Origin of the sequence: Nocardiopsis prasina DSM 43845, from assembly GCF_000341265.1 — a bacterium.
In the GTDB taxonomy this organism is placed as follows: Bacteria; Actinomycetota; Actinomycetes; order Streptosporangiales; family Streptosporangiaceae; genus Nocardiopsis; species Nocardiopsis prasina.
The window spans coordinates 1-56,705 of sequence record NZ_ANAE01000110.1 but is presented as its reverse complement, the minus strand read 5'-3'; the positions used below and the strand labels follow the sequence as shown (position 1 = coordinate 56,705).

Below are 56,705 nucleotides of genomic sequence, written 5' to 3'. Positions count from 1 at the left end.
GACCGCGTACCGACCGTGACGAACGCCCCCGGCGCAACCAATTCCGGGCGCCCCGCGTCTCATGCCGGGTGAAGTACCCTTCCCTACAGGTTTTTCATGACCGGCGCCCGTCGGGTGCCGATGGCGTGTGACCGAGACCGGCCGGATGACCCAGCCGAGAGCCGCGCCGGAGCGAAAGAAAGTTGCTGGGAGCCCCGATGCGCAAGTTCCTTGTCGTCTTCCTGATCCTTCTCGCCGCCCTCGTAGTGGTGGCGGACGTGGGAGCGCGTTCGTTCGCGCAGAACACCCTGGCCGAGCGCCTGGCACAGCAGATGGAGATGTCCGACGAACCGGACGTGTCCATTGAGGGCTGGGCCTTCCTGCCCCAGGTGGTCAGCGGTACCTACACCGAGGTCAACATCCAGGCCGACAGCGCCACGATGGGCGGTGTGACGGTCGAGCAGATCGAGGCCACCGCCTCCGACGTCGACGCGCCGCTGAGCGACCTCATGGACCAGCCCACCGTGACCGCTGGCCAGGTGGACGGGTCCTTCGTGGTGCCCTACGCCTACTTCAACCCGTACCTGCCCGAGGGCATGACCATCACCACCGAGAACGGTGAGCCCCGCATCAACGGCGAGCTGGCCGTCCCGGAGATGGGCCGGAGCGTCTCGGTCTCCAGCGGTGGCGAGTTCTCCGTCGACGGGGACACCCTGTACGTGACCCCGGTCGGCATCGAGGTGGCGGACGTCCCCTTCAACGTCGACGCCATGGTCTCGAACATGCTGACCTTCAGCGCCCAGGTGCCCGAGCTGCCCTTCGGCCTGACCGCCGAGGACATGGAGGCCACCTCCAACGGCCTCAGGATCACCGGTACGGGCAGCGACGTCCCGCTGATGGGCTCCGAGGCCGTCTGATGACCCCGGCGGTGGAGACGCTCGGCCCCGACGTGCTCGGTGCCGAGCTGGGTACGCGGGCCACACTCGTGCAGTTCTCCAGCGCCTTCTGCCAGCCGTGCCGCGCCACCCGCCGTGTCCTGGAGGACGTGGCCGGCATGGTCGCGGGGGTGGCGCACGTGGAGGTCGACGCCGAATCCCGGCTGGACCTGGTGCGTCGGCTGGAGGTCCAGGGGACCCCGACGGTGTTCGTGCTCGACGCCGACGGCCGGGTGGTCCGCAGGGCCGGGGGCCAGCCCCGCAAGGCCGACGTGATCGCCGCACTCGGCGAGGCCGTGCGCTGACGACGCCCGACAATCCGGCGATTCCACGACCCCCGTCCCACATTCTGGGACGCTCGTCCTGTGATCCAGGACACCCGTGACAAGATCGCGGTGCGGGCTGTAGCGTCTAGGACGTGACTTCCTTGACGAGCGCGTATCTGACGAAGCGACGAGCGGTGGACTTCTGCCGCGTCGCTGCCGCGCTCTGTCCGTGTCCCTAGGGCGGACGGGCCACCTTCGAGCCCCCGCTCGCTCCGTGCGACCGGCACCCTCCTTCGCGCACGCGTGGAATCGACGGCCTTCCTCCGTCATCCCTCCCGGACCCCGATGAACCGCGGCGGATCTCTCCTCCGCCCTCCGTCGGCAACCCCGAGGACACCCACCCACCGTGCCCGGACGGCTCGCCGCCGCCGCGACCGCCCTTTCCCACGCGTACTGCCTCTCCTCGCCCTCCCCTCCGGAACACCCGGGGGCCGTCAGGGAAGGGGAGGCCGCCTGAGACCCCTGTTCCGGGCACCGCGCGCCCGGAACGCGACGCACCGACCGCACACGCGACACACAGAAAGCACAGGAGGTTCCTCATGAGCCGCTCCGACGTCCTCGTGGACGCCGAATGGGTGGAGGCTCACCTGGACGACGCCAACGTCGTCCTGGTCGAGGTGGACGAGGACACGTCCGCCTACGACAAGGGCCACATCCCCGGCGCCGTCAAGATCGACTGGAAGACGGACCTCCAGGACCCGGTCCGCCGCGACTTCGTGGACCGCACCGGCTTCGAGAAGCTGCTGTCCGCCAAGGGCATCGGCAACGACGACCAGGTCATCCTGTACGGCGGCAACAACAACTGGTTCGCGGCCTACGCCTACTGGTACTTCAAGCTCTACGGCCACGACAACGTCCGCCTGCTCGACGGCGGCCGCAAGAAGTGGGAGCTCGACTCCCGCGAGCTCGTGGAGGAGGTTCCGGAGCGGGCCGCCACCGAGTACCAGGCCAAGGAGCAGGACTCCTCGATCCGCGCCTTCCGTGACGAGGTCGTCGAGGCCATCGGCACCAAGGACCTGGTCGACGTCCGCTCGCCCGACGAGTTCACCGGCAAGCTGCTGGCCCCCGCGCACCTGCCGCAGGAGACCTCGCAGCGCCCGGGCCACATCCCGACCGCGCGCAACATCCCGTGGGCCAAGACCGCCAACGAGGACGGCACCTTCAAGACCGCCGACGAGCTGCGCGAGCTCTACACCGAGGCCGGGGTGGACCTCGACAAGGACATCATCGCCTACTGCCGTATCGGCGAGCGCTCCTCGCACACCTGGTTCGCCCTGCACGAGATCGTCGGGCTGGAGAACGTCAAGAACTACGACGGCTCGTGGACCGAGTACGGCTCCCTCGTGGGCGTCCCGGTCGAGCTCGGAGAGGCTGAGGCCAAGTGAGTGACAGCTGCGGAGCACCCGAGGGAGGCGTGGCCCTGGCCGACGTCGACGCGGGCAACCAGGCGGTCATCCAGGGCACGGTGACCCGTGACGGCCAGCCCCTGCGCGGCGCCTACGCCCGTCTGCTGAACTCCTCCGACGACTTCGTCGGGGAGGTCGCCACCGGGGACGAGGGCACCTTCCGCTTCTTCGCCGCCGACGGCGAGTGGAAGCTGCGGGTCCTGGCCTCCCAGGGCTTCACCGGGGAGTTCAGGGTGACGGCCGAGGTCGGCAAGGTCATCGACGTCCAGGTCGAGGCCTGACACCAGTACCACCCGCGCGCGGCGCCGGTGCCGGACGAATCGCTCCGTCCGACACCGGCGCCGCGCCGTTTTGTGCGCCCTCAGCGCTCCCGGGGCGCCGCGTGCTCCGGAGGTTCCCCGGCGGGCCCGTCGTATCGCGACGCCAGCTCCCGGTTGGCCTCCAGCGCCCGCTCTGCCCGGTCGAGCACACTCCGGCGGTAGAGGGGCGCGGTCGTGGCGAGGGTGAACAGGGCGAGCCCCAACCACAGGAGGTGAGGGGCGTGCCCGGAGTACGACTGGCTGACCGCGAAGAGACCGACCCCCATTGCGGCCAGGCTCGCCCCCGCAACCTGCCAGGGGTTCTCGAACCGGCGCACACGGTGCTCGGCCACTCGCACGGTGAGGTGGGCCAGTTCGGGGCCGGGGGCGGTCGCTCCGTCGCGCAGGTAGGGGCGGACCCGGCTCGTCTCCGCGCTCCCAGGGGCGCTCAGCCACCGGGCGCGTTCGCTCCAGCCGTACCGCCCTCGTCGACGGTTCCAGAGCACGGCCAGGATCATGTGGACCAGACCGGCGGTCTGGAGGAGGAGCGCGATCGGCTGGAGGACGAAGACGGAGAACTGGGGGTCGGACATGGGGGACTCCTCGTCATCCGGACCCGCGCGCCCGGGAGCACCTGGGCGGGGCACGTGACGGGGGATGGGGGAGGGAGGCCCAGGCGACCGCGCCCCAGGGTTGCCCCGGGCGCGGTCGCACCCATGATGTCGGCTCCTCCTCCTGGGGCCTCGGAGTCCCGTCGAGCTCGGCGGCCGGAGTCACCCAGCGCGGGTCCAGTCTTCCCGGAGAGGCGGGTTTTCCCCAGGCCCGGGACGGGGGCTGGAAAGCGGTGGACGGCCCTGCTTGACTGAAGATCACGGTTCGTTTCCTCCGGAGGGGCCGGACGCCCCCGGCGCCCGCTCCCCGGCGGAACGCGGACCGTGGCAAGCACGCCGGGCGCGGGCCCCCAGCCCCGACCTCCGACCCCCTGGCCGGACCCCGCGTGAAGGTATTCCGGTGGTACTCCCCCCGCCGGTCAGGAGGTGTTCGGACGGTGCCCTCAGCACGGTCGTCTGCGGCGGCCAGCACGCCCCGAGGTGAGGCGGGACGCACCTACCTCGGTTGGCGGCACAGGATCGTGCTGCCGCCGCCGGGACCGGCCCCCCGCCGTCCCGCGCCAGCGGACGCCCGGACCCTCAGCCAGGAGTGGGTGGCCGGGCAGCTCGACAGCGAGGCCGAGACCAACCGGCCGCTCTACTTCGCCCTGGGTGGGCTCGGGTTGTTCGCCCTGCTGTGCCCGCTGCTGTGGACCCTGAGGATCCTCCCCGGGAGCCTGGCCCTGGGCGGGGTGTGTGCCTGCGCGGCGATCGCGGCGCCGGTGGTCTTCGCGCTGCTCCAGAGCAGGCAGGTGATGGCCACCCGGCTCGAACGCGCGGAGGCGCGTCTGGCCGAGGAGCGGGCCGAACGGGAGCGGGCCCTGCACGAGCAACAGCGCGAACACGCGCGCCGGTACACCGAGTGGCAGGCCGCCGCGCGCGCCTTCGAGGCCCAGCCCCGCTGGTACGGCGTGACGGTGCCCGCGGGGGTCTCGTCAGTGCTCGTGGTCGGCGGCCGCGAGGCGGGGTGGTCCGCGCTGCTCACCACGATCGGGATCTCCCGGCTCCGCGAGGGCGGCGACCTCACCGTCGTGGACCTCACCGGGCGCTCCGTCACCAGCGAGCTGGTCCGTCTGGCCCGGCGCTGCGCGGTGGGGCCGCGTCGCTGGGTGCTCCCGGCCGACCTGCCGCGGATGACCCTGGGCACCAACCTGGACGCCGGACAACGGGCCCGCATCCTCTCGGCGGCGGCCGCGGCCTCCGGAGGGCTGGAGGACGCGGACGCCGACGAGACCCTGCTGCTGCGCCTGCTGGAGGTGCTCGGCCCGGACGTGGGCGTCGCCCGGCTGATCGGCGGACTGCGCGCCCTGGTCACCCCCGAGGACGACACGGCCGAGGACGACACCGCTCTGGCGCTGCTCACGGAGGCGGAGCGCGCTCGGGTGCGGGAGCGGTGCGCCGACGACCCCGGGATACGCGAACGGGCGTGGACACTGGAGGACCGGCTCAGCCCCTTCGAGGCGGTGGGTACCCGGGCCGACGACGGAGCCTACGCCCAGGTCAAGATCATCTCCACGGACCGGGCCTCGGGCGAGGGCGCGGCCCGGGTCTACGGGACCTACGCCGTGGCCGCGCTCAGCGAACTGCTGGAGGCCCGCGCCCCGGAACCCGCCGTCGGCGGACGTGCCGTCCGACCGCGGCGTACGCGCAGCCTGGTGGTCTGCGGCGCGGAGACCCTCCCGACGGAGGAGGTGGACCAGGTCCTGGCGGCTGCGTCCGAGGGCGACGTGGAGGTGGTCCTGCTGTTCCGCACCGCCGTCCCCGCCGCTCTGGAACGATTCTCCGACCCCGCCTGCCTGCCGGTGGTGATGGGCCTGGACGACGACGCCGAGGAGGTCGCGAGAGCGGTGGAGGCGGCGGTCTCCGCCGAGGCCGACCCGCGCGACCTGGAGGTGCACCGGCTCACCGAGGTGATCGGTGCGGCGGTGGGCGGCACAGTGCTCGAACCGTCCGAGGACGAGGAGGAGGACGACGACCTCCTGTTCCCCTCACCGCACACCGAGTCCGGCGCCCTGATCCGCAACGCCGCCGCCTCGATCGTCCCCCTCGACCTGGTCCGCCATGTGAGATCGACCACGGCGTGGGGCCGGGTCACCAGCCAGGCCGCCGAGATCGACACCCCGGGACCGAACGACGAGGAGGAGGCGCCGGGTGCGCGCTCCCGCGGCCTGGACGCGCGAGCCCTTCGAGGGCTGCCGTCCACCGCCGCCCTCGTCCTGACCCCGGGCGGGCCGATCCTCGCCGACACCAACCCGGGTATCCTCACCCTGTCCACGGCCACCCTGGCTACGGTGGACGACACCCGGAACACCGGTACCAGCGGGAACGTTGGCTCGGGTGGTGGCGCCGGAGCCACCGCCAGAGCATCGGCGTCCCGGAACGGCACCGGGAACGGCGGTTTCCGGAGGGGGCGCGCGGGCGGATCCGAACCGTCCGGGGGCACCGGGACACCGGGGGGCGCCGCCGGACCGGACCGCACGGTTCGGGACGACACCCCCGGGGCGACCAGCGGGGACGACGGCAACGACGCCGCCGAGGCGTTCGGAACCGCGGGCCGCACCGACCCCGAGAAGGTCCCGCCCAACCTCGGGCCGCCGCCCGAGCGTCTGGACTGGCGGGTCTGAGGTCCGGTGGACAATAAGCTTGGCCCGACACATCGCCCGCCGCCGAAGCGCGTTCGTGCGGGTGATCTACCGATCGTGGAGATTTGATGAGCGAGCTTCCCTTGCGCGCCCAACTGGCCTCGGTACTTGGCAGGAGCGCAGCGAGCCTGTCCAGGGCCACCGGACGCGGAGACGGCTCCGTCATCGGTGGGCGCGTCGCCCTCAAGGTGGAACCCGACCTGCTCGCCAAGCTCGCCCAGGGCCGTCGCCTGGCCCTGGTCAGTGCCACCAACGGCAAGACGACCACCACCCGGCTCATCGCGCAGGCCCTGCGCGAGTTCGGTGACGTGGCGACCAACGAGTACGGCGCGAACATGCCCACCGGGCACATCACCGCCCTGTCCGACAACAAGTCGGCGGTCAACGGTGTGCTGGAGGTGGACGAGAAGTACCTCCCGCAGGTACTCAAGGCCACCAACCCCTCCTTCGTGGTCCTGATGAACCTGAGCCGCGACCAGATGGACCGCGCCTCGGAGATCAACCTGCTCGCGAAGAAGTGGCGGACCGCCCTCGCGCAGACCGACACCCATGTCATCGCCAACGCCGACGATCCGCTGGTGGCCTGGGCGGGGCTCGGCGCCCCCAACGCCACCTGGGTGTCGGCCGGTCAGCGCTGGAAGGAGGACTCCTGGTGCTGCCCCGAGTGCGGCGGCCACCTCAAGCGCGAGACCGACCCGCACTGGGAGTGCCCCGAGTGCGGTCTGGCCCGTCCCCGCGCCACGTGGGCGGTGGACAACGACAACGACGTGCTGGTCGCCCCCGACGGTCAGCAGATCAAGCTCCGGATGAACCTGCCCGGCGACGCGAACCGGGCCAACGCCGCGATCGCCGCCGCCACGGCCGCCGGTTACGGCATGCACCCCGAGCGCACCATCGAGCGGCTCCGCGAGGTCACCTCGGTGGCCGGACGCTACACCTCGGTGGTCACCATGGGCGTCGAGGTCCGCCTGCTGCTCTCCAAGAACCCGGCCGGATGGCTGGAGTCCTTCGCGGTCCTGGACCCGCCCCGCGTCCCCGTGATCCTCGCGGTGAACGCCCAGATCCCCGACGGCAAGGACACCTCCTGGCTCTGGGACGTGGACTACACGGTGCTGCGCGACCGGAGGGTGTTCGTCATGGGCGAGCGCCGCACGGACCTCGCGCTTCGCCTGGAGACCGACGAGGTGCCCTTCGAGGTCGCCGACCGCGTGGACGAGGTACTGGCCAAGCTCAAGGCCGAGCGCCCCGACATCACCAAGGTCGACGTCATCGCCAACTACACAGCCTTCCAGCAGATCCGCACGGCGTACGGCCGCGTCCAGTAGGAGACACACACCCATGTCGAACACCAGCAGCGCCCTGCGGATCGTGTGGATCTACCCCGACCTGCTCAGCACCTACGGGGACCAGGGCAACGTCCTCATCCTCAAGCGCCGCGCGGAACTGCGCGGCATCCCCACGGAGATCGTGCACGTCCACTCCAGCGACTCGGTGCCCGAGCAGGGAGACATCTACCTGCTCGGCGGCGGCGAGGACCGGCCGCAGATCCTGGCCGCCGACCGGCTCCGCGCCGACGGTGGGCTGGCCCGGGCCGCCGCGCGCGGCGCGTGCGTGTTCGCGGTCTGCGCGGGCTACCAGATCATCGGTGAGAGCTACGGCGACGACGAGGCCAACCCGCTTCCGGGCGTGGGCATCCTCGACATCCGCAGCACCCGCGGCCAGACCCGCGCGGTGGGCGAGATCGTCGCCGACGTCGAGCCCGCCCTGGGCGTCGGGCGGATCACCGGTTTCGAGAACCACCAGGGGCGCACCGCGATCGGCCCGCAGGCCCGTCCGCTGTCCACCACGGTGAAGGGCATCGGCAACGACGACCGCACCGAGGGTGCCTACCAGGGCCAGATCCTGGGCACCTACCTGCACGGCCCGGCCCTGCCGCGCAACCCGCAGCTGGCCGACCTGCTGCTGCGCTGGCGCGTGGGTCAGCTGAACCCGCTTCCCCCGGCCTGGGGTGAGCGCCTGCACGACGAGCGCCTGGCCGCCGCCCTGCGCTAGGCCTCGCGCACCGCGGCGCCGGCGGACCGGTGCGAAACGGCCGGGCCCGGTGGGACTTCCCACCGGGCCCGGCCGCTTGTGTACGGAATGAATCACACGGTCACCGCCTTGTCACCCGACATGAAGGCAATAGCACTACAGCAGTACGGTTCCGTCGACGACCTCGCCCTGGTGGATCTGCCAGATCCCAAGGTGGCCCCGGGGGAGGTCCTGATCCGCGTGCGCGCGGCCGGTGTGAACCCGGTGGACTGGAAGCTCGCCACGGGTGGTCTGGATCCCGTGATGGAGGCGGACTTCCCGCTCGTCCCGGGCTGGGACGTGGCCGGCGTCGTCGAGGCCGTCGGGTTCGACGCGGGGGAGTACGCGGTCGGCGACGAGGTCTACGGGTACCTGCGCAAGGACTGGGCCAAGAACGGCACCTACGCCGAGCTGGTCTCCGCGAGCGTGCGACTGATCGCGCCCAAGCCCGCCGCGCTGAGCTGGCAGGAGGCGGCCGGGGTGCCCCTCGCGGGTCTCACGGCCCTACAGTCCCTCAAGCGCGTCTCGGTGGGTTCCGGTGACACGGTGCTGGTGCACGCCGCCGCGGGCGGCGTGGGCGCGTTCGCCGTGCAGATGGCGGTCGCGCTGGGCGCGAGGGTCATCGGTACGGCGAGCGAGCGCAACCACGACCACCTCCGAGCGCTGGGCGCCGAGCCGGTCACCTACGGCGACGGACTCACCGAGAGGGTCCGGGCACTGGCCCCCGAGGGCGTGGACGCGGTCCTCGACTTCGTCGGCGGCGGGGTGGCCGCGCTTCCGGTCACCGAGAACCCGGAGAGGGTGGTCTCGATCGCCGACCACGGGGTCCTCTCGACCGGTGGGCAGTACCTGTGGGTCCGGCCCGACCACGATGACCTGGTCGAACTCTCCCGCCTGGCGGACCGGGGAGTGCTGAGCGTGCACATCGACAGGGAGTTCCCGTTGGCGGAGGCCGCCGAGGCCTGGCGCCTGAACCAGACCGGTCGCACACGGGGCAAGATCGTCCTCACGGTCTGACTCCCCGAGTTCGCGAGGGCGCCCCGGCGGCGCGGGTGACGGCACCGTGGGAGGCATCGAGGCCCCCGTGACCGGTGCCGGGCTCCGCGGTGAGCGTCGCCGGAGCGTTCCTTCGCGTCCGTCGTCGGGTCGCACCCCTGAGTGACCGCCGTCCGGCCGTCCGGGCGCCCAGGCGTCCGGACGCTCGGAGCGCCCCGGGGCGTGGGTGAGAGGGACGAGAAAGGTGGTCACACCGGGACGTGGAGCCACCCCGGATGGGAGGGGTCCACTCGGAGGCGTCACCGAGGACGCCGTGTCGTCCTCGGGGGTGACCGGGGCGCGCAGTCCGCCGATGATTCGGGCGACGCCCACGTCCGGGCCGAGCACCTCCAGCAGGCGCACATGTCCACCGTGGCCGTGGCCGTGTCCTGGCACCGTCACCGGGCGCCGACCCGCGTCCGGGCGCGTCAACAGCCGCGAGAGAGCCTCCGGCTCAGGCCTGCGGAGCCCTGCCCGCGGGGAACCCTCCGGTGGCCACCGGCCCCCACCGCCGCGGAGTGACGCGCACCAGGGCCTTGCCCTGGCTGCGCATCGCCTGGCGGTACTCCTCCCAGTCCGGGTGCTCTCCGGAGATCACTCGGAAGTACTCCACCAGCGGTTCGACCGCCTCCTCCCCGCTGAGCACCTCGGCGGTCCCGTCGACCTGCACCCAGGGGCCCTCGAAGTCGTCGGAGAGCACGACCACGCTCACCCGCCCCTCCCGTGCCGCGTTGCGGGCCTTGGCGCGCTCGGGGTAGGTGGACACCACGATCCGCCCCCGGCCGTCCACTCCGCAGGTGACCGGGGAGGCCTGCGGGGAGCCGTCCCGGCGCTGGGTGATCAGCAGCGCCCTGTGCCGGGGTGTGACGAACGCGATCAGCGCCTCCCGGTCCACGGCGGTGTTGGTGGCGATCTTCGGGCTCACGGGGTTCCCCTTCGGCAGCGTCCGGTGGTTCACCACAGTTCACACCCGCCAGGGGAGTCCCTGTCAACACGACGCGGCCCGGGCCGACTCCGCCAGAGGACCTCCGTCCTGCGCGAGCCGGGCGTGACCGGGAGGCTGGCGCATCCCGCACCCGTCGCCGTCCCCACCGTCGTCCGCGTCGTCGCGTCCGTCCGCGGGAGCGGGGCGACAGGTCGGGGCGGGGCCGCGCCCCGCCCCGGTGACGGCTACCTGGGCTTGCGGCGGAAGTCGTCGAGGTTCGCGTTGGCGCCCGTGTCCGGGTCCACGACGACCTCCTGGCCCGCGGCGATCCCGTCCACGACCAGGTCGGCGTCGACCGGAACGGTGCGCTTGACCAGGCCGAGGGCGATCGGCCCCAGCTCGTGGTGACGGGACGACGTCCCGACCCGGCCCACCTTGCGCCCGGCCAGCTCGATGTCGCTCCCCAGCTTCGGCAGCCGCTCGACGGTGCCGTCCAGGTGCAGCATCACCAGACGGCGGGGAGGGCGGCCCAGGTTGTGCACCCGCGCCACCGTCTCCTGGCCGGGGTAGCAGCCCTTCTCCAGGTGCACGGCGGAGCCGATCCAGTCCATCTCGTGCGGGATGGACCGCTCGTCCGAGTCCAGCCCCGGGCGGGCGCGGTGCGCGGCGATCCGGTGGGCCTCGTAGGGCCACATGCCCGCCGGACGGGCTCCGGCGGCGGTGAGCTTCTCGGCGACGGCCACGAGGTCGCCCGAGGGCACGAACAGGTCGGTCTGGTCCTCCGTGTCCCGCTGAACCACGCCCTCGACCACGGTCGTCACCCGGGAGCGTTCCGGGCCCAGCACGGTGAGCACGGAGAGCGCGTCGGACCGGTCCTCGACCTCCACCCGCAGCATGAACACCATCGAGTCCAGGAACTCCGCGAGCGCCGGTCCGCCCCCGGGTTCGGTGTGGATCCAGGTCGTCTCACCGTCGTCCACCAGGGACAGGTGGTGGCGCAGGTGGCCCCGGGTGTCCAGGACCAGCGACTCGGTGGCGACCCCGGGGGCGAGGTCGCGGGTCAGCTGGCTGGTGATGTCGTTGAGCCAGCTCAGGCGGTCCGGTCCGGTCACGCGCACCACGCCGCGGTTGCTCCGGTCGACCCAGGCGCTGGAGCGTTCCATCGCGCGTGCCTCGTGGGAGGGGTCGCCGTAGTGCGCGGCGACGTCGGAGTCGGGGCTGTCGGCGCTCACGGCACCCGGTGTGGTCAGCAACGGCGAAGTCATGGAACCGAGGTTATCCGGCCCGCCAAACACCCCGGAGCACCGCTCTGAGCAGCGAATACGGAGCCCCGAAAATCACTTGCCCCACCCCGGCCACGGGACGTACCTTCGGAGGCACGCAGGAAAGGAGGTGGTCCGAGAAATGATTCATTCAAGGACTGGCGAGGTGGCCGTCCGCTAGGGCGACGCCGAGCATTCGCTCGACGTCGTTCGTGCGAATACCTGACGGACACCCGAACCCCGGGCTGCCGGACCTGGTCCGACCGGCCCCGCACCCGCGGGACAGAGCCCGGGGTTCGCCCATGCCCTCCGACCGCGGTCGGAGCGCGGCCACTGCTACTTGCTCCCGGCCTTCTTGAGCTGCGCCGACATGTACGAGCGCAGGTCGTGCCCGCGCGCGGCCAGGTCCCAGGCGTAGCCCAGGGTGTCCCGGTCCTCGCCGAACAGCCCGTAGAGGCGGTGCGAGGCCTGGACCTCAAGGCCCGTGATGGTGTGCACCACCGCGTTGGTGGCCATCTCCACCCGGTTCGCGAACACGTTGCCCAGGTAGGACTCGATGAAGCCCTCGTTGTGGGCGACCAGCACTTCCAGGTGGATGATGTTCTTCTCGTCGTCCTTGGCGTACCGGGCGGTGTCCTCCTCGGACAGCGCGCGCCAGTAACCGGACTCCTCGGTGATGAGCTCTCCGAGCGTCCCGTCGGCCTTCATGCGCCAGGCCCGGCTCCGGTAGTCCAGGTAGGGAGCGCCGTCCCTGACGGTGAACTCGACCTCCTGTCCGAACTGGAGCTCCTCCTCGTCGGCGTAACCGGCCACGCCGACGCCCTCCCAGCGCCCGAACAGGAACGACAGTTTCTCCAGATCGGGGTGTACCTCAGCATCCATAGCCACCGAGCCTAGGGCATGTTCGGCGAACACCCGGCAGGGGTGCGTTCCGTGCCATCGAGGAGCCTTGGACTGGACATGCCCAATTGGCCCCGCTTTCCTGGAGAACTGGTAAAGATTGTCAGCAGACGCGGTGTGTCCTTGGGGCTCGGCGCCCGCAGTCGTCCTTGACCTCCGACGCGCTTACTAAGGGGCTGCCTGTGTTCATGGTGATCGGTGTGGCGCTGCTCGCCGTCGCGGTGGTCCTCCTGCCGTTGACCGTCGTCGCCCTGCGCCGCTGGCTGCGACAGCGCGGGCTGGCCCAGCTCCTGCCCAGCGCACTGGTGCCACGGAAGGGCCAGCGGGTGACGCTCACCGGAGTCGCCGCGGCCGGGCCCTCCGGTCTCATCGAGTCCGGGCTGGCGGGTTCGGAGTGCGTGTGGCACGGCCACGAGGTGCTCCGCCACTACCGGCCCCTGGTCCGCGACCGCGCTGAGGGCGCGGTCACCGAGCGGGCCTGCGACTCGATCGCCGACTACGGTTCCGATGAGCTGTTCGGGCTGGTCGCCGAGGGCCGCGCCGGCGCCGCTGAGCGCGTCTACGTCGACCCGACCGGTGTGGAGCCGCGTGACCCCGAGCTCTGCCTCAAGCGCCTGGTCGGCCGCCCCCAGCCCGGGGTCGCCGCCGCCGCTGACGACCTGCTGCCGCGTGTGCGCGGCCGTATCTCCGGCGTCTTCCGGGGCGAGACCATCGAGTTCGAGTACCGCGAGTGGATCATCCGTCAGGGGGCGCGCGTGCGCGTCAGCGGCGAGGTCGACGTGCGCGACGGCCGCGTGGTGCTGGTCGCCTCCGAGGGCGCCCCGCTCACCGTCGAGCACGGCGTGGAGGAGGGCCCTGCCCGCGTCTCGCCCCGCCGCCGTGAGGCCGTCCTGCTCCTGACCGCCTTCGCCCTGTGTGCGATCGCCGGCACGGTCGTCACCGCCGCCGCGTTCTGAGTAGGCTGACCGCATGACTCGTTCCCTGGTGATCAAGGTCACCGCCGGTGAGGATTCCCCGGAGCGCTGCAACCAGGCCTTCACCGTCGCGGCCACGGCGGTCGCGAGTGGAGTGGACGTGTCGCTCTGGCTGACCGGCGAGGCCGCGTGGTTCGCGGTGCCCGGCCGAGCCGAGAAGTTCGACCTCCCCCACGCCGCCCCGCTCCAGGACCTGCTGGCGGCGGTGCTCGCCGCTGGAGGCGTCACCGTCTGCACCCAGTGCGCGGCCCGCAGGGAGCTCACCCAGGACGACCTGGTCGAGGGCGTGCGCATCGCGGGAGCGGCCACCTTCGTGGAGGAGAGCCTCCGGGACGGCGCCCAGGCTCTGGTCTACTGACCCCGGACATGACGGTGCCCGCACCACCTCGCGGCGGCGCGGGCACGGGAGATCGGGTCCGGACTACTTCTTGCCCTGGTTGGCCACGGCCTCGATGGCGGACTTCGCGGCCTCCGGGTCGAGGTAGGTGCCGCCCGGGTTGGTGGGCTGGAACTGGTCGTCCAGGTCGTACACCAGCGGGATGCCGGTGGGGATGTTCAGGCCCGCGATGTCGGCGTCGCTGATCCCGTCCAGGTGCTTGACCAGCGCGCGCAGCGAGTTTCCGTGCGCGGTGACCAGGACGGTGCGGCCCGCGGCCAGGTCCGGGACGATGCTGTCGTACCAGTACGGCAGGGCGCGGTCCAGGACGTCCTTGAGGCACTCGGTGCGCGGCAGCAGCTCCGACGGGAGCAGACCGTAACGCGCGTCCCCGGCCTGCGAGTAGGGGTCGTCGTCGGCGATGGGCGGCGGGGGCGTGTCGTAGGAGCGGCGCCAGACCATGAACTGGTCGTCGCCGTACTCCTCACGGGTCTGCGCCTTGTCCTTGCCCTGGAGGGCGCCGTAGTGGCGCTCGTTGAGGCGCCAGGACCGCTGCACCGGCAGCCAGTGCAGGTCAGCGGTCTCCAGCGCGAGGTTCGCGGTGCGGATCGCGCGCTTGAGCAGAGAGGTGTGCAGGATGTCCGGGGTCACCCCGGCGGCCTTCAGGAGTTCGCCGCCGCGGCGGGCCTCCTCCTCGCCCTGCGCGGAGAGGTCCACGTCCACCCAGCCGGTGAACAGGCCCTTCGCGTTCCAGACACTCTCGCCGTGTCGAAGCAGTACCAGAGTTCCCATGGGAGCCAGCCTAGCGATGCCGCCCGGGTGGCCGCCCACGGCGGGTCCTACTGTTCGGGTTCGGCCAGGTGCGCGAAGGCGCTCAGGTTGCGGGTGTCGTGGCCGCGCGCGGTCCGCCACTTCCACTCCTTGCGGATCGCCGTGGCGAAGCCCAGCTCCAGCGCGGTGTTGAAGTTCTCGTCGGAGTAGGTGAGCACGCAGCCGAGCAGCCGGTCCACCTCGGCGGGGGTCACGCCGCCCAGCGGAAGGCGTCCCCGCACGTACACGTCGCCGACGTCGTCGGAGACGAACGCCATCCCGTACATGTCGGAGCTGCGCCGGGTCAGCCACTGGTAGAAACCGGCGTGGTTCTCGTCCGGCTGGCGGCAGAAGAACGACGTGAGGGTGAGGCTGTGCGGTCCGGCCTCCAACCACACCATGGTCCTGAGCTTGGCCGTGCCCGGGATCGTCACCAGGAACGACCCCTCACGCGGGCGTTCGACCTCGAGACCGGCCTCGGTGACGGCCTCGCTGATCGCCCTGATGGCGCTCTCGCGCTCTGTTTCCGCTGCCACGTCCTCGCCTCTCGTCACTTCGGTCCGCCCCCCGTGGTCAACGGGCCGCGGCGAGCCGGAGCCCGCGCGGGTTGAGGGTGTCCCGGTACACGTCCAGGAGTTCGTCCACCGTCCGCGACCACCCCAGGGTGGCGGCGTGGCGTGGACCCGCCCCGGCCAGCTTGGCACGCCAGGCCGGTTCGGTGATCATCCGGTGCAGCTCGGCGGCGTAGTGCCGGGGGTCGTGCCCGTCCACGAGGACCCCGGAGACGCCCCCGGCGACGGCCGTGGTCAGACCGCCGACCCGCGCGGCCAGCACGGGAGTGCCGCAGGCCTGCGACTCCACGGCCACCAGACCGAAGGACTCGGAGTAGGAGGGAACGACGGTCACGGTCGCGGCCCGGTAGTAGTCGGCCAGGCGCGCGCGGTCCTGTGGGGGCTCCATCCGCACCACGTCGGCGACGCCCAGCGAACGCGCGAGGTCGGTGAGCAGTCGGGGTTCGTGTCTGCCGCCCCCGGAGAGCCCGCCGACGACTCCGACCACCAGGCGGGAGCGGAGGGAGGGGTCGCGTTCGAGCAGGTCGGCGGCGGCGCGGATGAGGACGTCGGGGGCCTTGAGCCGCTGGACACGGCCCACGAACAGCAGGAGTTCGGTGTCCCGGGGCAGCCCGACCCGCTCCAGCGCCTCCGTACGTGAGCCGGGGGTGAAGGTGTCCAGGTCGACCCCGGGCGGGATCGTGTTGATCTGCTCGTTCCGTGCACCGTAGAAGCCGGTGAGCTGGCGCGCCTCGTCGTCGGTGTTGGCGATGAGCCGGTCCGCCTGGCGCACCAGCTGGTCCTCGCCCCGCACCCGCGCCTCCGGTTCGGGGGAGTCGCCCTCGGCCAGCGCGGCGTTCTTCACCCGCGCCATGGTGTGCATGGACTGCACCATGGGCACGCCCCAGCGGCGGGCGGCCATCACCCCGGCCCTGCCGGAAAGCCAGTAGTGGCCGTGGACGAGGTCGTAGTGGCCAGGGTCGGCCTGGGCCTCGGCACGCAGCATCCCGAACACGAACGGACACAGGTGGTCGGCGAGGGTGTTCTTGTCGAGGTGGCCGTAGGGTCCGGCGGGCACGTGCCGCACGTTCACGCCCGGCGCCAGCTCGACGACCGGGGGGAGGTCGGCGCTGGTCGCGCGGGTGAACACGTCCACGGCCACGTTGCGTTCGGCCATCCGCCGGGCCACCTCGACCACGTACACGTTGAGCCCTCCGGCGTCACCGGTGCCGGGCTGGTCGAGCGGGGAGGTGTGCAGACTGACGGTCGCGATCCTTGAGGGAACCGCCGTCTGTTGTCCCAGCGGCAGGGGTCCGGACACCGGTGGTTCCTCCGAGTCGTGTCAGCAACGAGTGTGCGAGCCGTAGTCGTCAACAGCGACGAAGGTACACACTGTTCCCCACCGGAACGTCCGAGGGGGCCGGGGTTGACCCGGCCCGGATCACCGTGTACCCGCCCACCCGGACACCAGGAAGTCCACTGCCTCGGGGAAGGTGCTCCGCCAGGTCTCCAGGTCGTGGCCGCCCCGGGGCCTGAGGGTGTCGACCGTCATACCGTGATCGGCGAGCAGTTCCGAGAAGCGTTCGGCCTCCCCCTGGATGCTCCCCTCCTGGAGCGGGGTGTGGTCCGCTCGGCCCTCCACCAGCATGAACCTGAGGTCGCTCACGTCCTCCGACCCCAGGAGGAGGTCGGGGGAGTGCGCCGCGGTGTCCCCACCGAAGGTTCCGTGCGGATCGTCCACGCGGTAGTACCCGGCCCAGCCGACCACCTGGGAGTAGAGGTCGGGGTGGCGCAGGGCCAGGGCGGCGGCACCGTAGCCGCCCATGGAGAAGCCGCCGATCGCCCGCAGAGACCGGGGACGCGGGTGCTCGCCCTCGACCGCGTCGACGGTGTCCCGGGTGACGAAGCTCTCCAGCGAGAAGCGGCCGTCATGGGCGTCCCCCCACTCGGTGGTGGAGCCCCCGTCCTCCTGCCCGTACGGGGCCGCGACGACGAACTCGACCCCCGAGCGGCACATCTGCCGGTCCAGGTGGGCGCCCAGGTCCGCTTCCATGAGGGTCCGGTGGGTGGAGGCCGAGCCGTGCAGCAGGTAGAGGACCGGCAGGTCGGTGCTGTCGGGCCCGGGTGGACGGCGGATCCACAGGGGGCGGCCCTCGTCGTCGGAGGGGTCGGGCAGGGTGACGACCTGGTCGCGCCCGGGTTCCTGGCAGACGGCGACCTGCCCCGGGTTGGGGATGGGCGCGGGGGTGGTCACCGGATACGGGGGCAGGAGGGCGTGGCCGTGGGTCAGTTCCGGTTCCGGGGGCGACAGGTGGTGGCCGATCCGCTCGACCAGGCGCTCCGGGGGAGCCGTGGCCAGGGACGTGGCGAGCAGCACGACGGCGCAGGAGGAGACGAGCACGGCGGCGCGTCGGGGAAGGGAGACGAACACGTCGGGGACCTCGGGTCGGGGGCAACCGGAAACCGCGCACGACGCGGCCGGGAACTGTCACCCAATGTAGCCGAACGTGTTCGCTGCGCAGGGATTCGCCGCGTGCTGTCAGGGGCCGCCCCGAACCGTCCTTCCGTGCTCTTCCCTCGGGTCCGACTCCGGCTTCCCCCGGGTCCGGCTCCGGCGCGGGATCAGACCGCCACCGGGTGCCGCAGCCGCAGCGCCTCGGGGTAGGGGCGCAGGTAGGTCTGCTCGTTGGCCCAGGTCATGGCCTCGGCGGAACAGTGGTGTCGCAACAGGGCCACCGGCAGGCTGAGCGGTGCCTGCCCCTCCCGGTAGTCCTCGATCGCGGCCAGCAGGTCGTGCCTGCGGGCGTCGTCCAGCAGCGGGCTGATCATCCCGAAGACGTGCTGGAGCACGTTGGCGTGCCTGCCCCGGCTGCCCTTGACGGCGAGGGTCCGGTGGAAGGCCTCCGCGTAGGTGGCCGCGACCTCCTCGGGATCGCCGGTGCCCGCACGGGCCACGATCCGCCCGGTCTCGCGGTAGCCGTCCGGGGAGTGCGCCATCAGCTGGAGTTTGTGCCGGGTGTGGAACGCCACCAGGTCCCGTGGACGCCAGTCGTCCTCCAACAGGGCGCGCAGCCGGGAGTGCGCGAACACCCGCTCCACGAAGTGCTCGCGCAGAACGGGGTCGGACAGACGGCCCTGCTCCTCCAAGGGGAGTTGCGGCAGCAGCTCGGTGAGCCGCGCGGCGAAGGCGCCCCGGCCGTTCCCGCGCAGCCGGTCGCCGTGGTCGTCGAAGACCGGCAGGGCGTACAGGCCGCAGCTCGGCGACTTGTTCTTGAGCACGTATCCGTCCAGACGGCGCAGCTCGGGCAGGTGCCGGTCGGCGACCCGGGCGAGGTCGTCCGTGTGGTCGGCGCCGTCCTTGCTGGAGATGACCCGGTCCTCGCCCTCGCCGGGGGCCGTGTCAGGCCGCTCCTGGAGACGCAGGGTGGGGCGGGGCACGCCGAGCCCGATCTCCGCCTCCGGGCAGACCGGCAGCCAGTCCACGTGCCGGTCCAACTCGTCGGTGAGGAACCTGAAGCGCGAGTGCCCGCCGTTGTAGCGCACGGGTGCTCCGATGAGGCAGCTGGAGACTCCGACGACGGGACGGGGAGGCGGGTTCATGGTGGGGCTCTACCCCCGACCACCTCCGGTAATCGCCAATGAACACACCCAGTAGTGTGATGGTGTCGAAAAGCGAAGGAGTCCTTGTTGGGCACCCCCGTCATCGTCCTGTTCACGCAGGACCTGCGCCCGCACGACCACCCCGCGCTCAGCGCGGCCCTGCGCGCCTCCCCGCGGGTGGTCCCCCTCTTCGTCCTCGAACCCGGCCTCCTGGCGCGCGCCGCCCGCAACCGCCGCGCCCACCTGGCCGAGGCCCTCGCGGACCTGCGCTCGGGGCTGCGGGAGAGAGGCGGAGACCTCCTCCTTCGCCGGGGCGACACGGCAAGCGAGGTCGGGAGGCTGGCCAGGGAGACCGGGGCGCGCGCCGTCCACCTCAGCGCGGGCGTGACCCGGTTCGCGGCACGGCGGCTGGACTCACTGCGTGCCACCGGACTGGAGGTGTGCGAGCACCCCGGGCTGACCGTGGTGCCGCCCGGCGACCTCACCCCGGCCAGCGGCGACCACTACAAGGTGTTCACCCCCTACTGGCGGGCCTGGGAGGGGGCGCGCTGGCGCGAGGTGCTGCCCGCGCCCGAGGCCCTCGAACTGCCCGAGGGGCTCGAACCGGGTGACCTGCCCGAGCTGGACGGCGACGCCGAGGGGATCGGCGCCCTCGCCCCGGAACGGCAGACCGGCGGCTGGACCATGGCGCGTGGACGACTGCGCGCCTGGCTCGACGAGGGGCTGGCCGACTACGGGGATCGCAACGACGACCTCCCCGGTGCCGCCACCTCCCGTCTCTCCGCCGACCTCAGGTTCGGCTGCCTCTCCCCGCTGGAGATCGCCACCGCCGCGCGGGACCTCCCCGGCGGCAGCGAGTACGTGCGCCAGCTCGCCTGGCGCGACTTCCACCACCAGGTCACGGCGGCGTTCCCGTGGATCAACACCCGCGACTACCGAGCGCGTGACCGCGAGTGGCGCGACGACCCGGACGCCCTGTCCGCATGGAAGGAGGGACGGACCGGTGTGCCGATCGTGGACGCGGGCATGCGGCAGCTGCTCCAGGAGGGGTTCATGCACAACCGCGCCCGCATGATCACCGCCGCCTTCCTCACCAAGACGCTGCTGGTGCACTGGCGGGAGGGGGCCGCGCACTTCGACGCCCACCTCACCGACGGCGACGTCGCCAACGAGTACGGCAACTGGCAGTGGACGGCGGGTACCGGCAACGACACCCGACCCAACCGGGCGTTCAACCCCTCCCGGCAGGCGCGGCGGTTCGACCCGGAGGGCGTCTACGTGCGCCGGTACGTCCCCGAACTCGCGGAACTGTCGGGTGCGCAGGTGCACACGCCCTGGCTGGAGGGGTTCGGGGAGGGGGTCGAGGGCTATCCGGCCCCGATCGCCGATCCCGGTAAGTAGCGGTTCAACCGTTGGGCCAGCGGTCGGGGCAGGTGCGCACACCCGCTTCCGGGTACTCATCGCACCTCACGCACCGGCCCGCGGTCGGCCTGTCGTGCTCGGGGAAGAAGCGGGGGCCGGGCGCGGGCAGGCGGGGAAGCCGGAGCACGGGAATCGAGGTCAACCCTCCGTCTCGGCCAGGCCGTCGATGATGTCGTCCAGGACCAGGGAGCGGTCCAGCGCCGACATCAGTCGCAGTTCCCGGAGAGCGGGCAGCGTGTCCACCCCGTCGCCCTCGGCCCCCGTCACCGTGCACACACGCATGCAGTGCTGGGTCGGGGGCCGCCAGAAGTCGCGTTCGTCGATGGGGGCGATGCGGTACACGGTGGCCGGGTACTCGGACGGGCGGCTCGGGGAGTGCCACTGTTGGACGCGGGACAGCACGAAACCCGTGATCAGGGAGTCGAAGACACCGCCTGACGCGAGGTCGGCCAAGGCGTCCTCGTCGCCTTCGGAGCGGCAGGCGTCACACCCCGCGAGTTCCGCGCGCAACAGCCAGCGGGCCCGCGCGTGACTCACCTCGGGGTTCTTGAGCTTGCTCGGATGCCGGTGTCCCATGGAACGGAGCGTACGACGGACGCGGGCGGCGCGGTAGACGGGGCAAGAGCCACGGTCGAGCCGCGCGCCTCCTCAGCCCGGTTCGAAGGCCCGCCGGAACGCGGCCAGGGCGGCCTCGTCGAACAGCACCAGGTCCACCCTGGGCACCCGGACCGGCGCGGTGCGCAGTGCCCGCGCGGCGATCCGGGCCGCGTCGTCCAGGGGCCAGCGGTACACCCCCGTGGAGATCGCGGGGAAGGCCACCGACTCCGCGCCCAGCTCGTGGGCGACCCGCAGTGACTCGGTGAAACAGGAGGCCAGCACCGCTGACCGGTCCTCGGTCCCGCTGTACACCGGGCCGACGGTGTGGATCACCCAGCGGGCGGGCAACCTCCCCGCCGTGGTCGCCACCGCCCCACCCGCAGGCAGCCCCTTCCCGTAATGGGAGGCGCGCAGGGCGCGGCACTCCTCCAGGATCGCCCCGCCGCCCCTGCGGTGGATGGCCCCGTCCACCCCGCCGCCGCCCAGCAGGGAGCTGTTGGCGGCGTTGACGATCGCGTCCGCGTGGTGCTCGGTGATGTCGCCCATCGAAAGCTGGAACCGCGTCCCCTCGGACGGCGCTTCCCCTCGGTCAGCCATGTCTCTCCCTCGGCCGCCCGCCCCGGGAGGAGCGGGACCTCGGTCACCCCGGCCCGTTCCACCCCTCGTCGGAGGCGGTCCCCGGGCCCTGTCGGCAGCGTCTCAAACCCCTACCCCGAAAGCCATCGAGAATTAACGTGGGGGTGCCACGGGGGGTAGTACTACCCGTCGTAGACTTGGTTTCATGAATCGGCTTGGCGAACTTGAACGCGCGGTGATGGATGTACTGTGGGCACGCAACGAACCAATGACGGTTCGCGAGGTCGGTAAGGCTCTCGCCGAGCGGGACCTGGCCCACACGACCGTCATGACGGTGCTCGACCGACTGGCCAAGAAGAAGGTCGTCGACCGGGCACGCGAGGGTCGTGCTTGGCGGTACCGTCCGGCAGCCAGCCGCGAGAACTACGTGTCGGAGCTGATGTTCGACGCTCTCGGTCAGACGGTTGACCGCGACGCGGCCCTGGCCGCCTTCGTCCAGTCCATGGACGGCCAGGAGGCTGAAGCGCTCCGTCGCGCACTCGCGGAAACCGAGCAGCCAAGGAACTAGTCCGTATGGTCAGTGCCGCACTCCTCACTCTCGTCGCGGTCAGCTGCCTCGTCGCCATGGAAGCACTCCACCGGGCGAAGTGGCCCTCCCGCGGCCCCTACACGGCGGTCATCGCCTGGCAGGCGCTCGGCCTGGCCTGGGGCGTGTCCACCATCGGTGCGCTTTTGGCCTACGGCCTGTCGTCCTACGAGCTCGGCGCCGCGGGCGGCCTGCTGGCCGCCGCCACCGACCTCCTGACCGGCGAGTTCATCGTCTCCGAGTTCTCGCAGGGGCTCGAGGGGCTGAGCCACCTCGCCGCCGTGCTGCTGGCCGTCGCCCTGACCCTCGTGCTGTTCTCGGGCCTCGTCGCCTCGTTCGTCCAGGTGGTGCGGGTCCGCAGACGCCACCACGACCTGCTGGAACTGGTGGCCAACGAACACCCGGACGTCCCGGGCGCACGCGTGGTCGACCACCCGGCGGCCGCCGCCTACTGCCTGCCCGGAGTGCTGCGCTCCCAGGTGGTGATCAGCGCCGGTGCCCTGGAGGTGCTCGACACCCGCGAACTGGCGGCCGTGCTCGCCCACGAGCACGCCCACCTGCGTGAACGCCACGACCTCGTTCTGCTCCCGTTCTCCTCCTTGAAGCGGGCCTTCCCGCGCGTGCGCCTGGTGCGGACCTACTACGAGACCGTCGCGCTGCTCATCGAGATGTGCGCCGACGACCAGGCCCGCCGCAGGAGCTCCTCCCGTGAGCTCGCCATGGCGCTGCTCCGCTTCGGTGCCGCCGGGCCCGCGCCCGTACCCGCCGGTGCGATGGCCGCCGTGCAGGCCGCTGAACCCGCCGTCATGCGCAGGGTCAACCGGCTCCTGCGCCCGGACAGCGAACTCCCGTACCACGCGGGTGCCGTGATCATGGGTGCCTCGGCCTTCCTGCTGGCCACCGTGACCTGCCTCTGGCACATCCCGATCTGACCGCCGCGCCCGGTGGTCCGGAGGTACCGCGCTCGTATTCGGTCAGTGATCCGCCCCTCTTTCGGGCACGATCCCCGCGTCCGATCCGTTTAACGTGGAGAGCGGGCGGAACCCCGCTCGGACGCGTGAGGCGACTGGAGTGAGTCTTGTTCTTCTGGATCTGGCAGCTGATCTACCTCGTGACCTTCGTGGCCAGCCTGTACGCGTTCATCGAGGCCCTGAGAACCCCTGAGCAGGCCTTCGTGGTGATGGACAAGCAGACCAAGAAGCTGTGGGTGATCCTCACCGGTGTGGCCTCCGGCGTTTCCCTGCTCGCCGTCCTGACCGGCACCGGCATGTTCGTCATCCTGGGCCTGGTCGCCACCCTCATCTTCCTGCTGGACGTGCGCCCCGCCGTGAAGGGCGTGGGCGGCAACCAGAACAACGGCCCCTACGGACCCTGGTAGCCCCGGGCCACCGGCGCGTCGGTCCCTGCGGGCACCGGTCTCCGTGGCCCGGTCTCCGCGCTGACGGCTCCGCGGCCCCGGCCCCCGACGGCGCGAACCACCGCGCGGACGCCTCGCGGGGTCCTTCCGGGAGGGCGTCAACCGCCGTACGGGGTCGAGGCCCTCGGTGGTGCCTCCCTCGGGGCCGAGGGAACTGGCGGCAGCACCTCGGACAGTGCCTGGGCGTAGGCCGGATCCTCCGTGTACTGGGAGTGCCCGAGGATCTCCGGGCGTCTGGCCTCTCCCGGCGGCGCGTCGTAGGAACGCGGGTCGGGCAGCGGGTCGGCCTGGTCCACGATGTCCAGGGACGCTCCGGCCCCACCCCCGGCAGGACCTGGTGGAGTGTCCCCGGCGTCCGCGTTCCTGCGTCTGACCGGACCGGCGATGGCGTCGGTGACCCGCCACAGGTTGCGCCAGGCCGACACCCGGCCGGTCAGGTCGGTGAACGAGGCCGGACCGAAGTAGGCCGGGAAGTACCGCGCGTACAGTCGGTCCAACGGTGAGCCGTGGGTGATCAGCGAGACCCGCCCCCGGCAGCTCCGGGGCAGCTGCCACACGGTCGCGGCGGCCAACACCGACCCCTGCGAGTGGCCGGAGATCACCACCTCGGTTCCCTCCCCGGCCATCCGCGCCACCCGCGCGGTCAGCTGCGGTACCGCGCGTTCGGCGTACGAGGGCGGGGCCAGCGGATGCGCGACACGCGGCCAGAAGGTGCCCACGTCCCACAGCGCGCCCACGGCCTGCCGCGTCGGCCGGTCCCGGTAGGCGCTCCGGCCGATCCACACCAGCGCCACCAGGCTCGCCCCGCCGATGAGCGACCCCACACCCACCAGCGCGTCCAGCGCGCTCTGCGCCACGCCCTGGAGCTCCCCGGCCACCGCCAGGGGTGCGTCCACCGGCCCGGCGACCAGGTTCCCGGTGAGGATCGAGTAGAGCGCCAGCCCCACCAGCGGCACCACCGGAAGCAGCAGCGCGGCCAGCACCTTGGGCAGTACCTCGGTCATCTGCCCGGTCGCCCTGGCCTTGGCGATGTCCCAGGTCCGGCGGTCCCGAACGCTCCGCGAGTAGAGCGAGGTCACCTCGGGCAGCTGGGCCCGCACCGCACCGCGCAGGCGCAGCGCCAGCACCGCCACCACGACCAGGACGATCACCGCCTCGAAGGCGAACGCCAGCTGCAACCACGAGTAGGCGGTCGGCGGCGACAGCGCCAGGCAGTCGGCCTCCGGCGCGTTCATGGGACCGCAGCCGCTCAGCCACAGCGAACCCTGGTACACCAGCGCGGCCGAGAACCCGCCGCCCAGCAGCGTTCCGAGCGCGGCCGTGGACGGTCCCGCCAGCCCTCGCATGGCGGTTCGCTCGTGCGGCCGGTCCACCGCGAACAGCACCAGGGCCGCCGCCAGCAGCATCACCACCAGCGCGCCCTGGGTGGCGAAGAGCGTGTTCAGCATGGTGCCACTGCCGGGCAGCCGCCCCTCGGCCACCCAGCCGGGCCGCGGCCACACCGTGTAGACGGCCACGGCCACCACCAGGACGAGCATGGTGTCCCGCAGCACCCGGCAGAACCGGTCCGCCCTGGCGTTCCACCGGGGGTCCAGCCCGGGTACCAGCACACTCGCGACAGTCGCCGCCGCCACGGCGCCCAGCAGAACGGCCAACACCGCGCCGAGCCACCACGCCCCCGGATCGGTCGCCGGCGCCACGCCCCGGACCGACAGGTCGTGCAGGAACGCGGGCACCAGCAGCAGCGCCGCGACGGTTCCCACGGCCACGGCGATGTGGGCCGACCTCAGCCGGGCCATGATCTCGCTGTTGCGCCAGAAGTCCGGGTGGCTCAGCGGCGCGTCCTCGGAGTGGTCCGGCGGCACCGGGCCGGTCACCACCTCGTAGTCGGCCGCCGTTCTGCGGGACAGCCGCCACAGCACGACGATCACCGCGGCGGGCAGCACCGCCCCGACCACCAGCCCCCACCCCGGTGCGGACAGCGGTGAGGAGGACGAGGCCAGGAAGGCCAGCCACGGACGCGCCTGCACACACGACTCGCCCAGCCCCGCGCACTGCCAGCCCACCAGGTCCATGCCGACCCCGGCCGAGGCCAGCGTGATGAGCACGGTCAGCGACAGCGCCAGGAGTCGGACCCCGGCCCCGTAGGTGATGCTGGCGGCCCTGCGGACCCCGGTCTGCCCCCGGTCCATCCGGCCGGGCCGCATCCAGTACGCCACGTTGAGCATCATGAACGGCAGCAGCAGGAGCCAGAACGCCCGCGAGGCGCTGCCCGAGGTCAGGTTGCCCCAGGCGAAGATCTCCCGTCGTACCCCCGGGACGCTCTGGGTGTCCGGTTCGCGCCGCCAGCGGAAGAAACCGGCGAGCCGGTCGCCGCCCACGCGCATGGCGGGCTCCACGTCCAGGAGTTCCTCGGCCTGTCCGCCGCTGACACCGTGCACGCGCAGTTCCACGCAGTTGCGGGTGGGAGCGGCCTCGGGCTCGGCGGTCGGGGAGACCGGGGGAACGACGGTGGTGACCGTGGTGTCCACGGGGGAGTGCCTGGTGACAGGGGGTCGGGTGGCGGAGAGGGTGTGTGACGCGGGGCGCGGGGGCTCGGGCTCGTGCGAGCCGGAGGGTTCGGGGGTGTCCGGCATGTCAGCATCCTGCCACGCACAGTCGCGATGAAACACGAAGAACCCGGAGCCTGTGGACAACCCCGGACCGAGGACGCTACTTGACCATTCCCTCGTCACTCACGTCCCAGGTGTTGCAGGCGCCCGCCGACTGCTCGGTCCAGCCGGTGCGCGTCCACCACACGCTGTTGTCCGAGGAGCCGTGCGTGCGATCCGACTCGGGACCGTCGGGACGGTCGGCGGTGGCCGAGGCGTCGTCCAGAAGGGTGGACAGGTCGTCCTCGGTGAGCGGGTAGCTCACCCGGATCGACCCCAGGAAGGCCGCCGAGAGGCAGTTGGCCTGGAGTTCGCTTCGGCGCGTCCAGGAGTTGCGGCCCGCGTCGTCCACCTCCAGCTGCCGCTGCTCGTGGTAGAACTCCAGGAGCCCGGACTCGCCCTGCACGTGGTGCCCGTACTCGTGGGCCAGCAGGGACGCGTAGACCACGCTGTCATCCGAGCCGTTCCACTTCTCCACCACGTCCGAGGTGCCGATGTAGATCGCGCCGCTGGCCCGGCAGTAGAAGGCGCCCGCCGGGGACGGGTAGGAACGGCACGGGCTCACCCCGGGCTCCTCCCAGAACACCCGGTCCGGCGGGGCGAACGGGATGCCCGCCCGGTCGAACTGGGTCTTCCACACGTCGTCCAGGCAGTCGGCGACCAGGTGCAGGAACCGCTCCATGGAGCCGGGGTCGTCGACGTCGAGCTCGGGCACCGGGCAGGGCAGCGGGCTCAGCCGACCGGTGTCGTAGATCGGGTTGGCGACCAGCGCGCTGTGGCCGGTCGGCCGGTCCGGGAGGGTGCGACCGGGCAGTCCCAGGTGACCGGTGGGCGCGTCGGCGGACGGGCTCGGAGGCTGGCCGGGCTTGTCGTCGCCGCCCTCCGCCCGCTCGGAGACCGTGTCCATGGCGGAGCCGTCCTCGTTGACGCTGGTCCAGGAGAGCAACGACAGCGCGAGCAGGGCCACCAGGAGCCCGCACACCGCGCTGAACACCCTGCGGTTGACCCGGTGGGCCCTGCGCGAGTGCTCCAGCCGGGTGAGCGTCGCGGGCAGGGGGGTACCGGAACCGCCGGGGCCGGGTCCGCCGGGCTCGTCGGAGCCGACCGGACCGTGGTCACCGCTCACCGCACCAGCTCCTCGCGGGCTTCCCAGGTGTTGCAGGCCGCCGGATCGAGACGGTCCAGACCGTGCGCGGTCCACAGACGACCGTTCTCCACCGATCCGTGCGTGCTCGTGCCCGCGTGGTCGGAGCGGAGCCCGACGGAGTCGAGGATATTGGCCCTCTCGGACTTCCCGTAACCGAGGGACTCCTCAGCGGAGCCGACGAACACCCCGCCCAGGCAGTTGGCCTGGAGCTCGTTGCGCCGGGTGAGCTCGTCCGCGGTCTCCTCGTCGGCGTTGGCCCGCAGGGAGCGGAACTCGGCGAGGATCATCGACTGCCCCTGCACGTGGTGCCCGTACTCGTGGCTGAGCAGGAACGTGTACGCCTCGGCCTCGTCACTGCCCGCCGAGGCCGCCACGATGTCCTCCACCCCCAGGTAGAGGCCCTGGTTGGCCTGACAGTAGAAGGCCGCCGTGCCCTCCTTCGGGAAGGGGCCGCACGGGCTGTTCCCCGCCGCGTACCAGTACACGCGGTTCGGGGAGGAGAACGGGATGCCCGCCTCCTCGAAGTACGCGCCCCAGGCCGAGTCCAGGCAGTCGGCGATCGAGTGCACGAAGGTCTCCACCGACTTCGGGTCGTCGGCGTCCATCTGCGGTGGCCGACAGGTGACCTCGCCCAGCTCGCCGTTGGCGTACAGCGGGTTCTGCCCCAGCGGGTCCTCGATCGCCGCCGTGGTGGGCTCCGAGGACGAGACGGACTCGGCCGAGAGCACCTGGGTGGCGTCCGGCCCGATGGGCTCGCCCCACGCCGGTTGCACGGTCGGCAACAGTGCCGAGAACGCGAGGAAGCCGGTGAACCCCACGGCGGCCAGCCCTGTGCCCAGGGACAGCGAGACGCCCAGCCCCATGCGCTGGAGGAACCCCGGGCGCTCCGCCCACGGGTCGGACTCGGGCCGGTTTCGTCGACGGGTCAGCACGTGTCCGAACCCCCGTTCCGTACGGGAGGCCCGGCCGCGCCGGAGCTACTGTCGACGGAGCCACCGGCGGGGGGCCGGTACGCGACGCCGGGGAGGGCGCCCGATGGGTACGGTCCGCTCACGGACCGGATAAGCTCTCGCGTCATGTGGTGGGTCGGCTCCTGGCGCCCGGCCGTCGCGTTGGCGACGGCCCTGCTCGTGTACTCCTCGCTGTTCGTGGTGGTCGCCGTGGGGTGGCCGGGAGGGGAGGCGCACGCGGTGACGGCGACCGCACCGGCAACCACAGTACCGGGGCACGAACCGGCGGTCATCGCCCGACGTTCCGCCACGGACACGGACATCACCAACGACATCCGCCTCGAACTGGACCAACGGGGCACCCTCCACGGCGAGGAGTCCATCAGGTTCGAGGGCCCAGCCCCGGAGACCTTCACCCGGGCCCTCACCGCCACGATGCTCTACGACACCGACCACGACCGCCGGTTCGAGATCAACGGGGTCTCCGCGGTCGACTCCGGCGGCTCCACCCTCCAGGTGGAGACCGAGGAGACCGACGGCGCGCTCCTCGTGCGCATCCCCACCGAGGGCACCCGCGGGGTGCGGCTCAGCTACCGGGTGAGCGGCACCGTCGGCGCGGTCTCCCAGGGGGTCCAGCTGGAGTGGCGGGCCGTGGGCGCCTACAGCCACGACGTCCGCTCCACCGACGTCACCGTCACCGCGCCGCAGCCGCCCGAGGCGCTGTCCTGCCTTGCGGGCGAGCCCCGCAGCGCCATGTACTGCACCGCCTCGGACATGGGCGGGGACGCGGTCGTCGCACACTTCCTCCAGGCCGACATGACGCCCAGCGACCGGCTGGACATCGTCGTCAACTACCCTCCCGGGACCGCCGAGGGCGAACCGATCCTGACCCGCCGGTGGTCGCTGGCGTCCGCCTTCCAGGTGACGCCGGGGACCGCGAGCGTGTTCGGTCTCCTCCTGCTGGTCCTGGTCGGCGGGCTGATCGCCCTCATCCGCATCCGGGGCCGCGACGAACGCGCGCTGCACAACGAGGCGGCGGAGGGCGACCACGCCCCCGTGGCCCGCGGTGAACACGGCCGGATGCGCTTCGCCCCGCCCGACGACGTGCACCCGGGCCAGATCGGCACGCTGGTCGACGAGCGCGTGGACATCGCCGACCTCACCGGTACCGTCCTCGACCTGGCCGTACGCGGTCACATCCGGGTCGAGGAGCTGCCCCACGAACACTTCACCTCGGTGGACTGGCGGCTGGTCCGCCTGGACGGTCCTCCCGAGGAGGCCCTGCTCTCCTCCGAGTGGCTCCTGTTGGACGCCCTCTTCGGAGAGCGGCGCTCCGTGCGTCTGTCGGAACTCGGCTCCTCCCGCCACTCCGAGGACTTCCCCGCGCGTGTGGACCGGGTCCGCGAGGAGCTGTACCGCGACATGGTCCGGCTCAAGTGGTTCTCCCGGTCGCCCAGCCGGGTGCGGGGGACCTGGACGACGGTCGGTATGGTGCTCACCGCCTCGGGGGTGGTCCTGACCGGTCTGCTCGCGGTGTTCACCAGCGCGGCCTTCACCGGTCTGGCCGTCATCATCGCCGGGGCCGCCGTCACCGCGGGCGCGCAGTACATGCCGGCCAAGACCAAACTGGGCAGCTCCGTCTACGCGCACACGATGGGCTTCCGCGACTACCTCCTCAGCCAGCGGGCCCAGAGCGCCCCGCCCGGCGAACGCGTGGAGCTGTACTCGCGCTACCTCCCCTACGCGGTGATCTTCGACGACGTCGACCGCTGGGCCAACATCCTCGCCTCCGCCGCGATCGCCGACCTCAGCCCCGAGGAGCTCGACGGCGACGGCCTGCACTGGTACACCGGCCCGCGGGAGTGGCGGATCGAGGACTTCTCGGACTCGATCAGCACGTTCGTGGTCACCCTCACCGGTCTGATCACCAACACCCGCCGTGTGCGCCTGCTCAACCAGCTGCAACGATCGAGGTGACACCGCCCCCGACCAGGGGCGGTCCCGGGAAGAGAGCAGGGGAGGACCATGCGCGCTGTCGTGCAGCGGGTGTCGCACGCTTCGGTGACGGTGGAGGGCGAGGTGGTCGGTGAGATCACCCGACCCGGCCTGATGGCCCTGGTGGGGGTCACGCACACCGACACGGAGGACGAGGCCCGGAAAATCGCCAGGAAGCTGTGGACCCTGCGCGTCCTGGAGGACGAGAAGTCCTGCTCCGACGTGCAGGCGCCGCTGCTGGTGGTCAGCCAGTTCACTCTCTACGGCGACGCGCGCAAGGGCCGCCGTCCCACGTGGCAGGCGGCCGCGCCCGGACCGGTCGCGGAGCCCCTGGTGGACGCCGTCGTCAAGGAGCTGCGGGACCAGGGCGCCGAGGTGGCCACGGGGGTGTTCGGCGCCCAGATGTCCGTGGGCCTGACCAACGAGGGGCCCTTCACGGTCATCGTGGAGGTCTGAGGGAGTCCCCGCCTAGCGGGTCGCGCGGGCCAGGATGTGGGCCGGGACGGGGAGGTCGTGGGTCAGCGCCGGGTCGGTGACCGGAGGGTCGAACACCGTCCGGACCGGCTGCACACCCGCCCAGACCGGGAGGGCGTAGTCCTCCTCGTCGTCAGCGGGCGGGCCGGTGCGGACCTTCACCGACGCCTCCTCCAGGGACAGCGCGAGAACCCGGGTGGCCGCCATCTCCTTGGTGTCGGGCTGGCGGGCGGCGTCCCACTGGCCCGGTGCGAGCTGCTCGGTGATCGCCCGCAGCCCGTCCCAGCGCTCCTGTTCGTCGGTGACCACGCGCGGCGTTCCGAAGACCATCGCCGACCGGTGGTTCACCGAGTGGTGGAATCCCGAGCGGGCCAGGACGATCCCGTCCAGCAGGGTGACCGTCACACACATCTCGCCCTCCGTCCGCAGGGACCGGGCTCCGGTCGATCCGTGCAGGTAGAGCGTGTCGCCGATCCGCCCGTACCCCGTGGGGACCACTCGGGGAGACCCGTCCACGACCACGCCCATGTGGCAGACCAGGCCCTCGTCGAGGAGGTCGTACAGTTCGGTGCGGTCGGTCCTGGTCTTGTGCTTGGCGCGGTTGAGACGAGTGCGTTCTGTCGTGGAGAGCATGCGACTACCGTAGGAAGAAGTGGATATCCGAACCATGGCCACTTCTGGCAGGAAGTGAAAGACCACTTTGGCCCGACGCCTCGCCGAACCACCGGTCCGCCTCGACCGCTCCGACCCCGCACCGCTCACCGCGCAGCTGTCCGGAGCGCTGCGCGAGGCCATGGTCTCCGGTGCGCTCCGGGCCGGTGAACGGCTGCCCTCCAGCCGGGCCCTGGCCGCGCAGCTCGGGGTGAGCCGCACCGTGGTCACCGACGCCTACCAGCAGCTCTACGCCGAGGGGTGGCTCGACGGCCGCCACGGTTCGGGCACCTTCGTGGCGGAGCACGAGCCCCTCCCCGGTCCGCCCGGGCCAACGCAGCCCCCGCGCTCCGCCGAGCCCCCGCGCGGGCGTCCGTCACGGCAGGAGGTACGCCGGGCCGGGGTGGTCGACCTGCGGGCGGGAGCACCCTGGGTCCGCGACCACGACCGTGCCGCCATGCGCCGGGCCTGGCGGCACGCGGCCGAGGTACCGCCCTCCGACGACCCCGAACCCCAGGGCGAGCCCCGACTTCGCGCCCTGCTGGCCGAACACCTGCGCCGCACCCGGGGCGTCCGGGTGGGGCCCGAGAACGTCCTGGTCACCCGGGGGACCGGCAACGGGCTCGACCTGGTGGGCGCCATGACCGCCATGGGAGGGACCCCTGTGCGGGGCGCGGCCCCCGGAGCCCGCTTCCGCGCCGGAGTGGAGGAACCCGGCTACGGCAAGGCCCGCACCATCCTGGCCGCACGCGGCGCCGAGATCGTCCCCTGCCCCGTCGACCACGACGGCATCCGCCCCGGGGAGCTGACCGACGACCTCGCGCTGGTGTACACCACGCCCGCGCACCAGTACCCGCTGGGCGGCCGTCTGCCCCTGCCCCGCCGCGAACGCCTCCTGGCCTGGGCCCGCCGGACCGGAGCGCTCGTGGTGGAGGACGACTACGACGCCGAGTTCCGCTACGACGTGGCGCCCCTGCCCGCCCTGTACGGGCTCGATCCGGAGCGGGTCGTGCTGCTCGGCACCCTCTCCAAGACCCTCGACCCCGACCTCGGGATCGGCTGGATCGTCGCCGAACCTGACCTGCTCCAACGCCTCACCCGCGTGCGCGCCGAGCTGTCCGACCGCACCAGCGGCCCCGTGCAGGCCGCCACCGCCCTCCTGCTCGAACGCGGGGACCTGGACCGGCACCTGCGCCGGATGCGCCTGGAGTACGCCCGCCGCCGCGCCACGCTCGTGGAACACCTCGGGACGCGGATCGCCGGGGACACCGCCGGACTCCACGTGCTGCTCACCCTGCCCGAGTCGGCGGTCGCTCCGGTGGTCGCGGCGGCGGCCGAGGAGGGGGTCCTGGTGGAGGACACCCGCCGCGCCAGCCACGGCGCGCCCAGCGTGCACGGGCTGGTGATCGGCTACGGGTCGGCGGGAGGCGCGGAGCTCCGGCGCGCCTGCGAGGTCCTGGCCCGCGCGGTGGAACGCCACACCGGGGAACCGGCGGCCCTCGGGACGGGTCGTGGGAGGCGCTGAGCCCGCCGACCGGGAGCCGGCGTGACCGAGCGGACGGGCCCGGTGAGGACCCACGGGATCCGCCGGGCACCGTCGGATCCCACAGGGGCGCACCAGCTCGGAGAGGGGCGGCGGCCCCTGAAACACGAAGGTCCCGGTCCGCGGCGATACCGCGGCCCGGGACTCGAAGCAAGGCGGGGTCGGGACGGAGAGGGGGGAGGGACCCGGAGGGAGCCTCCCACATCCGCCAGGAGCCCTACTCGACCTCGACGGTGACCGGCTCGAACTTGTAGCCCAGGCCGCGCACCGTGACGATGTAACGCGGGGTGCTCGGGTCCTCCTCGATCTTCGCGCGCAGGCGCTTGACGTGCACGTCGAGGGTCTTGGTGTCACCGACGTAGTCGGCGCCCCACACGCGGTCGATGAGCTGCATCCGGGTGAGGACCCGCCCGGCGTTGCGCAGCAGCACCTCCAGCAGCTCGAACTCCTTCAGCGGGAGCTGCACGTTGTCGCCGCGCACCGTCACCACGTGCCGCTCCACGTCCATGCGGACGGGACCGGCCTCGAGAGCGGCGGGCAGCACGATCTCGTCCTCGCCCCGTCGGCGCAGCACCGCGCGGATGCGCGCCACCAGCTCGCGGGAGGAGAACGGCTTGGTCACGTAGTCGTCGGCGCCCAGTTCCAGACCGACGACCTTGTCGATCTCGGAGTCCTTGGCGGTGAGCATGATGACGGGGACGTTGGACTTCTGCCGCAGGGTCCGGCACACCTCGGTGCCCGACAGTCCCGGCAGCATGAGGTCCAGCAGCACCAGGTCGGCGCCGGTCCGGTCGAAGGTCTCCAGAGCGACGGTCCCGGTGGGCGCCACCGCGACCTCGAAGCCCTCCTTGCGTAGCATGTACGACAGGGCGTCGCTGTAGGACTCCTCGTCCTCTACTACGAGTACGCGCGTCACTGTGCCGTCTCCTGGTGGTTGTCGTTCCGGGAAGCTTCGAGCTCCCGGCTCTCGGGTCTGGGCAGACGCAGTGTGAACGTCGACCCCGACCCCTCCTTGCTCCACACGGTCACTTCTCCACGGTGGTGGGTCATGATGTGCTTGACGATGGCCAGACCGAGACCGGTACCACCGGTGGCCCGGCTCCGAGCGGCGTCCACACGGTAGAACCGCTCGAAGATTCGCTCCAGGTCCTGCTGGGGGATTCCGATCCCCTGGTCCGCGACGCTGATGTCCACGCTGCTCCGCGAGGTCCCGACGGACACCGCGACCCGCGTGTTCTTCGGACTGTAGGCGACGGCGTTGGCGATGAGGTTGCGCAGGGCGGTCCCCAGCATCGCCTCGTCACCCAGCACCGTCAGCCCCTCGGCTCCGCTGCCGACCAGTTCGATGCCCTTGGCGTCGGCGGGCATCCGCACGGTGTCGATCGCCTCCTCGACGACCGACCCCAGGTCCACCGGGGCGGGTTCGGCGATGGGCTCGGCACCCTGGATCCGGGAGAGCGTGATGAGGTCCTGGATGACGGCCGTGAGCCGGGAGGCCTCGGTCTGCATCCGCCCGGTGAAGCGGCGCACCGCCTCCGGGTCGTCGCTGGCGTCCTGTACGGTCTCCGCCAGGAGTGACAGCGCGCCCACGGGGGTCTTGAGCTCGTGCGAGATGTTGGCCACGAAGTCGCGTCGGACCGCCTCCACCCTGCGGTGCTCGGTCTGGTCCTCGGCCAGGACCAGCACCAGACCGGTGCCGCCCAGCGGGGCGACCCGCACCGCGAAGGACGTGGCGTCGGGGCCGAACTTGCGGACGGCCACCTCGATGTCGGTCTCCCGGATCACCCCGTCGCGCCGGACCTTGCGGGCCAGGGTGAGGAGTTCGCCTATGACCAGTTCCTCTCCCCGGACGAGGCCGAAGGCCCGGGCGGCGGAGGAGGCGCGCAGCACGCGGTCGCCCGAGTCGAGGACCACCGCGGAGGAGGGGAGCGCGGACAGCACTTCTGCCACCCCCTGCGGGAGGGTGCTGCCGTCGTGCCGTGGTGACGGCGCCTCCTCCCGTGTGGTGCGCGTACGGAAGAGGGGGCTGGCGGCGACGACGCCGATGGCGACGCCCACGACGAGCCCGATGATGCCGACGACCGCGGCGAGAAGTTCCCCTTGCACGATTCGATCGTAAACGTGCGGACTGGGGCTTTACCCGGTCAGGACATGTGACACAACCGAGGTTCTTCCATCGTTCACCAACTCTTGGCCGATTCTTCAAACACAGACTGGGAGCATTGACGACATGCGCGATACCTACCATGAGGACCTAGACAGCCTGAGTGAACGCCTTGTCGAGATGACCAGGCTCGCCAGGCACGCCGTCGCGCGGGCCACCACGGCCTTGCTGGACAGTGACCTGAACGCGGCGCAGGAAGTGATCTCCGGTGACGAGGAACTCAACCGCCTCGACCAGGAGATCGAGGACACCGCCTTCAGCCTGATGGCCCGGCAGCAGCCGGTCGCCTCGGACCTGCGGACCATCATCACCGCCCTCGCGATGCGCGGTGACCTCGAACGGATGGGCGACCACGCCGTCCACCTCGCGAAGATCGCCCGCCGCCGCCACCCTGACTCGGCGATCCCCAAGCCGGTGCGCTCCATCGTCCTGGAGATGGGGCACCAGGCGGAGCTCCTGGTGACCAAGGCCGGCGAGGTGATCACGGAGCGGGACCCCGACACCGCTCTGGAGCTGGACAAGGACGACGACAAGATGGACCGGCTGCGCCGCAAGCTGTTGCAGCGCATCCTCGCTCCGGGCTGGGAGTACGGGGTGGAGGCCACCATGGACGTCACCCTGGTCGGCCGGTTCTACGAACGCTTCGGTGACCACGCGGTGCACGTGGCGGACAACCTGGTCTACATGGTGACGGGCGAGAAGCGTGAGGACTACGAGCCCGAGGCCTGATGACGGGGTTATGACGTGTGGTGCGGTCGGGTCGGCCGGGCCCGGAGATCCGGACGGGTCACGGGTGGGCCGACCCGATCCGAAATCGTGACCTATCTCGCTCCGAGTGCTCGCGGAGGGTGGTCGGGCGGGGGCGAACCCTATCCCGTTCCGGGCCCTCGTCAAGTCGCGCTTCGGCTGGCCAGTGGGGGTAGAGGGCTCTCGGGAGCGCTCCGACCGGGCCGCCGAGACTCCTCGGGTACACTTTGTCAAGGCCTAAAATGTGTGGCCTGACCTGCGTGTTCGCAAACCTAATAGGTACGTTAAGTCACAGATTCGTGGTATCCTTGTGGTAGCGGAAGGGGTACCTGTCACATGGCTTTCAAGGTCGGCGACACTGTTGTCTACCCCCATCATGGGGCTGCTCGTATTGAAGCGATCGAGACTCGCACCATTAAGGGCGAGGACAGAACCTACCTCGTCCTGAGGGTTGACAAAGGCGATCTGACGGTGCGTGTGCCGGCCGCGAACGCCGAGGATGTCGGCGTTCGTGACGTGGTGGGGCAGGAAGGCCTGGACAAGGTCTTCGAGGTGCTGCGCGCACCTCACACCGAAGAGCCCACCAACTGGTCCAGGCGCTACAAGGCGAACCTGGAGAAGTTGGCGTCCGGCGACGTCAACAAGGTCGCCGAGGTCGTTCGGGACCTGTGGCGCCGGGACAAGGAGCGCGGGCTGTCCGCGGGCGAGAAGAGGATGCTGGCCAAGGCCCGGCAGATTCTCGTGAGCGAACTCGCACTCGCGGAAAAGACCAACGAGGACAAGGCGGAAGCCCTCCTCGACGAGGTTCTGACGAACTGATACTCGCGGAATCACGTAATTCATGACGAAAATGCCTCGGGTGGGCGTCGGTACCGACGTCCACCCGTTTTCTCCTGGACGGACACTTTTTCTCGCCGGTTTGGAATGGCCGGGTGAAGATGGTGTCAGCGGCCATTCCGACGGTGATGTCGCCGCCCACGCGGCGTGCGACGCGCTGTTGTCCGCCTGCGGGCTCGGCGACCTCGGATCGAACTACGGCACCTCCGATCCCCGGTGGAAGGGCGCCTCGGGTGCGGCGCTGCTCACCGAGACCGTCGCACGCGTGCACGCGGCCGGATTCGAGATCGGCAACGTGGCCGTCCAGATCATCAGCAACCGACCCAAGTTCGCTCCCCGGCGCGACGAGGCGGAGAAGACCCTCTCCGAGGTCGTGGGTGCGCCGGTGAGCCTGTCGGCCACCACCACCGACGGCCTGGGCCTCACCGGCCGGGGCGAGGGCATCGCCGCCGTCGCCACGGCCGTCTGCGCCCCCAGGGACTGACGCACACGTAAACGAGGGCGGCCCCGCCAGGAGCGGGGCCGCCCTCGTCGTGTTCAGGAGGCTCGGGTGAGTCCGGAGGTCCACCCCCGGGCGCGCGACGACGTCACCGCCTCTTCGGGGCGGGGCGGTGGCCAGGCGGCAGGGGGCTTCTGTCGAGGGGCACCCCGGCGGGCGCCCTCCGGCCTTGCTGCGGAGCGGCCCCGGCCGGTGCGGACGAGCACTGGTGAAGCCCTCCCGGGGCGGCCGGGGGCGGCCCTCCGGGGGTGGAGCGGGCATCGGGCGTCAGGGGCGTGACCTTCGGCCGATGGGTTCCCCAAAAGGTCCTTTCCCGTTGCTGTGGGGGCGGTATCCGGACTGTGACGCAGTGCCTGGTCAGGGGGCCGAAATCCGTCGTTCACAGGCGGACGGGAATCGGAGCTGGGAGGTTGTCCACAGGTGAGGTGGACCGCCCCTGGCGCACCCCGCCCGGCACGCGTAGCGTCGATAGTCGGGGGATCCTCGTCTCTCGCCCGCCTTGTGCCGCCCTCACACGCGTGGGCCCGGCCGGTCCGCCTCCCCGGAGCCGGACGGACGTCGGCCCCGGAACCGGGGGCTCCGGGGCCGACGGCCCTTGTCCATGTCCTCAGCGGGGTCAGTGCCCCCGTCGGCTCAGTGGTCCTCCGGCGGCAGTGGCTCGCTGCGGACGCGGCGGGAGGGCGGTCCGGAGGCGAAGTCCGGCATGGGCGGGCGCTTCGGCTTGAGGACCATCGGCCGCTTCTCCACCGGCCTCCGAGAGCGGGGGCCGGAGCGGGGCGCGCGCTCCGTCGCCGGTTCGGGCTCGGACTGCCGCCGCACCTCCGGTTCGGGCTCCGGCTCTTCGTCGGGCAGAGGCTCGGGCTCAGGAAGCGGCTCGGGCTCCGGCTCCGGTCGGGCCGCGCCGGGCGGTACCGAACCCATCCGGAAGGCGGCGCGCACCGACGGGCCGGTGTCGTGGTCCAGGGCCGGGGTCGAACCCTCCTCGGCGCCGGTCGCGTGTCCGACCAGGGGAGCGGGTTCGGCGGGGCTGTCGTCCTCGGGCGGGGTCCACACCGGAGGCACGTAGTCGGCCAGGTGCGAGGCGGGCGTGTCCTCGGTCGGCGGCTCCCACAGGGGGGAACCGGTGTGGTCGTCCCGGGGATCCGCCTCCGGGTCCTCCGCCGTCACGCCGGGCAGGTCCTCGACCTCCGGCAGGGGACCCGACCCGGTCTCACCCTCGGGCCACAGCTCCACGGTGCTCTGGACCCGGGAAACCTCCGGGGAGCCATCGCTCTCGGAGCCCGTTCCCGGGGCCGGTGCCGTCTCGGCGACCGGCTCCGGTTCGGGGATGGCCGGTTCGGGGATGGCCGGGGCGGGGATCGGAGCCTCCGCCTCGTCCGTGCTGGGGTCGGCCACCGGGGAGTCGTGCTCGAAACCCTCGTCGAAGTGCTCGGAAGGCTCGGCCACGACGTGGTCTGAGCCCACGGCGGGGCCCTCGGGGGCCCGGTGGGCGAAGCCCGTGGTGGGGGCCTCGGTGCCTTCGGACTCGGCCTCGGGGGAGGAGGCCTGCGAGGGGACCACCGGCGCATCCGTGGCCGCACGCTTGATCGGGTTGTCGCCGTCGCGGGCCCGGCGCGGAAGCGGCAGCGTGGGCACGGAGGCCTCAGCCGGGTCCTGGGGCTCCTCCACGGCGGCGATCGGTTCGGTCGGGGCGTCCGCGTCGGAGTGCTTGTCGGCGTCGCGATCGTGGCCCACGGAACCGGCCCCGATGACCACCACGTTCGAGCTCTCGCGTTCGGCGCGCTCTTGTTCCTCCCGCTCCGCGCGCTGTTCCTCCTGCTCGCGTTCCTCGCGCTCGGCGCGCTCCTTCGCCTCCTGCTCGCGTTCCTCGCGCTCGGCGCGCTCTTTCGCCTCCTGCTCCGCGCGATCACGGCGCAGAGTGGAGGTGCGGGCGGGCAGCGAGACCGTCTCGGACGCCTCCTCGCCGGACTCCTTCTCGTCCGCGTCGTCGGCGCCCAACCGCAGCAGTCGGGTCTTGAGCGCCTCCGTCCCGTGGTCGTCCCGGACCGGGGCCTCGCCCGGCCTGGGACGCCCGCGCAGCACGGTCGTGCGGTCGTCGGAGGGGTTGGCTCGCGGGCGTCCGTTGGCGTTGCGTCTGCGGACGTGCGCCCGCACGGTGATCCACAGCAGGAACGCCACCAGCAGGGCGGCCAGCGGGGCGACCGCCACCACCACTTGGACGATCCCCTCGTGGTTCGCCGCGATGCGGTCCACCATGTTGACGCTGTGCAGCACCATGGGCACGGCCGCGGCGAGGATCAGCAGCGGGATGAGGACGACGTCCACCCAGAGGCGCTCGCTCGGCGGCGCCGCGCGCAGGACGTAGCTCACCCAGAAGGCCATGAGGACCAGCAGGGTGAAGGTCAGCGGGAAGACGTGCGCGAGGAAGCCGCCCTCGTCGTGCACGATCAGGGCGAACCGGTAGATGCCGTTGTAGGCGATGACTAGGGCGCACAGGGCGATGACACTGACGAACACGGCGCCACCGACGAGAGCACCGGCTCCCGCGCCGCGACCCGCGGTCCGACCGTTCCGTGTCCCTGTCTCGGGGGCGTTGTTGAAAGGGGCCATCGTCACCGAAGCGTAGTCGAGACGGTGCCGCGAACACGAGATTCCGGCCGATTCCGGCTGCTTCCCGACGCCGGTGCCGAAGGGTGCGGTGTGGCGCAGCGTCGCGGTTGACGGAGCGTGCCGGGCGATCCCCCTCCGGAACGGGGTCGGAACGCCGGGTCGTCCCACATGTGAGCGGGCCCGATACGGCTCGCCCCATATGAGTTCTCCGGGCTGTCCGGAGTGGACCGGACCCCGTCTCGTTCAGGACCCCGTACCGAACCGGTGGTGCTTATTGGTTTGTGATGCCCAGGCCAGGGGAGAACGGATAGTCTTGACAACGTGAGTCTGCGCTTCTATGACACCAGTGCCCGACAGGTCCGAGACTTCACCCCGATCCGCGAGGGGTGTGCCTCCCTGTACCTGTGTGGTGCCACCGTGCAGGCACCCCCCCACATCGGCCACATCCGCTCCGGGGTCAACTTCGACATCCTGCGCCGCTGGCTGATCCACCTCGGCTACCAGGTCACGTTCTGCCGCAACGTCACCGACATCGACGACAAGATCATCCGTGTCGCCGCCGAGGAGGGCGTCCCGTGGTGGCAGGTGAGCGAGCGCAACCAGCGCGCCTTCACCTGGGCCTACGACACCCTGGGCTGCCTGCCGCCCACCGTGGAGCCGCGCGCCACCGGCCACGTGCCGGAGATGATCGAGCTCATGCGCCGCCTCATCGACGCCGGGCACGCCTACGCCGCCGACGACGGATCGGGCGACGTCTACTTCGACGTGCGCTCGCACCCCGCGTACGGGGAGCTGTCCAACCAGCGGCTGGACCAGGTCGTGGAGTCCGCCGACTCCGACCCGGACCGCGACAAACGGGACCCGCGCGACTTCGCCCTGTGGAAGGGCGCCAAGCCGGGCGAGCCCAGCTGGGACACCCCCTGGGGACGCGGCCGCCCCGGCTGGCACCTGGAGTGCTCCGCCATGGCCACCAAGTACATGGGCCCCAGCTTCGACATCCACGGCGGCGGGATCGACCTGATCTTCCCGCACCACGAGAACGAGCAGGCGCAGTCGCGCGCCGCCGGTGACGGCTTCGCCCAGTACTGGCTGCACAACGGCATGCTCGCCATCGGCGGCGAGAAGATGGCCAAGTCCCTGGGCAACTCCATGAGGGTCCCGGACATGGTCCAAAAGGTCCGCCCGGTGGAGCTGCGCTACTACCTCGGCCAGGCTCACTACCGGTCCACCATCGACTACTCCGACACCGCGCTCCAGGAGGCCGCCGCCGCCTACCAGCGGATCGAGGGTTTCCTCACCCGCGCCGTGGAGGTGCTGGGCACGGTCGCCCCGGCGGCCGACGTCCCGTCCGAGTTCACCGAGGCGCTCAACGACGACCTGGGTGTGTCCCAGGGGTTGGCGATCGTGCACGGCCATGTGCGCGAGGGCAACACGGCGCTCGCCTCCGGTGACAAGGAGCGGGCGCAGGGGCTCGCCGCCGAGCTGCGCACCATGCTCTCGGTGCTCGGCCTGGACCCGCTGAGCGAGCAGTGGTCCGGCGGCGGCGACCAGGGGCTGACTGAGGTCGTGGACGCCCTCGTGGCCGTCGCACTCGAACAGCGCCAGGCCGCGCGCGGACGCAAGGACTTCGCGGCCGCCGACGCCATCCGCGATCAGTTGGCGGAGGCCGGTGTGGTGGTGGAGGACACCCCGCAGGGTCCCCGTTGGGACCTGCGCAGGGGCTGACCGCCGACGCGTGTGGTACCGGGACGGCACTAGGCTGGGAGTTTGCCGCCGCCCCTCGGCGCCGCGGCTACCCCATCGGCCGGAAGAGTTCTTCCGGCATGCCCGCGACACGTAACTGGAGGCGGCGACCATGCCGGCGAAGAAGAGCAAGAAGGGCCCCACGAAGGGCAGCGGCGGCAAGGGTCGGCGTTCCCTGGAGGCCAAGAGCGGCACCCTGCCCGCGGAGCAGCGGCACTGGTATGACGGCAAGCAGCGGAACAAGGCCAACAAGCGCGCCGCGCAGACCGGCGGCCCGGCGGGCTCGGACAGCCCCCGCAAGGAGCGCTCGCCCAACCGGCCGGACAACTCCGACCTGCTGATCGGCCGTAACCCGGTGGTCGAGGCGCTGCGTGCGGGCATGCCCGCCACGCGCCTGTTCCTGGCCAACAGCCTGGACCCCGACGACCGCGTCAACGAGGCCGCCAAGCTCGCGGGCGCCCAGGGCGTCGACGTGGTGGAGGTCAACCGCACCGACCTGGACCGCCGCTGTGAGAGCAACGGCCTGCCCGGTGCCACCCACCAGGGCATCGTCCTCCAGGTCCGTCCGTACCAGTACTGGGCGGCCGAGGGGCTGCTGGACAGGGCGCTGGCCTCGGACACCCCGCCGCTGATCGTCGCCCTGGACGGGGTCACCGACCCGCACAACCTGGGCGCCATCGCGCGTTCGGCCGCGGCCTTCGGCGCGCACGGCCTGCTCATCCCGGAGCGGCGCACGGCCAGCGTGACCATGTCCGCGTGGAAGACCTCCGCGGGAACCCTGGCGAAGCTGCCGGTGGCCCAGGCCACCAACCTGACCCGGGCCCTGGAGACCTACAAGAAGGCGGGGCTGTTCGTCGCCGGTCTGGACGCCGGTGGCGACACCCAGCTGCCCGACCTGGAACTGGCCAACGGCCCGCTGGTGATCGTCGTGGGCTCCGAGGGCAAGGGCCTGTCCCGCCTGGTCCGCGAGGTCTGCGACGTGGTCGCGAGCATCCCGATCAGCGGCGCCGAGTCCCTGAACGCCTCCGTGGCCGCCGGGGTCTCCCTCTACGAGGTCGCCCGCCGTCGCGGAGCCGAGGCCAGCTAGCCCCCGGTGCCGAGTAGGCCACTCGGCGCCGGACCCGGTACCATACAGCTTGGACGTACCGGGGCCAGGCGCCCCGGCGGTCGGCCGACGTAGCTCAATTGGCAGAGCAATCGCCTTGTAAGCGATAGGTTAGGGGTTCAAGTCCCCTCGTCGGCTCTCATGCTTCCTCAAGGCCCGGTCACCCGACCGGGCCTGAGTCGTTTCCGGGTGGCTCCGGGCTGGAGACGGGCCGTGTCGGCCGAGGAGAATGGCCGCTATGGCCACTTTGCGCATCCGCCTCCGCGACGTCACCCCCGACCAGCACTCCGCGTTGATCCAGCTCCTGCGCGACTCCCTGATCCGGCAGGACCAGATCACCGTCGAGAGCACCGGAAACCCCTCGGGCCCCATGCTCTGGACCACCCTCGTCCTGCTCGCGGGCACCATCGCGATGCTCCTGGCGTGGATCTGGGGCGGCGAGTGGAGATGGGGTGTCACCGCGATCATCCCCGCCCTCATCAGCGTGGTCACCTTCGGCATGTCCGTCTCCAGGGACGGCTCGTGACGGGCCCGGTCGGTTCCCGGGCTTGACCCTGTTCCAGGAACACAGTGTCTGCTTGGCCCCGACGTGCTGGTCGAACCGAAGGGGTGGAAGTGGAACATCGTCGACGAGGCGGAAGGCTGGTCCGGGCCGGAGCCGGACTGCTGGCGCTGACGGGGGTCCTGGCGGGCTGTTCGTCGGAGGAGGCGGAGGGCGGCTTCGGGGCCCTGGGCGCCTTCCACGAGCAGGAACTCAGCTGGGAGGGGTGTGCCGACTACCCGGACACGGCCGGGGAGGCGGCCCTCCTGGAGCTGGCACCGGGCTCCGAGTGCGCCCGCATGGACGTGCCGCTCGACTACGAGGACCCCGAGGGAGAGCTGGCATCGGTGGCGGTGCTGCGGGTGCCCGCCCGGGGGGAGTCCATGGGTTCGCTGGTCTACAACCCCGGCGGACCCGGTGGTTCCGGTGTCGTGGGCGCGGCCCTGGCCTTCGCGGGGCTGGCGGAGAGCGAGATCACCGAGCGGTTCGACCTCGTCGGGTTCGACCCGCGCGGTGTCGGCGCCACCAGCCCCGCGGTGGACTGTTACACCGACGAGGAGGCCGACACCGGGGTCGTGCCGATGGGGTCGCAGGGCACCACGGTGCGCCTCACCGAGGACGACACCCGGGAGATCATGGAGCGGTGCGCCGAGGGGAGCGGTGGGGTCGAGGTCCTGGAACACCTGGGAACCCGGGACACCGCACGCGACATGGACGTGCTCCGGGCCGTCCTGGGCGAGGAGGAACTGACCTACTTCGGGCAGAGCTACGGCACCAGGCTGGGGGCCGTCTACGCCGAGCAGTTCCCCGACCGGGTGCGCGCGATGGTGCTCGACGGGGCGATGAGCCCGCTGGAGGGCAGCTTCGACCGGCGGGTCAACGCCTACGCCGGGTTCCAGGGAGCGTTCGACGAGATGGCCGCGACGTGCGCGGCTGAGACGGACTGTCCGCTGGGCACCGATCCCGAGCGGGCGACCGAGCGGTTCCAGGAGATCGTGCGGCCGCTGCGAGAGGAGCCCGTGCCCGCGCTGGACGCCGAGCTGGACTTCGACGGGGCGGTCGGTGGCGTGATCTCCGGACTGTACTCCCCGCAGAGCTGGCCCCGGATCATCGACGGGATCGCCGAGGTCGAGGAGGGGCGGGGTGACACCCTGATGCAGCTCATCTACGACTTCGGCCTGCGCGGGCCCGACGGGCGGTGGCCGAACTCGTTGGAGGCCAACCACGCGATCAACTGCATGGACGAGGAGCGCCTGACCCCCGAGCAGGGCGGTGAGCTGCGGGAGGCGACCTATGCCCAGGCCCCGTTCATGGACCCCGGTGTGGACGTGACGGACGGCGCCCGTGACGGGTGCGAGGCCTGGCCCGTCGAGCCGGAACTCGGGTTCCCCTACGCGGAGGACATCGAGGGGCTGCCCGACACGCTGGTGGTGTCGATCACCGGCGACCCGAGCACCCCGCACGCGGGCGGGATCGAGCTCGCGGACACCCTCGGGAGCGCGCTGCTCACCGTCGAGGGCGAGGGGCACGGGATCGTCTCCCTCGGGTCCAACGAGTGCGTGGACGAGGCCGCCGCCAGGTACCTGATCGACCTGGAGGTGCCCGAGAAGGGGGCGACCTGCACGCTCTGATGCGGTACACCGGAGTGTGAGAGGGGGGTCCATGGGGTGGAGTACGAGTGAGCTGGCCGAGATGGCGGGCACGACGGTGAACACCATCCGCCACTACCACCGGGTCGGCCTGCTCGACCAGCCCGAACGACGCGGCAACGGATACAAGCAGTACCAGGCACGGCACCTGGCACGGGTCCTCCAGATCCGCCGGTTGCGCGAGATGGGCGTTCCGTTGGCGCGGGTGGACCGGATGGGGGACAGCCCGGCCGACTCCAAGGCCGCCCTCCGCGCGCTCGACGCCGAACTCGCCGCCGGGATCGAGCGTCTGCGACGCGCGAGGCAGGAGGTGGCGGCGCTGCTGCGAGAGGGCACGCCCACCGACGTCCCGGCCGGGTTCGAGGGCGTCGCCGAGCGGCTGAGCGACGCCGACCGGGCGGCCATCGCGATCTCCAGCCGCTTCTACGACGAGCGTGCGGTGGAGGACCTCCGGACCATGATCGACGCGGAGCCGACCGACCTCGACCACGAGATGAACACCCTGCCGCCGGACGCCAGCGCGGACACGCGCCAGCGTCTGGCGGAGCGGGTGGCGGTGGTCCTGGAGGAGCACCGGAGGAACCACCCCTGGTTGAGCGACCCGGGTTCGCGGCTGACGATGCCCCGGGCCGTGGTCGAGAAGGCCGCGATGATGTCCGTGACCGACCTCTACAACGAGGCGCAGCAGGACGTCATGCGCCGGGCCCTGCTGATCCTGGAGGGGGAACCCGAGTAGGGGCGGGACGCGTGCGCCCCGCCCCCGTCGGTCAGCCGAGTTCCTTGATCTGCACGTCGCGGAACCACACGTCGGAACCGGTGTGGTGGTTCTGGAGGCCGATCCGGCCGGTCAGGTCGCGGTCGGGGTCCGCTCCCTCACTGTCGAAGTCGTTGATCAGCGTCCCGTTGAGGTACACCCGCACCCGGTCGCCCTCGACGACGATCTCGTAGGTGTTCCACTCCCCGGGCGGGTTGAGGGCCTCGTCCCGGGCCTCGATGTCGGCGCCCTGGAAGTTGTAGATGGCGCCGGTGGTGAGGTGGGGCTCGTCGGTGGCGTCGATCTGCACCTCGAAGCCCCGGTTGCGGGCGGCGGGGTCGCCCTGCGGGTCGTTGACACCGAGGTGGACGCCCGAGTTGTCGTCCCCGCCCATCTTCCAGTCCAGGGTCAGGCTGTAGTCGGTGAACTCCTCCGGATAGCTGGTGAAGCCCAGACCGCCGATGGAGCGCATCGTGCAGTCGCCCTGGGAGACGAAGTCGCCGGGGCCGGCTATCTCCCAGTCGGCCAGGCTCTCGGGGGTGCCGTCGAACAGCATCCGGTAGCCCTCGTCGGGTTCGGCCGGGGTGCAGGGCTCGTGCTGGACGCGCAGGTGGTCCCAGTTCACGTGCCGGTCGTCGTCCTCACCGGCGGTGACCGTGACGGTGTTGTTGCCCTCTTGGAGGTCGAGCTGCTCGACGTGGTCGGCCCAGACCTGCCAGACCTCGGTGGTCTCGACGGTGATCTGTCCCAGGTCCTCGCCGTTGACGTCCAGTGAGATGGTCTTGGGCCCGACGAACGGGTTGGGGCCGCTGGAGTAGCGGAAGGTCACCGGGTACGTTCCGGCCTCGTCGACGTCGACGTCCCAGGTCAGGGAGGCGCCGATGTTACTGAACCCGTCCACGAACCCCTCACCGGTGTGGTGCGGGTGCTCGTTGGCGATGCCCGCGCCGCCGCGCAGCGTGCCGTCCTCGGCCTCGTACATGCCGATCTCGTTGGACGGAGCCTCGTAGCCGGGGATGTTGTGGACGGTGTACCAGGCCTCGGTGCTCCACAGTTCGGTGCCGTCGGCGGACTCGAAGGGGCGGGGCGAGCGGACGTGTACCACGCGGTCCTCGCGCAGGCCGCCGATGTCCAGGCTGACCGTGTGCCCGTCGTCGGAGACCGAGGCGCCGGTGACGGGCAGGGTCTCCTGGTTGCGCTTGGGGCCGCCGTACTGCGAGGTCGGGTTGTACGACCACTGGGCCACGTCGTAGCGCTCCGCGGCGTTGGCGGCCACGTCGTCGGAGACCGGCTTGGTGTAGGTGATGTCGAACCCGGTCCCGGTGACCTCCATGGACAGGATGTCCATGGCGTCCTCGGAGGTGGGGGTCAGCTTCTGGAGACCGTAGGGGAGCTTGCCGGGCTGCTCCCAGTTGCCGCCGCCACCGATGCCGCCGACGTAGAAGTCGCCGTCCGGGCCGAGCGCCAGGCGGCTGACCCCGGACTCCAGTCCCTGGGTCATCCGGAACACCGCGCCCTGCTTCCGACCGTCGACCTCCTCCAGGAAGGCCCGCTGGATTCCGCCGTAGGTGACGTCGCCGAACACCATCTGCCCCTCGAACACCCCGGACTCCACCAGGACCGGGTTGGTGGGCGAGTTGGAGATCTCGTTGTGCGGGAGCCACAGGACGGGCTGCGTGACCGGCTGGTCGTCGAAGGGCCCGGCCGGGGTCGTGTAGTGGTTGTAGAACGCGCCCTCCTCGATCTCGACGATCTTGGAGGCGGGCAGCCAGTCGCCCTGGTTGTCGGAGACGAGGATCTCCCCTTCGGCGCCCCACCCGATGCCGTTGGGGGTGCGCAGGCCACCGGCGACGTACTCGACCTCGCCGGTCTCCTTGTCCACCCTGATCGAGGTGCCCCGGTTCTCCACGTGCTGGGGGATCGTGGTCTTGCCGCCGGGGGTGATGGCCACCGACAGGTTCAGGTAGTAGTTCTCGTCGTCGGCCAGGAGCCCGAAGCCGAACTCGTGGTACGTGCCGCCGCTCGGCCAGGTGGCGATCTGCTCGGTGTCCTCGTAGACGCCGTCGCCGTCGGCGTCGACCAACCGGCTGAGCTGATGCTTCTCCGCGACGATGACCTCGCCGTCCTCCACCAGCACGCCCTGGGGTTCGTTCATGTCGGTCGCGACGACCCGCGTGGTGATGTCCTCGGGGTCGGCGTCCTCACCGACGGTCCCCTCGACGATCTCCACGGCGCCGTCGAAGCTCTCCCGGCCGGCCCAGGTGGTGATGACCATCCGGCCGTCCTCGAACCAGTCCATGCCGGTGACGGTGGGTTCGAAGCCCTCCGGCCGCAGGTCGGTCACTGTGTAGTTCGGGTGCACTCCGGCGAGCGGGGCGCCGTCGCCGGGGCTCATGTCGGCGTCCGAACACACCTTCACTCCGGGCGAGGTCACCCGGGTCACGTCGGAGTCGGTGGTGAGCACGTCCTCGGGGACGAGCGCGAAGCCGTCCTGACCGGGCGGGCTCCACTCCAGCCGCAGCGCCTTGTCGAAGGCCCCTTGGAAGTAGTCGATGCGCAGGGCGTGCGCGCCCTCGGTGAGTTCGGCCGTTCCGTCGACGGCGGTCGGCGGCTGGCGCTGGTCGTTCTCGATGATCTCCTCGCCGTCGAGGTACAGACGCGAACCGTCGTCGCTGATCAGGCGGAAGTCGTAGGTCCCGTCCTCGGGGACGTGCAGGTACCCGATCACGTGCGCCATGAAGTTGTTGGCGATGCCGCCGAACTCCTCCGTGGTCTCGTAGTCGACGGTCTCGCGCAGGACGTCGACGTTGGGGGTCTGCCCCTCGACCAGGGTGCAGATCTGTTCGGGCTCGAAGCCGACGTCGAAGACCCGGAGGGTGACCCCGGGCTCCTGCGGAGGTAGGTCGGAGGGGAAGGCCAGCGCCGGGGCGGCTGGGAGGAAGGCCCCGGCGACCAGGGCGAACCCCAGGGTCGTCGCCAGGGAGCGGCGTGGTCTCAGGAACATGAACAGACTCCCTCGTGCGGGTCGGGTGAGTGCTGAACTCGGTGTGGCCGCGGGCGGAGGAGGGGCCCTCGGGCACGGCGGGGCAGGGCGAAGTGCGCGGGCAAGGGCGCGCCTGCCGGACGGTCGGGGGATGACGGGAGGGGGTGCCCGGGGCTGGGGGCGGAGGCGGCTGCTGGGGGGTGAGTGCCGGTGCTCGGGCGGGCTGGAACAAGGGCGGGGGATGACCGGCGTCCCGGTCATCCCCCGCCTCACTCGGCCCTTTCGGTTCTCTCGTACTTGTCGAGCCGTCCGCACATGCCCCAGGCCGGGGAGGCTCCGCCCCGGTGGACCGACGCGGACGCCAGGTGGGAGGTGTCTCCCTCGGCCAGGGCGTCGAGGTGGGCGGCGGTGCGGGCCACCTCGGCGGCCGGTCCGAACTCGAACCTGGCCCGCCAGGCGGGCAGGTGGCCGGAGACCAGGCGCAGGGCGGCGGCGTGCAGTTCGGTCAGCGCGGAGGTGTCGCCCGACTCCAGGCGGTTCCGCAGCTCGGTGAAGCCGGAGACGGCGAGTTCGCGCCTCTCACGGGCCGAGCCCTCGGGGTCGGCGGGGTCGAGGGCGGCCGCCCTCGCGTAGGCGGCCGGGTCGGCCAGGACGTCGGAGGGGAAGGTGAGGACGGCGTCGCCCGCCTCGGGCAGGCCCGCGTTCTGCATGAGGACGATCATGCGCAGGCCGTCGTGGTTGACGAGGCGGTGCACGGTTCCGGGGGTGAACCAGAGGAGGTCGCCCTCGGTGAGCGGGGTGGAGGAGAAGCCCTCCGGGGTGAGGGTCTGCACGGCGCCCGAACCGCCGGTCACCGCGTACGCCTCGGTGCAGGCCAGGTGGAGGTGCGGGGTGCCGCCGCAGAGGCCGTCGGACTCCGGGGCGGCGGGCCAGTCGTAGACGCGCAGCCGGGACAGCCCGATCCCTCCGGGCAGCGCGGGCGGCCCCTGGGTCGGTGTCGGGGCGTCAGGGCTGGTCGGCTGGGGGTGCTGGCTCAACGCGGCTCCCTGATCGCGTGGGGGAAAGCGCTTTCTATTCGGAGAAAGTACGTTCGGTCCCCGGCCGCTGTCAAGGAGTCCTGAGGCGGTCGTTCGCGCCGGATCCCCGCCTGCGCCGGGCTTGGAAGTTCGCCATACTGCTGGGAGGGCCTCCCCGTACGCCGCTGGCGGCAGCGGCGGGGACGGGAGGCGCCGGAACGGGGGACCAGGGCGGAGATGGCGACCACACTCGCCGACGTGGCGCGGCGGGCCGGGGTGTCACCGGCGACGGTGTCCAGGGTCCTCAACGGCAACTACCCCGTGGCGCGGGCCACCGCGGAACGGGTCCACCGGGCCGTCGCGGAGCTGGACTACGTGGTCAACGGCCACGCCCGCGCCCTGGCGGCGTCCAGCTCCGACCTCATCGGCGTGCTGGTACACGACGTCGCCGACCCGTTCTTCGGGGTCATCGCCAGCGGAATCCAGGACGCCATGGCCGAGGACGACGTCCTGGCGGTCGTGTGCAACACGGGCAGCTCCGCCGAACGCGAGCTGCGCTACCTCAGGCTCCTGCGCAGGCAGCGGGCCCGGTCCGTGGTGCTCACCGGCGGATCGGTGAGCGGCCCCGGCCACCGCGACGCCCTCGTCGACCAGATCGCCGAGTTCACGTCCACCGGATCGCGCGTCGTCCTGTGCGGCCGCCCGCCCCTGACCGGCCACGACGGTGGACCGCTGCCGGGGGTGGTCGCGGTGGACTTCGACAACCGGGAGGGCGCCCGAGGGCTCACCGCGCACCTGGTCTCGCTGGGGCACCGGAGCATCGGCTACCTCACCGGACCGGAGCACCGCACGACCTCGCGGCTGAGGCTGGACGGGCACCTCCGGGCCCTGGCGGACGCCGGCCTGCCGGCGGGGGACTGCCCGGTGGCGTCCAGCGACTTCGACCGCGAGTCCGGTCGGGCCGGGGTGGCGGAACTCCTGCGCCGGGCCCCCGGGCTCACAGCGGTGGTCGCGGGCAACGACAACGCCGCGCTGGGCGCCCTCGCCGAACTCCGCTCACGCGGACTGGACGTGCCAGGGGACGTTTCGGTGGCCGGGTTCGACGACCTTCCGTTCAGCCTGGACGCCGTCCCGGCGCTCACCACCGTGCGCATCCCGCTGGCGGACGCGGGCCGCACCAGCGGGATGCTCGCGGTCGGCGCCCGGGAGGACCCGCCCGGCGGGGTCCTGACCGTGCGCACCGAGCTGGTCGTCCGCGACTCGACCGGCCCGGTCCCCGGATGACACTCCCCTGAGGGGGTCTGCGCGCGGAACCCGGGCGAGGCCCCCGATGACCGGGGGAGTGACCTCGTTCGCGAACGCTCGCACGCCCCCGGTCAGGGTCACTGGACCGGGGAGGGTTCCTGGTCGCGCGTCGTGGGGCCCCGCGGGACACCCTGGGCTCCCGGACCCCTGTGCTCCCCGGCTTCACTTCGCGAGTGGGAGCGAGGGCCGCGCATGATCACCTCACCGGGGGCATGGGCGTCCTCGGTGGGCGGGGAGTCGGGCCCAGGCGGTCGGTGGCCTGGTGTGGTGGGTCCGCAGGACGCCCGGAGACCCCGGGTCTCCCCGACGCCCTGGACACCTCGGGCTCACCTCGCGACCGGCGGGCAGGAGTCGCGCATGATCACCTCACCGGGCACGCAGACGTCCTCGGTGAGCGGGGCGGTCGGGTCCAGGGCGAGGTCGGCGGCCTGGCGTCCTATGGCGGCGAGCGGGAACCGCACCGTCGTGAGCTGGGGGGTGACGTCCGCGGCGGTCTCGATGTCGTTGAACCCGGTGACGGCGACGTCGCGGCCGGGCTGGATCCCGTTGTCGCGCAGGGCGGTCATCGCGCCTACCGCCATGAAGTCGTTGCCCGCGCACAACACGTCGACGTCCCTGATCCCGCCGGAACGGATGAGCCGGAGGGTGGCCCGGTAGCCGCCGGAACGGTCGAAGGAGTCGCTCTCGACCACGGAGATCCCGCCGCCACGGGTCGCGAGACCCTGGCGCAAACCTTCCGTCCGCTCCGCCACGGTCACCAGCGACCCCGAGCCCGTCACCATTGCGGCGCGGCGGTACCCGATCCGGGCGATCTCCGTGCCGAGCTCCCTGGCCCCGGAGGTGTTGGCCGGGTGCACGGCGCCGAGGCCGCCCACCGACTGACTCAGGAAGAGGGTCCGGCCGCCGCTGTCCGCGAACCCCCGCAGCTCGGCGAGGAGCGCGTCGGTGTGGGGGTTGTCCGAGATGCGGCTGCCGCCCACGAGGATCGCGCGCGGGCGCTGCCCCCGGAGCGTGCGCACCGAGGTGAGCTCCCGCTCGCTGTCGCGCGCGGTGATCGCGATGGTCACGATCACGCCGTGGGAGTGGGCGGAGTCGGCGACCCCGGCGGCCAGGGCGGAGAAGTAGGGGTCGTCGATGCTGCTGACGAGCAGCGCCAGGACCGGGGAGCTGCCCCGGGCCATGGCCTGCGCGGACAGGTCCGTCCGGTAGTCGAGTTCGCTCGCGGCGCGCAGGACCCGCTCGCGGTGTTCGCGGCCGACCTTGCGGTCGCTGTCGTTGAGTACCCGGGAGGCCGTCGCCAGGGACACCCCGGCCCGTGCGGCCACGTCCGTGAGGGTCGGGTTTCCGCTGGATGCCCTGGTCCTCGTCTTGCGCATTTTCCGTCCCGTCCCTCGTGGGGGCATTGACACCCCACCTACGCGAACTTAATATTCCGGAAACGGGAAAGCGCTATCCCGCTCCCGGAACGTCTGGGTAAGCGCTTTCCAGCATAGCCGAGGCTTCTTCCGCCATCCCCCGAAGTGCGACACGAGGTCCGTATGACTCCACAGACTCAGTCCGCCCCAGCTCCTCCATCCGCCCGGGTCCCCGACGGGACCCGGGGGCGCGGACGTCGTCCCTCGCGCCGGGTCGCGGCGGCGGCCTACCCCGCCACCTTCCTCGCGCTCGTCGTGGTGGTGTGGTTCGCCGTCACGTCCACGGGGCTGGTCCAGCCCTACATCATCCCCTCGCCGGTCGACACTTGGAAAGCGTTTACCGACAACCCCGACTACCTGTGGGGCCACACGCTGGTCACCACGGGGGAGACCGTCGCCGGGTTCGTGATCGCGGCGGTGGTCGGCGTGCTCGTCGCGGTGCTGATGGTCTACTCGCCCACACTGGAGAAGACCTTCTACCCGCTGATCCTCTTCGCGCAGGTCATCCCGAAGATCGCGATCGCGCCGCTGTTCGTGGTGTGGCTGGGCTTCGGCGCCAGCCCGAAGATCCTCGTGGCCGTGCTCATGGCCTTCTTCCCGGTGGTGATCTCCGGGATCAGCGGCCTGCGCTCCGTCGACCCCGAACTCCTCGAACTCACCTCCACCATGGGGGCCTCGCGGCTCAAGACCTTCTGGAAGGTCCGCTTCCCGGCCGCCCTGCCCGAGCTGCTGTCCGGTCTCAAGATCGCCGCCACCCTGGCCGTCACCGGCGCCGTCGTCGGTGAGTTCGTGGGGGCCAACTCCGGCCTGGGCTTCGTGATCCTCCAGGCCAACGGCAACATCGACACCGCCATGCTCTTCGCCGCGCTGATCATCATGTCCGCGCTGGGCGTCCTGCTCTTCGCGATCATCCAGGTCGCCGAGACCCTCCTCATCCCCTGGCACGCCACGCGCCGCAACCGGGGCTGAACCGCCCCGGGCGGCGCACCCGCACCCGCACCCTGCTCCCCGCGCCCCATCTGGCACACCAGGGCCCAGTGCCCTCCCCACGCACCCGAGCGCCCGGACCGCCCGGGTCACCCGGGCCCTCCCCAGCCTCCCCAGCCGTTCCCGGAACACCCGAAGGAACCCTCATGGCCACCCGAGAATCCCGCACCACGCAGTACCGCACCGCCTCCCGCTCAGCCCTGACCGCCCTCGCGGCCGGGGTGAGCGCCCTGGCCCTCGTCGCCTGCGGCGGCGGGGACGGCGAGACGGCCGCCAGCGGCGACACCGACGCGGTGACGTTGCAGCTCAACTGGTACCCCTACGGCGAACACGCCCCCTTCTACTACGGCGTCGAGGAGGGGATCTTCGAGGAGCACGGGATCGACCTCACCATCGAGGCGGGGCAGGGCTCCGCCCGGACCGTGCAGGCCATCGGCCAGCAGAGCTTCGACTTCGGCTGGGCCGACACCCCCGCCCTGCTCGCCAACGTGGACGAGGGCGTGGACGTGCGCTCCGTGGGCGTCTACCTCCAGTCCACCCCCGCCGCCGTCCAGTACTTCGCGGAGACCGACATCTCCGGACCGGACGACCTCAAGGGCCGAACCATCGCGGTCTCCGCCGGAGACGCGGTCACCCTCACCTTCCCCATGTACCTGGAGGCGGTCGGGCTCACCGAGGACGACGTCGAGCAGCAGAACCTCGACTCGGCGGGCAAGAACGCGGCGCTGATCTCCGGCCAGGTGGACGCGCTCATCGGCTTCGGCCACGACCAGGGACCCAAGATCTCCGCCGAGAGCGGCAAGGAGGTCAACTACCTGCGCTACTCCGACGCCGGGCTGAGCTTCTTCAGTAACGGTCTGCTCGCCCACTCCTCGACCATCGCGGACGACCCCGACCTGGTCCAGCGCATGGTCACGGCCACCTCCGCGGCCTTCACCGCCGCGCAGGAGGCACCGGAGGACGCGGTCGCCTCCATGGAGGGCCAGAACCCGCAGATGCCCAGCGGTGAGGTGCTCCTGGAGCAGTGGCAGGGGACCATCGAGCTCCTTCACACCGAGAACAGTGAGGGCCTGGAGCCCGGCCACACCTCGGAGGAGGACTGGCGGCAGACCATCGAGGTCCTTGCCGAGGCCGGGCTGATCAACGAGGCCAAGGAGACCGGCACGTACTTCGACGCCTCCTTCACCACGGAAGGGCAGTGAGCATGTTCGCCAGGACAGCGGACCGCGCCCGGGACGGCGCGGGTGGCGGTCCCCCGCAGGGCCCGGGGCCGATGGTCGACATCCACGGGGTCGACGTCACCTTCCAGACCAAGGACCGCACGGTGCACGCGCTCAGCGGCATCGACCTCACCATCCAGCACGGCGAGTTCCTCAGCATCGCGGGCCCCTCCGGCTGCGGCAAGTCCACCCTGCTGCGGGTGATCGCCGGGCTGACCGGGACCAGCGCCGGCGGAGTGACGCTGCGCGGGACACCCGTGACGGGGCCCCGCCGCGACGTCGGGTTCGTCTTCCAGAGGGCGGCGCTCCTGGACTGGCGCAACGCCCGCGACAACATCCTCTTCCAGGCCGAGATGCGCGGGCTCCCCAAGGCGTGGGCACGCAAGCGCACCGACGAGCTGATGGAGATGACCGGACTGACCGGTTTCGAGAAGGCCATGCCCTTCGAGCTCTCCGGCGGCATGCAGCAGCGCGTCTCCCTCTGCCGGGCCCTCCTGCACGAACCCGACGTGCTGCTCATGGACGAACCCTTCGGCGCCCTCGACGCGCTGACCAGGGAGAACATGAACGTCGAGCTGCGTCGCATCTGGGAGGCCACCGGCATGACGGTGGTGCTGGTGACGCACTCGGTGGCCGAGGCCGTGTACCTGGCCTCCCGCTCAGTGGTGATGGGGCCGCGCCCCGGCCGCGTGATCGAGGAGTTCGACATCGCCATCCCCGGCCACCGCGAGTACGAACCCACCCTGGAGAACCCCGAGTTCCAGCGCGTGACCGCACGGATCCGCGAACTCCTGGGCTCCACCGCCACCGCCGACTGACCCCGAGCCACGGTCGACCGACCGCAACTGGACAGGACCTGCACGACATGACGACACAGACGATCGGGATCATCCTCAACGGTGTCACCGGCCGCATGGGCTACCGCCAGCACCTGGTGCGGTCCATCCTCGCCATCCGGGACGAGGGCGGGCTCGCCCTGCCCGACGGCTCCCGGGTGCCGATCCGCCCCGTCCTCGTGGGGCGCGACAAGGAGAAGCTCGACCGCATCGCCCTGCGGCACGACGTCGACGAGTACACCACCGACCTGGACTCGGCGCTCACCGACGACGGGCTGGGCGTCTACGCGGACTTCCTGCTCACCAGCGCCCGCGTGCCCGCCCTGCGCAGGGCCATCGCGGCGGGCAAGGCGATCTACAGCGAGAAGCCGACCGCCGAGACCCACGCGGAGGCCGAGGAGCTGGCCCGCGAGGTCGAGCGCGCCGGCCTGCACAACGGCGTGGTGCACGACAAGCTGTACCTGCCGGGGCTGCTCAAGCTGAAGCGGCTGGTCGACTCCGGCTTCTTCGGCCGGGTCCTCTCGGTCCGCGGCGAGTTCGGCTACTGGGTGTTCGAGGGCGGGTGGCAGCCCGCCCAGCGGCCCAGCTGGAACTACCGCAAGGAGGACGGCGGCGGGATCGTGGTGGACATGTTCCCGCACTGGAACTACGTCTTCGAGCACCTCTTCGGCCCGGTGCGCTCGGTGTACGCGCACACCGCCACGCACATCCCCGAGCGGGTCGACGAACGCGGTGCCACCTACGCCGCGACCGCCGACGACGCCGCCTACGCGATCTTCGAGGTGGGCGAGGGCACCGTGGTCCAGATGAACTCCAGCTGGTGCGTGCGCGTGGACCGCGACGAACTGGTGGAGTTCCAGGTGGACGGCACCCACGGTTCGGCCGTGGTGGGGCTGTTCAACGGGCGGGTGCAGACTCGCGAGACGACGCCCCGGCCGGTGTGGAACCCCGACCTCGCCGACACCCACGACTACCGTTCTGACTGGAGCCGCGTGCCCGACAACGCGGAGTTCGGCAACGGTTTCCGGGCGCAGTGGGAGGAGTACCTGCGCGACTACGTGGCGGGCCGCCCGCACCGGTTCGACTTCGCCTCGGCCGCGCGCGGCGTGCTGCTCGCGGAGCGGGGCCTCGAATCCGCCGCCGAGGGCCGTCGGATCGCGCTCGGTGACGACGCGGAGGCGGGGCGATGACCGCGGGCCGCCCCGACCCCTCCGGGCCTCCTGAGGAGGCGCCCGACCCGGGCTCCGCTCCGCAGGTGCTCCTGCCGCGCTCCTCGGGCCGCGTCGACCGGCTCACCCTCGCGGCCGCGCCGGAGGCGGTCCGGCCGCGCGGACACCACCGGGTGCGGTCGGTCTACGCCGCCGCCCACGTGGTGCCGTTGCCCTGGGGGAACAACGTGCCCGGTGCCCCCACCGAGGTGGACTGGGACTCCACGCTGGGGTTCCGCCGACGGGTGTGGGACCTGGGCCTCGGTGTCGCCGAGGCGATGGACACCGCCCAGCGCAACATGGGGCTCGACTACGCCGCCACCCGCGAACTGGTGGA

At 71.6% G+C, this 56,705-nt stretch carries 53 protein-coding genes and 1 tRNA gene; 33 read left to right on the top strand and 21 right to left on the bottom strand.

Translation table 11 applies throughout. The features are described from left to right. The first annotated feature begins 197 nt into the window (after positions 1-197). The 5 genes from D452_RS0110930 (at position 198) to D452_RS0110915 (ending at position 2,927) form a co-directional block, all read left to right on the top strand. Positions 198-896: an LmeA family phospholipid-binding protein gene (locus tag D452_RS0110930; RefSeq protein WP_017544189.1), complete on the top strand. Its 699-nt coding sequence runs from the start codon at positions 198-200 to the stop codon at positions 894-896. Beyond that, a complete protein-coding gene (locus tag D452_RS0110925) occupies positions 896-1,219 on the top strand; it encodes a TlpA family protein disulfide reductase (protein WP_017544188.1) in 324 nt (107 codons plus the stop codon). Before D452_RS0110930 ends, D452_RS0110925 begins: the two co-directional genes overlap by 1 nt. 113 nt (positions 1,220-1,332) lie before the next feature. Next, positions 1,333-1,419, top strand: a complete 87-nt coding sequence (locus tag D452_RS31955) for a putative leader peptide (protein ID WP_355267795.1) — start codon at positions 1,333-1,335, stop codon at positions 1,417-1,419. 360 nt (positions 1,420-1,779) lie between these two features. Further along, a complete protein-coding gene (locus tag D452_RS0110920; RefSeq protein ID WP_017544187.1) occupies positions 1,780-2,625 on the top strand; it encodes a sulfurtransferase in 846 nt (281 codons plus the stop codon). Next, complete coding sequence (locus D452_RS0110915) at positions 2,622-2,927, top strand: DUF1416 domain-containing protein (RefSeq protein WP_026129190.1); 306 nt, start codon at positions 2,622-2,624, stop codon at positions 2,925-2,927. Before D452_RS0110920 ends, D452_RS0110915 begins: the two co-directional genes overlap by 4 nt. Before the next feature lie 80 nt (positions 2,928-3,007). Here the strand turns inward: D452_RS0110915 and D452_RS28090 are convergent, their stop codons facing one another. Continuing rightward, positions 3,008-3,538, bottom strand: a complete 531-nt coding sequence (locus D452_RS28090; protein WP_017544185.1) for a hypothetical protein — start codon at positions 3,536-3,538, stop codon at positions 3,008-3,010. Positions 3,539-3,993: 455 nt separating this feature from the next. Here D452_RS28090 and D452_RS0110905 point away from each other — a divergent pair, with 455 nt between their 5' ends. The 4 genes from D452_RS0110905 to D452_RS0110890 all read left to right on the top strand — a co-directional run bounded on the left by D452_RS0110905 (position 3,994) and on the right by D452_RS0110890 (position 9,324). Further along, the gene (locus tag D452_RS0110905; RefSeq protein ID WP_026129189.1) at positions 3,994-6,219 is read left to right on the top strand and encodes a hypothetical protein; all 2,226 of its coding nucleotides are present in this window, start codon (positions 3,994-3,996) and stop codon (positions 6,217-6,219) included. An 86-nt stretch (positions 6,220-6,305) separates the two neighbouring features. Continuing rightward, complete coding sequence (locus D452_RS0110900) at positions 6,306-7,562, top strand: Mur ligase family protein (RefSeq protein WP_017544184.1); 1,257 nt, start codon at positions 6,306-6,308, stop codon at positions 7,560-7,562. Positions 7,563-7,575: 13 nt separating this feature from the next. Continuing rightward, positions 7,576-8,289, top strand: a complete 714-nt coding sequence (locus D452_RS0110895; protein ID WP_017544183.1) for a type 1 glutamine amidotransferase — start codon at positions 7,576-7,578, stop codon at positions 8,287-8,289. 120 nt (positions 8,290-8,409) lie between these two features. Then, positions 8,410-9,324: an NADP-dependent oxidoreductase gene (locus D452_RS0110890; protein ID WP_017544182.1), complete on the top strand. Its 915-nt coding sequence runs from the start codon at positions 8,410-8,412 to the stop codon at positions 9,322-9,324. 472 nt (positions 9,325-9,796) lie between these two features. On the opposite strand, the gene D452_RS0110885 is transcribed toward D452_RS0110890, so the two are convergent. From D452_RS0110885 to D452_RS0110875, 3 genes are all read right to left on the bottom strand, one after another. Next, positions 9,797-10,267, bottom strand: coding sequence for a PPOX class F420-dependent oxidoreductase (locus tag D452_RS0110885; RefSeq protein ID WP_026129188.1), 471 nt, complete (start codon positions 10,265-10,267; stop codon positions 9,797-9,799). 245 nt (positions 10,268-10,512) lie between these two features. Beyond that, complete coding sequence (ygfZ, locus tag D452_RS0110880; protein WP_026129187.1) at positions 10,513-11,532, bottom strand: CAF17-like 4Fe-4S cluster assembly/insertion protein YgfZ; 1,020 nt, start codon at positions 11,530-11,532, stop codon at positions 10,513-10,515. A gap of 333 nt (positions 11,533-11,865) precedes the next feature. After that, entirely contained in the window at positions 11,866-12,411 is a 546-nt protein-coding gene (locus D452_RS0110875; RefSeq protein ID WP_017544179.1) for a nitrobindin family protein, read from the bottom strand. A gap of 206 nt (positions 12,412-12,617) precedes the next feature. Here D452_RS0110875 and D452_RS0110870 point away from each other — a divergent pair, with 206 nt between their 5' ends. Together D452_RS0110870 and D452_RS0110865 are read left to right on the top strand one after the other, a co-directional pair. Then, positions 12,618-13,385, top strand: a complete 768-nt coding sequence (locus D452_RS0110870) for a hypothetical protein (RefSeq protein ID WP_040693545.1) — start codon at positions 12,618-12,620, stop codon at positions 13,383-13,385. A 13-nt stretch (positions 13,386-13,398) separates the two neighbouring features. Further along, positions 13,399-13,761, top strand: a complete 363-nt coding sequence (locus D452_RS0110865; protein WP_017544177.1) for a DsrE family protein — start codon at positions 13,399-13,401, stop codon at positions 13,759-13,761. A 63-nt stretch (positions 13,762-13,824) separates the two neighbouring features. Here D452_RS0110865 and D452_RS0110860 read toward each other — a convergent pair whose 3' ends face one another. From D452_RS0110860 to D452_RS0110840, 5 genes are all read right to left on the bottom strand, one after another. Next, complete coding sequence (locus D452_RS0110860; RefSeq protein ID WP_026129186.1) at positions 13,825-14,571, bottom strand: phosphoglyceromutase; 747 nt, start codon at positions 14,569-14,571, stop codon at positions 13,825-13,827. A gap of 47 nt (positions 14,572-14,618) precedes the next feature. Then, complete coding sequence (locus tag D452_RS0110855) at positions 14,619-15,125, bottom strand: type III secretion system chaperone family protein (RefSeq protein WP_017544175.1); 507 nt, start codon at positions 15,123-15,125, stop codon at positions 14,619-14,621. A 37-nt stretch (positions 15,126-15,162) separates the two neighbouring features. Beyond that, positions 15,163-16,461, bottom strand: coding sequence for a D-inositol-3-phosphate glycosyltransferase (gene mshA, locus D452_RS0110850; protein WP_017544174.1), 1,299 nt, complete (start codon positions 16,459-16,461; stop codon positions 15,163-15,165). Between the two features lie 120 nt (positions 16,462-16,581). Beyond that, the gene (locus D452_RS0110845) at positions 16,582-17,571 is read right to left on the bottom strand and encodes an alpha/beta hydrolase (protein WP_017544173.1); all 990 of its coding nucleotides are present in this window, start codon (positions 17,569-17,571) and stop codon (positions 16,582-16,584) included. Positions 17,572-17,762: 191 nt separating this feature from the next. After that, a complete protein-coding gene (locus tag D452_RS0110840; protein WP_026129185.1) occupies positions 17,763-18,740 on the bottom strand; it encodes a YbgA family protein in 978 nt (325 codons plus the stop codon). A gap of 87 nt (positions 18,741-18,827) precedes the next feature. On the opposite strand from D452_RS0110840, the gene D452_RS0110835 reads away from it, so the two are divergent. After that, positions 18,828-20,141: a cryptochrome/photolyase family protein gene (locus D452_RS0110835; RefSeq protein WP_017544171.1), complete on the top strand. Its 1,314-nt coding sequence runs from the start codon at positions 18,828-18,830 to the stop codon at positions 20,139-20,141. A 159-nt stretch (positions 20,142-20,300) separates the two neighbouring features. On the opposite strand, the gene D452_RS0110830 is transcribed toward D452_RS0110835, so the two are convergent. Then, positions 20,301-20,738, bottom strand: a complete 438-nt coding sequence (locus D452_RS0110830) for a hypothetical protein (protein WP_017544170.1) — start codon at positions 20,736-20,738, stop codon at positions 20,301-20,303. 72 nt (positions 20,739-20,810) lie between these two features. Further along, positions 20,811-21,356 carry an O-acetyl-ADP-ribose deacetylase gene (locus tag D452_RS0110825; RefSeq protein ID WP_026129184.1) on the bottom strand — a complete coding sequence of 182 codons (546 nt, stop codon included), beginning with the start codon at positions 21,354-21,356 and terminating at the stop codon, positions 20,811-20,813. A 184-nt stretch (positions 21,357-21,540) separates the two neighbouring features. On the opposite strand from D452_RS0110825, the gene D452_RS0110820 reads away from it, so the two are divergent. The 3 genes from D452_RS0110820 to D452_RS0110810 all read left to right on the top strand — a co-directional run bounded on the left by D452_RS0110820 (position 21,541) and on the right by D452_RS0110810 (position 23,299). Next, entirely contained in the window at positions 21,541-21,903 is a 363-nt protein-coding gene (locus D452_RS0110820) for a BlaI/MecI/CopY family transcriptional regulator (RefSeq protein WP_082206639.1), read from the top strand. A gap of 5 nt (positions 21,904-21,908) precedes the next feature. Further along, entirely contained in the window at positions 21,909-22,853 is a 945-nt protein-coding gene (locus D452_RS0110815; RefSeq protein WP_017544167.1) for a M56 family metallopeptidase, read from the top strand. Between the two features lie 146 nt (positions 22,854-22,999). Further along, the gene (locus tag D452_RS0110810; protein ID WP_017544166.1) at positions 23,000-23,299 is read left to right on the top strand and encodes a DUF2516 family protein; all 300 of its coding nucleotides are present in this window, start codon (positions 23,000-23,002) and stop codon (positions 23,297-23,299) included. A gap of 137 nt (positions 23,300-23,436) precedes the next feature. Here D452_RS0110810 and D452_RS28085 read toward each other — a convergent pair whose 3' ends face one another. From D452_RS28085 to D452_RS0110795, 3 genes are all read right to left on the bottom strand, one after another. Then, positions 23,437-25,974, bottom strand: a complete 2,538-nt coding sequence (locus D452_RS28085; protein WP_017544165.1) for a hypothetical protein — start codon at positions 25,972-25,974, stop codon at positions 23,437-23,439. Positions 25,975-26,050: 76 nt separating this feature from the next. After that, positions 26,051-27,115, bottom strand: a complete 1,065-nt coding sequence (locus tag D452_RS0110800; protein ID WP_017544164.1) for a neutral zinc metallopeptidase — start codon at positions 27,113-27,115, stop codon at positions 26,051-26,053. Next, positions 27,112-27,999, bottom strand: coding sequence for a neutral zinc metallopeptidase (locus tag D452_RS0110795; RefSeq protein WP_040693540.1), 888 nt, complete (start codon positions 27,997-27,999; stop codon positions 27,112-27,114). Before D452_RS0110795 ends, D452_RS0110800 begins: the two co-directional genes overlap by 4 nt. 213 nt (positions 28,000-28,212) lie before the next feature. Between D452_RS0110795 and D452_RS0110790 the strand changes: the two genes are divergently transcribed. Both D452_RS0110790 and dtd read left to right on the top strand, forming a co-directional pair. Next, complete coding sequence (locus D452_RS0110790) at positions 28,213-30,063, top strand: DUF2207 domain-containing protein (protein ID WP_017544162.1); 1,851 nt, start codon at positions 28,213-28,215, stop codon at positions 30,061-30,063. A 48-nt stretch (positions 30,064-30,111) separates the two neighbouring features. Further along, positions 30,112-30,537, top strand: coding sequence for a D-aminoacyl-tRNA deacylase (gene dtd, locus D452_RS0110785; protein WP_017544161.1), 426 nt, complete (start codon positions 30,112-30,114; stop codon positions 30,535-30,537). 12 nt (positions 30,538-30,549) lie between these two features. Here the strand turns inward: dtd and D452_RS0110780 are convergent, their stop codons facing one another. After that, positions 30,550-31,188 carry a pyridoxamine 5'-phosphate oxidase family protein gene (locus D452_RS0110780; RefSeq protein WP_017544160.1) on the bottom strand — a complete coding sequence of 213 codons (639 nt, stop codon included), beginning with the start codon at positions 31,186-31,188 and terminating at the stop codon, positions 30,550-30,552. A 67-nt stretch (positions 31,189-31,255) separates the two neighbouring features. On the opposite strand from D452_RS0110780, the gene pdxR reads away from it, so the two are divergent. Continuing rightward, a complete protein-coding gene (pdxR, locus tag D452_RS0110775) occupies positions 31,256-32,731 on the top strand; it encodes a MocR-like pyridoxine biosynthesis transcription factor PdxR (RefSeq protein WP_017544159.1) in 1,476 nt (491 codons plus the stop codon). A gap of 235 nt (positions 32,732-32,966) precedes the next feature. On the opposite strand, the gene D452_RS0110770 is transcribed toward pdxR, so the two are convergent. After that, positions 32,967-33,665, bottom strand: a complete 699-nt coding sequence (locus tag D452_RS0110770) for a response regulator transcription factor (RefSeq protein ID WP_017544158.1) — start codon at positions 33,663-33,665, stop codon at positions 32,967-32,969. Continuing rightward, positions 33,662-34,855 (bottom strand): sensor histidine kinase, encoded by a 1,194-nt coding sequence (locus D452_RS0110765; RefSeq protein WP_017544157.1) that lies wholly within the window; start codon positions 34,853-34,855, stop codon positions 33,662-33,664. Before D452_RS0110765 ends, D452_RS0110770 begins: the two co-directional genes overlap by 4 nt. A gap of 124 nt (positions 34,856-34,979) precedes the next feature. Here D452_RS0110765 and phoU point away from each other — a divergent pair, with 124 nt between their 5' ends. From phoU to ispF, 3 genes are all read left to right on the top strand, one after another. Then, entirely contained in the window at positions 34,980-35,642 is a 663-nt protein-coding gene (gene phoU, locus D452_RS0110760) for a phosphate signaling complex protein PhoU (protein WP_026129183.1), read from the top strand. A gap of 354 nt (positions 35,643-35,996) precedes the next feature. Then, on the top strand, positions 35,997-36,479 hold the full coding sequence (locus D452_RS0110755) for a CarD family transcriptional regulator (protein WP_026129182.1): 483 nt from the start codon (positions 35,997-35,999) through the stop codon (positions 36,477-36,479). Between the two features lie 31 nt (positions 36,480-36,510). Then, a complete protein-coding gene (gene ispF / locus D452_RS0110750) occupies positions 36,511-36,981 on the top strand; it encodes a 2-C-methyl-D-erythritol 2,4-cyclodiphosphate synthase (RefSeq protein WP_193374227.1) in 471 nt (156 codons plus the stop codon). A 648-nt stretch (positions 36,982-37,629) separates the two neighbouring features. Here the strand turns inward: ispF and D452_RS0110745 are convergent. After that, positions 37,630-39,513, bottom strand: coding sequence for a hypothetical protein (locus D452_RS0110745; RefSeq protein ID WP_020379984.1), 1,884 nt, complete (start codon positions 39,511-39,513; stop codon positions 37,630-37,632). 414 nt (positions 39,514-39,927) lie between these two features. On the opposite strand from D452_RS0110745, the gene cysS reads away from it, so the two are divergent. The 6 genes from cysS to D452_RS0110715 all read left to right on the top strand — a co-directional run bounded on the left by cysS (position 39,928) and on the right by D452_RS0110715 (position 45,380). Next, on the top strand, positions 39,928-41,331 hold the full coding sequence (cysS, locus tag D452_RS0110740; protein WP_017544153.1) for a cysteine--tRNA ligase: 1,404 nt from the start codon (positions 39,928-39,930) through the stop codon (positions 41,329-41,331). Between the two features lie 130 nt (positions 41,332-41,461). After that, complete coding sequence (rlmB, locus tag D452_RS0110735; RefSeq protein WP_017544152.1) at positions 41,462-42,436, top strand: 23S rRNA (guanosine(2251)-2'-O)-methyltransferase RlmB; 975 nt, start codon at positions 41,462-41,464, stop codon at positions 42,434-42,436. A gap of 83 nt (positions 42,437-42,519) precedes the next feature. Then, positions 42,520-42,592 (top strand) — tRNA-Thr (locus D452_RS0110730). A gap of 100 nt (positions 42,593-42,692) precedes the next feature. Next, positions 42,693-42,980 carry a hypothetical protein gene (locus D452_RS0110725; RefSeq protein ID WP_017544151.1) on the top strand — a complete coding sequence of 96 codons (288 nt, stop codon included), beginning with the start codon at positions 42,693-42,695 and terminating at the stop codon, positions 42,978-42,980. A gap of 89 nt (positions 42,981-43,069) precedes the next feature. Continuing rightward, entirely contained in the window at positions 43,070-44,626 is a 1,557-nt protein-coding gene (locus D452_RS0110720) for an alpha/beta hydrolase (protein WP_017544150.1), read from the top strand. Positions 44,627-44,657: 31 nt separating this feature from the next. Next, a complete protein-coding gene (locus tag D452_RS0110715; protein WP_017544149.1) occupies positions 44,658-45,380 on the top strand; it encodes a MerR family transcriptional regulator in 723 nt (240 codons plus the stop codon). A 31-nt stretch (positions 45,381-45,411) separates the two neighbouring features. Here the strand turns inward: D452_RS0110715 and D452_RS0110710 are convergent, their stop codons facing one another. Both D452_RS0110710 and D452_RS0110705 read right to left on the bottom strand, forming a co-directional pair. Continuing rightward, entirely contained in the window at positions 45,412-48,402 is a 2,991-nt protein-coding gene (locus D452_RS0110710; RefSeq protein ID WP_017544148.1) for a family 16 glycoside hydrolase, read from the bottom strand. A gap of 248 nt (positions 48,403-48,650) precedes the next feature. Further along, positions 48,651-49,418: a cupin domain-containing protein gene (locus D452_RS0110705; protein WP_017544147.1), complete on the bottom strand. Its 768-nt coding sequence runs from the start codon at positions 49,416-49,418 to the stop codon at positions 48,651-48,653. A gap of 216 nt (positions 49,419-49,634) precedes the next feature. On the opposite strand from D452_RS0110705, the gene D452_RS0110700 reads away from it, so the two are divergent. Then, positions 49,635-50,681 (top strand): LacI family DNA-binding transcriptional regulator, encoded by a 1,047-nt coding sequence (locus D452_RS0110700; protein WP_017544146.1) that lies wholly within the window; start codon positions 49,635-49,637, stop codon positions 50,679-50,681. A 347-nt stretch (positions 50,682-51,028) separates the two neighbouring features. Here D452_RS0110700 and D452_RS0110695 read toward each other — a convergent pair whose 3' ends face one another. Further along, positions 51,029-52,078: a LacI family DNA-binding transcriptional regulator gene (locus D452_RS0110695; protein ID WP_152498566.1), complete on the bottom strand. Its 1,050-nt coding sequence runs from the start codon at positions 52,076-52,078 to the stop codon at positions 51,029-51,031. A 162-nt stretch (positions 52,079-52,240) separates the two neighbouring features. Here D452_RS0110695 and D452_RS0110690 point away from each other — a divergent pair, with 162 nt between their 5' ends. The 5 genes from D452_RS0110690 to D452_RS28080 form a co-directional block, all read left to right on the top strand. Then, on the top strand, positions 52,241-53,086 hold the full coding sequence (locus D452_RS0110690) for an ABC transporter permease (protein WP_017544144.1): 846 nt from the start codon (positions 52,241-52,243) through the stop codon (positions 53,084-53,086). Between the two features lie 164 nt (positions 53,087-53,250). Further along, positions 53,251-54,306, top strand: a complete 1,056-nt coding sequence (locus tag D452_RS0110685; RefSeq protein ID WP_017544143.1) for an ABC transporter substrate-binding protein — start codon at positions 53,251-53,253, stop codon at positions 54,304-54,306. Between the two features lie 2 nt (positions 54,307-54,308). Continuing rightward, positions 54,309-55,142, top strand: coding sequence for an ABC transporter ATP-binding protein (locus D452_RS0110680; protein ID WP_040693524.1), 834 nt, complete (start codon positions 54,309-54,311; stop codon positions 55,140-55,142). 47 nt (positions 55,143-55,189) lie between these two features. After that, a complete protein-coding gene (locus D452_RS0110675; protein WP_017544141.1) occupies positions 55,190-56,350 on the top strand; it encodes a Gfo/Idh/MocA family protein in 1,161 nt (386 codons plus the stop codon). Further along, positions 56,347-56,705: DUF993 family protein (locus D452_RS28080; RefSeq protein ID WP_040693521.1), on the top strand; the 359-nt coding region annotated here is incomplete at its 3' end. The genes D452_RS0110675 and D452_RS28080, both read left to right, overlap by 4 nt.

Bases quoted from the DNA above. Each gene is read 5' to 3' on its own strand.
- D452_RS0110930 (WP_017544189.1), top strand. From the start codon at position 198: ATGCGCAAGTTCCTTGTCGTCTTCCTGATCCTTCTCGCCGCCCTCGTA.
- D452_RS0110925 (WP_017544188.1), top strand. From the start codon at position 896: ATGACCCCGGCGGTGGAGACGCTCGGCCCCGACGTGCTCGGTGCCGAG.
- D452_RS0110920 (WP_017544187.1), top strand. From the start codon at position 1,780: ATGAGCCGCTCCGACGTCCTCGTGGACGCCGAATGGGTGGAGGCTCAC.
- D452_RS28090 (WP_017544185.1), bottom strand. From the start codon at position 3,538: ATGTCCGACCCCCAGTTCTCCGTCTTCGTCCTCCAGCCGATCGCGCTC.
- D452_RS0110900 (WP_017544184.1), top strand. From the start codon at position 6,306: ATGAGCGAGCTTCCCTTGCGCGCCCAACTGGCCTCGGTACTTGGCAGG.
- D452_RS0110895 (WP_017544183.1), top strand. From the start codon at position 7,576: ATGTCGAACACCAGCAGCGCCCTGCGGATCGTGTGGATCTACCCCGAC.
- D452_RS0110890 (WP_017544182.1), top strand. From the start codon at position 8,410: ATGAAGGCAATAGCACTACAGCAGTACGGTTCCGTCGACGACCTCGCC.
- ygfZ (WP_026129187.1), bottom strand. From the start codon at position 11,532: ATGACTTCGCCGTTGCTGACCACACCGGGTGCCGTGAGCGCCGACAGC.
- D452_RS0110875 (WP_017544179.1), bottom strand. From the start codon at position 12,411: ATGGATGCTGAGGTACACCCCGATCTGGAGAAACTGTCGTTCCTGTTC.
- D452_RS0110870 (WP_040693545.1), top strand. From the start codon at position 12,618: ATGGTGATCGGTGTGGCGCTGCTCGCCGTCGCGGTGGTCCTCCTGCCG.
- D452_RS0110865 (WP_017544177.1), top strand. From the start codon at position 13,399: ATGACTCGTTCCCTGGTGATCAAGGTCACCGCCGGTGAGGATTCCCCG.
- D452_RS0110860 (WP_026129186.1), bottom strand. From the start codon at position 14,571: ATGGGAACTCTGGTACTGCTTCGACACGGCGAGAGTGTCTGGAACGCG.
- D452_RS0110840 (WP_026129185.1), bottom strand. From the start codon at position 18,740: ATGAACCCGCCTCCCCGTCCCGTCGTCGGAGTCTCCAGCTGCCTCATC.
- D452_RS0110830 (WP_017544170.1), bottom strand. From the start codon at position 20,738: ATGGGACACCGGCATCCGAGCAAGCTCAAGAACCCCGAGGTGAGTCAC.
- D452_RS0110825 (WP_026129184.1), bottom strand. From the start codon at position 21,356: ATGGCTGACCGAGGGGAAGCGCCGTCCGAGGGGACGCGGTTCCAGCTT.
- D452_RS0110820 (WP_082206639.1), top strand. From the start codon at position 21,541: ATGAATCGGCTTGGCGAACTTGAACGCGCGGTGATGGATGTACTGTGG.
- D452_RS0110815 (WP_017544167.1), top strand. From the start codon at position 21,909: ATGGTCAGTGCCGCACTCCTCACTCTCGTCGCGGTCAGCTGCCTCGTC.
- D452_RS28085 (WP_017544165.1), bottom strand. From the start codon at position 25,974: ATGCCGGACACCCCCGAACCCTCCGGCTCGCACGAGCCCGAGCCCCCG.
- D452_RS0110795 (WP_040693540.1), bottom strand. From the start codon at position 27,999: ATGGGGCTGGGCGTCTCGCTGTCCCTGGGCACAGGGCTGGCCGCCGTG.
- D452_RS0110790 (WP_017544162.1), top strand. From the start codon at position 28,213: ATGTGGTGGGTCGGCTCCTGGCGCCCGGCCGTCGCGTTGGCGACGGCC.
- dtd (WP_017544161.1), top strand. From the start codon at position 30,112: ATGCGCGCTGTCGTGCAGCGGGTGTCGCACGCTTCGGTGACGGTGGAG.
- D452_RS0110780 (WP_017544160.1), bottom strand. From the start codon at position 31,188: ATGCTCTCCACGACAGAACGCACTCGTCTCAACCGCGCCAAGCACAAG.
- phoU (WP_026129183.1), top strand. From the start codon at position 34,980: ATGCGCGATACCTACCATGAGGACCTAGACAGCCTGAGTGAACGCCTT.
- D452_RS0110755 (WP_026129182.1), top strand. From the start codon at position 35,997: ATGGCTTTCAAGGTCGGCGACACTGTTGTCTACCCCCATCATGGGGCT.
- ispF (WP_193374227.1), top strand. From the start codon at position 36,511: ATGCCTCGGGTGGGCGTCGGTACCGACGTCCACCCGTTTTCTCCTGGA.
- rlmB (WP_017544152.1), top strand. From the start codon at position 41,462: ATGCCGGCGAAGAAGAGCAAGAAGGGCCCCACGAAGGGCAGCGGCGGC.
- D452_RS0110725 (WP_017544151.1), top strand. From the start codon at position 42,693: ATGGCCACTTTGCGCATCCGCCTCCGCGACGTCACCCCCGACCAGCAC.
- D452_RS0110715 (WP_017544149.1), top strand. From the start codon at position 44,658: ATGGGGTGGAGTACGAGTGAGCTGGCCGAGATGGCGGGCACGACGGTG.
- D452_RS0110710 (WP_017544148.1), bottom strand. From the start codon at position 48,402: ATGTTCCTGAGACCACGCCGCTCCCTGGCGACGACCCTGGGGTTCGCC.
- D452_RS0110700 (WP_017544146.1), top strand. From the start codon at position 49,635: ATGGCGACCACACTCGCCGACGTGGCGCGGCGGGCCGGGGTGTCACCG.
- D452_RS0110695 (WP_152498566.1), bottom strand. From the start codon at position 52,078: ATGCGCAAGACGAGGACCAGGGCATCCAGCGGAAACCCGACCCTCACG.
- D452_RS0110690 (WP_017544144.1), top strand. From the start codon at position 52,241: ATGACTCCACAGACTCAGTCCGCCCCAGCTCCTCCATCCGCCCGGGTC.
- D452_RS0110685 (WP_017544143.1), top strand. From the start codon at position 53,251: ATGGCCACCCGAGAATCCCGCACCACGCAGTACCGCACCGCCTCCCGC.
- D452_RS0110680 (WP_040693524.1), top strand. From the start codon at position 54,309: ATGTTCGCCAGGACAGCGGACCGCGCCCGGGACGGCGCGGGTGGCGGT.
- D452_RS0110675 (WP_017544141.1), top strand. From the start codon at position 55,190: ATGACGACACAGACGATCGGGATCATCCTCAACGGTGTCACCGGCCGC.